Genomic DNA, 56,739 nt, shown 5'->3' with positions numbered 1-56,739 from the left:
GAGGGGGCTACCGTGTGGGTGCGGCAATGCGTCAGTCGAGCGACATGTGCGCCTGCTGGGCGATCGATTTCCACATCGGGATATCGCGCGCATTGATCGCTTGCTGCTCGGTGCCGGAAACGTATTTGGCCGTAATGCCCAGCGACAGCAGCTTGCTGACGACCTCGGGTTCCTTCAGCGTCTTCTCGAGCACGGCCGACAGCTTGTCGACGATCGGCTTCGGAGTCTTGGCTGGCACATACATCGCCCATGTCAATTCGCGGTCGAAGTCGACGCCTTGCTCCTGATAGCTGGCCACGTTCGGCAGGCTTGGCGAGCGCTTGGTGCAGACGGCCAGTGCCTTGACCTTGCCTTCCTTGACGAACGGCGTCGCGGTCACCATGTCGACGAAGGCCACGGAGATATGGTTGCCGAGCAGATCCGTGATGATCTGCGAGGTGCCCTTGTAGGGCACGTGCTGCAGCGGGATGCCGGCCTTCTGGCTGAGGATCTCGCCGCAGAAATGTCCGGTCGAGCCGGAGCCCCAGCTAGCGTATTGAATGGGCGCCTGCTGTTTCCGTGCCAACGCCATCAGCTCTTTCAGATTGTTTGCCGGGTACGAATTCGACGCGACCATGACAATCGATGAATTGCCGATGGTCCCGAGGCTCTGAAAGTCGCGGACCGGATCATAGGGCAGCTTCGCGTAGGTCGCGGCCGCCAGCGGATGCGTCGACATGCCGCCGATCATGATCGTGTAGCCGTCCGGCGTTGCCGTCGCCACCGCCTGAGTGCCGATCGTGCCGGCCGCGCCGGGCTTGTTCTCGACCACCACCGGTTGCTTCAGCTGCGCGGCAAAGCGCTCGGCCAGGAAGCGGCCCAGCGTATCGCCGCCACCGCCGGCGGAGAAGGGCAGCAGCATGCGGATCGGGCGCTCGGGATAGGTGGCGGGGTCGGCCGCCTGCGCGGTGATGGCCGCCACGGCCAGCAACGCGGCTGTGAAGAGCTTCTTCATGTCTTGTCTCCAAGGGTGTTCGCCCGTTCTGCGATGCGGGGTTCGGGTTGGCGTTTCCTTCTTTGTGGAAACGTTTCCATTGCAGTGTCGTCGAGGGTGGTGGGACCAGCAATCATGGTTAACGCTATGCTGCGCCGAGTCAGCACATCGGCTACTGTGTCTTTATGGAAACGTTTCCAACATTCGATGACATGGAGCCAAGATGAGCTTGCTGTTCGGAGGCCTATGCCAGATCGGCTACGTCGTGCGGGATATCGAGAAGGCGATGCGGCACTGGAGCGAGGTGCTCGGTGTCGGGCCGTGGTTCTACAAGAAGGAAGTCGGGACGACCGAATTTCGCTACTACGGTGAGCCCTCGGCTTTGCCGGATCTGGCTATCGCGCTTGCCAATTCCGGCGGAGTGCAAATCGAGCTGATCCAGCAGCGCAATAACGCGCCGTCGCTCTATCTCGATTCGCTGAAGCACTTCGGCGAAGGCATGCAGCATATCGCGTACTGGACCGACGACCGCTTCGACGAATTCGCCGAGCGGCTGCGTGCAAGCCGCTATGTCGAGGGGCACGGCGGGCGCATGGGCATGCGCGGCCGATTTGCCTATTACGTCCATGCGGACTTGCCGGGCAACATCGTCGAGATTTCGGAAATGTCCGGCGGCAAGGGCGAATACTTTGCGGCAATTGCCGAGGCCGCGAAAGGCTGGGATGGTACGGATCCAATTCGGCGCATTGGAGCGCCACAATGAGGGCGGCCGAGGGCACGATGGCGGGCCGCCAGGTTGCGGTGGTAACCGGCGCCGCGCGCGGCATCGGTCTCGCAATCGGCAATCGGCTTGCGGCGGACGGATACGCGGTCGCCCTGTGGGATCGCGACCGAGTTCTGTTAGATGAGGCCGCTCGCACATTGCGGGGCGATGGTGCACGAGTATTGCCGGTGTCAGTCGACATTACCGATCGCCAGCAGGTCGAGCGGGCATTTGCACAGACGGTCGAAGCTCTGGGCACTCCAACAGCGCTGGTGAACAATGCCGCCATCCTCGGACGCAGAGGGCCGACGGTAGAGGCGTCCGTCGACGAATGGAAGCTTGTCTTCGACGTGAATGTGTTCGGCGCATTGCAATGCGTGCAGGCGGTCGTGCCAGCGATGGTCACGAATGGCTGGGGCCGCGTGGTCAACGTGGCTTCGGTCGCCGGCAAGGAGGGCAATCCGTTCGCCGGTGCCTATGCGGCATCGAAGGCCGCATTGATATCGATGACGAAGAGCCTGGGCAAGGAACTCGCGGAGACTGGCGTACTGGTCAACTGCATCACGCCCAGCGCGGCCGATACCGATATCTTTGGCCAGCACGACGAAAGCCAGCGGGCACAATTGCAGGCCCGCCTGCTCGAACGGGTGCCGATGAAGCGGTTCGTGCGCGTCGAGGAAGTAGCGGAAATGGCCGCATGGCTGTGTTCCGCCCGCTGCAGCTTCAGCACAGGGGCGGTATTCGATATCAGCGGCGGCCGCGCGATGTACTGATGGGCGGGCAGGGCAGGGCCATCGGATCGACGATAATAGCGGCCCAGGGCCCGCTACGATTACCGCCAGCTCAGACCCCAAGCCGGACCATCGATGACCAGCCGAACGCGCACCCCCAGCTCCGATACGCCAGCCCGCGTCACGATCCGCGACGTGGCGCGCGCCGCCGGCGTTTCGGTGGGCACGGCATCGCGCGCACTGAACCGCAGCGGTCCGGTGAGCGAGGCCGCCCTGCAGGCCGTCGAGCGCGCCGCGAAGGCGCTGGCCTATGCGCCCGATCCCATTGCGCAAAGCATGCGCACGGGTACCTCCGGCGTCGTGGGGTTGCTGGTGTCCGATCTGGCCAATCCGCTGTACGCCCGCATCATCACCGCGGTCGAAACGCGGCTACAGCGCGAAGGTTATGCGATGGTGGTCGGCAACACGCATAACAACAAGGCGCAGGAAGAACTGATGGTCGACCTGTTCCGCCGCCGCCGCGTCGACGGACTGATCCTCGGCCCCTGCGAGACCGAACGCCCCGATTACCTCGCCCAGATCTCCCGCGACCTCGCCGTCGTCGCCATGGACCGCGACTTCGGCGCGCACGGTGTCGGCGTTCATGTCGAACACGCCCGCGGCTCGTACGAAGCGACCCGGTACCTGCTCGACCTTGGGCACACGCGCATCGCGCTGATGACATCCGACGGTGCTTTGCGCCCGGGCCGCGAGCGCATCAACGGCTATCGCAAAGCGATGGAGGAGCGCGGTCTCACCGTGGATAGCGCCCTCGTGCGCTCCAGACGCTCGGCGATGGATCTGTCATTCAGCGATGCTTTGGCGCTGCTGTCCGCCAAGGACCGCCCGACGGCATTCATCTGCCTTGGCACGCGGATTCTCTCTGGTGTTCTGCAAGCAATGAAGCAGACTGGGCACCGCATGCCGGAAGATGTCAGCCTGATCTGCGTGGGGGATAGTGATCTGGCGCAGCTTTATACGCCGGCAATAACTGCCATCGATTGGGATCTGGAGGCGGTGGGGACGGCGGCGGCGGAGATGTTGTTGCGGAGTATTGGGGGCGGTACAGGCCCGGACGATGCGAAGGCGGCAGCAGGGCGGGAGATTCGGCTGGGTACGCGGGTTGTGTTGCGGGAATCGTGTGCGCCGCCTGCGTTGAGAAAGAGATAGATTTTCGGCTATTTGATTGTCAATTCTCCGCTCTCTACTTTATTTATCTACAGTAGCGGTGCTCAAGGTGGTAAATTCAGAAAGCAATGTGTTGAGGGTCTCGATAAGACTTGTCGCATGTTGATGTGCCTCTTCATTTCCGGCGCTTCCGACCAGGCTTCGCACTATTTCTGTGTAGAAGCTTAATGCGTTTGTGCTCATATATATGGCGTAGGAACCTTTCTCCGCATGCAGTACGCCTCGGATGAGCTTAGGATCGCACTCTTCGTTAGTGCGCTCGAAGAACCAGTTGTTAAATGCGTCCTCTCCCAGCGTATGTACCGAGTCTGATGCGGGTGCAAATACATCGTGATAAAAATGCTCGGCTCCGATTAGCCGAAGACGTCGTCGTGCGTCAGGCCACGCCTCTGCATCGTCGAGGCCGACTACCCAACCCCTCATCGTCTGAACAAGATTCATACGGTCTGAAGACGTCGCGATCACATCTTTGTCATCCTTTTCAATGGCATATTGATTCCATTTTTTTGCGCGCACATATGCATTATCGAAATATGCTGATAAGAACGAGCGGGAGCGTGATGTTGTCTTGTCTTCAAGGATATAAATCACATTGGTACAGTGTTCCAGTGCGATTCTGGATAGAGCTTCGACGGTGGTGAAACGCCGCCGTGTCAGGCATGCAAGAATTGTTTCAATTATCTCCTCTATTGCGGAAATGATTGTGTGGAGTTGGGATTGTTTGAGTGACGACTCTAGTGAAGATAGAGCATGAACATCAACGAGGCTACAACGAAGCAATGAGGGGCAGGGGCGGAGCTGCCGTATCTCTCGCCGTACCCTTCAGCATCAGCGCGCGTTAAGAATCGTCATATGGGGTGGTCGCGACGAATCGCTGGCATGTCACTCCTGATCGGCGTCGACACTTCAGCCTGCCCCTTTGCCCGCCGGAGTCGGCAATGCCGAGGTCCGCAACGTATCGGCAAGTTACCGATGGAGACATATCGAAAATCATTGCTGCATATAGGGTGAAGCCGGCGCGCTAACCCTTACGGGCAATAGGGTGAGCGCCGGTTTGGCCCCTAATCTAGCAACCGTCAGTGCAGGAAGGTCAATAGTCCCAAAAGACCGGCACCCACCGAAACGCCTCGCCCTGAACCGCCACCCGCCCAACGGACGGAAACGGCAGATGCGTCGCCACCAGCAGCTCACCAGTCTCCGCCGCTTCCCGCAACATACGAACCCGAACCTGAACCGACTCCACCGGGTCATGTTCGAAGCCGTTGTGCCAGTCGGGATGATCAAATCCCACCGGGAAGATCGCGTCGCCGGCAAATGTCAGTCGCTCGCCGCCTGAAGTCACACGGACCATGCTGTGCCCAGGCGTGTGGCCACCGGTGCGGAAAACGACGACCCCCGGCGCGACCTCGCACTGCTGGTCGAACAGCCGCAGCTGGCTGCGGTATTCGTTGGCGAAGCGCGTGGCGGCCGAGCGGAGCACGGGCGGTACCGGCGATGGCATGGTCGTGTCCGAGAAATCCGGCGATTCCCAGAACTGGACCTCGGTGGCGCACACGTGAATCCGCACGTCCGGATGCAGCTGCTCCTTGACGCCGTCGACCAGCAGGCCGCCCACGTGGTCCATGTGCATGGGGGTGATGACGATGTCGGTCAGGGAACCCAGGTCGATGCCGGCGGCAGCCAGGCGCTGGGGCAAGAGGCCTGCGCGCGGGAAGTCCGGATACTCGGCGCCGAGTCCGGTGTCGATCAGGATGATCTGCTTGCCGCTGCGTACCACCGCCACGTTCAGCGGCCAGTCGAACGCATCCGGCGGCAGGAACATGTCTTCGAACCAGGCCGCCCGGTCCGCGGAGTCGGCATTGGTGGCCAACGTTGCGGTAGGCAGAGCCAACACGCCATCGCTGATCACCAGCACGTCGATGTCGCCGACTCGTACCGCGTAGCGCGACGGAACCCGGTCGCCGGGAGTGGCCTCCCCGCGGTTTGGGGTGTTGTGTGTGTTGAGCATGATCGATCCTCCAAATGAGTCGGCCCGATTGCCGGACCAGCGCAGTCGGGCAATGGGTTGCTTCGGAAAAGGGAGCCCCGCTGGCTTGCGAGGCAGAGGTCACGGCGTGAAGGCCGCGTGACCACATCGTAGGCAGCAGGGGTGCGAGGCGGAAGGCAGCGTGCGGAATCACGGTGTTGCCCGATACGCACCAAACACATCGACAAGCAGGAAGATCGGTCAGGCAGAATCGCGCCTTTTCAATGTCTTGCGGACGCGGAGAATGGCGACCACACAAGAAAAAAAGCCCTGCTGAACCATCGTCCAGCAGGGCTTCTTATTAGCGAGATTGCGAGCTAGTCGATCAGCGCTGCGCCGATTGATCGCCCTTCGCATACACCCGTTCACCAGCCACCCAAGTTTCCAGCACCTGGATTTTCCAGATGTCCGCCGGTGCCACCTTGAACAGGTCACGGTCCACCAGGATGAAGTCGGCCCACTTGCCTTTCTCCAGCGAGCCCAACGTCTTTTCCTGATGCTGCGCGTAGGCGGCATCGAGGGTGAACGCGCGGAATGCCTGCGGCAGGGTCATCGCTTCCTCGGGATGCCAGCCGTTGATCGGGCGGCCTTCATGGTCGGTGCGTGTGACCGCGGCATGCAGACCGTAGAACGGATTGGCCGATTCGACCGGGAAATCCGAGCCGCCTGCAATCACGGTGCCTTGCTTCAGGAAGGTCTGCCAGGCATAGGCGCCCTTGATACGTTCCTTGCCGATGCGGTCTTCCGCCATGTTCATGTCGCTGGTCGCGTGCGTGGGCTGCATCGACGCAATCAGGTTCAGCTTCATGAAGCGCGGGATATCGGGCAGCGAAACCACTTGCGCGTGCTCGATCCGATTGCGCAAGTCGCGGCCGCCCACGTCCTTGTAGGCGACTTCCATCGCGTCGAGCACCTGATGGTTGGTCTTGTCGCCGATCGCATGCACATTAACCTGATAGCCGGCCTTCAGCGCGGCCTTCACGTTGGCCTGCATCGCGGCATCGCTCATGAACAGCAGGCCGCTATGCGCGTGGTCGTCGGTGTAGGGCTCCATCAGCGCGGCGCCACGGCTGCCAAGCGCGCCGTCGCCGTAAAGCTTGACGGCGCGAAGATCGTAGCGGTCGTTGCCGTAACCGATCAGCGGACCCTTGGCCGACAGCGTCTTGAAGTCCTCGCCGGTGTCGCGAATCATCCCGTAGATGCGCGTGGTGAGCTTGCCTTGGTCGGCGAACTCGCGATAGATGCGGTCGTCGGCGACGGTCACGCCGGCATCGCCGACGGAGGTCAGGCCCAGCGAGTTCAGGTGTGCGACGGCGGCAGCGAGCGCGGCGCGGCGATCGTCGTCGGAGTAGGGCGGAATCACGTTATTGACCAGCGCCATCGCCTTGTCGATCAGCACACCGGTCGGATTGCCGTTCGCATCCCGTTCGATGCGGCCACCGGCCGGATCCTTGGTATCACGGGTGATGTCGGCCGCCTGCAATGCCTTGGTGTTCAGCCAGGCCGCATGGCCGTCGACGCGCACCAGGCGCACCGGACGGTCTGATACCGCGGCATCCAGCTCGGCGGCAGTCGGGAAGCGGCCCAGCTTCCAGTTCACCTGATTCCAGCCATAACCGAGCAGCCACTGTCGCTGCGGATTCTTCTGCGCGTAGTCGCGGATCTGCGCTTGCGCTTCCTGCAGGCTTTTCGTTCCCGACAGCGAAATCTCGGTCGTCTTGAAGCCCAGTCGGAACACGTGGCCGTGCGCGTCGATCAGGCCCGGCAGCAACGTCTTGCCCTGGCCGTCGATGCGTTTGGCATCGGGATATTTCGCGCGCAGCGCGGCGGCGTCGCCGGTCTCCACTACCTTGCCCTGGTCGAACACCAGGCCGCTGAAGCTGGCGATCTTGTCGTTCTGCAGCGTGTAGCCCTGTACGGAATCGACCAGCGTGGGAGCGGCGTGCGCATGCACGGCCGCCATGGCGGCCAGTGCGAGCAGACTCGTGCGGATGGACTTCTTCAAGATGACTCCTTGTTGTTGTGCTGTGTTTTCTTATGGTGTTGTCGATGACGCCCGGGGCGGCGTCATATTGGCGGCAACGTGCCGCGAGTCATTGAATGGCCGGCGGTCTGCCTGCTACCGGCCAATATGACGGGCGGCATCATAAGAGAAAACCGCAGTGCGGAAAAGCCTGACGGAATGCCCGACCGGGAAACGCAGTACCATCGCCTTATCCTCTGCAAAGGAGTGCCAAGGAGCAGGGCATGCAGTTTCTCTGGCCACAAATGCTCTGGCTGCTGCTGGGTCTTCCGCTGCTGGTAGCCGCCTACCTGTACCTGATTGCGCGGCGCAAAAAAGCCGCCTTGCTGTATGCCAGTCTTGCGTTGCCGCGCGCCGCGCTGGGCCGCAGGCAACGATTGCGGCGTCACATCCCGCCGTTCCTCGTGTTGCTCGCGCTGGGCGTGGCCCTGTTGGCATGCGCCCGACCCACCGCGACCGTCACGCTGCCGTCCGACACCGTCACGGTGGTGCTCGCCATGGACACGTCCCGCAGCATGGCGGCCGCAGACGTCGCACCCACTCGCATCGCCGCCGCCCAGCAGGCCGCTCGCGACTTCATCATCGGTTTGCCAGCCAGCGTACGTCTGGGCATCGTGTCCTTTGCTGCCACGGCGACCGTGGTGCTTTCCCCCACCGACAGCCGGCAGGACATGCTCGACGCGATCGAGCGCTTTCAACTGCAGCACGGCACGGCCACTGGCAGCGGACTGATCCAGGCGCTGGCGGTGCTGTTGCCCGACGATGGCATCGACCTGGAGGCGATTATTTTCGGTGGGGAGTCGCTTGCGCCCGGCTCAGGCGGCAGATCGCTATCGGAGGCCGCTGCAGCGGAAGCCGTCCGCAAGCGCGAACAGGAGCAGCCTTCGGCGAGCCCCGGTTCCTATCGGCACGGCGCGATCATCCTTCTCAGCGATGGCCGCCGCACCACTGGCCCGGACCCTATCGATGCCGCTCGCATGGCCGCGCAGCGCGGCGTGCGGGTCTATACCGTGGGCTTCGGTACGCCGCTTGAGGAAGGGGCGCCAGTGCCGGGCCTTTCTTCCCCCGTGCAACTGGACGAGAGCACCTTGCGGCAGGTCGCGATGCTGACTGATGGGGAGTACTTTCAGGCGAGTTCGGCGGCTGATTTGACGCAGGTTTATCGGCGGTTGAGTAGCCGGTTGGCGCTGGAGCGGAAGGAGGTTGAGGTTGGTGCGTTGCTGGCGGCTGGGGCGGTGGTGTTGTTGGTCTTGGCGTGTGGGTTGTCGGTGGTTTGGTTTCGGCGGTGAGCACCTCACACGCGCACGTTCATTGCATTGTGCATTGCGATTTCTTCCTCAATCGCTTGCCGTAAGCCCGACCGGTCCACTGGGTGTGATACGAATACGCTGTTGTTATTGTCCGATGAGACGCAGCGCTTGATATGCGTGACATGGCCACTTTGATCGTACTGAACATGGAGGATACGCGTCGTCGATGAAGGGTGCCAGACGACTCGCTTGAGAAAATAGGACCGCCGATCGCCACGCTCTACGGGTCGATAACGAGCCCGAAATCAAGGGTCAGCAGTTCGTGCAACTCTTCCTTTGTCATGTCCTAGAAGTGGTCAGGTGATCAGGTATGTCGAAATGGCTATCGCGGCTTTCGGCTACGCGAATCGAGGGCTCCGACCATCGTGGACACGTCGTGCAGGAACGAAGAGAGAACGCCAGACGATCGCTCGGCCCGCCAAGCTAAACCAATCCGGTGCGGAATAGGTGTGCTGCTCTCCTGCGAGGTCTCTGAAGACCACGCCTTCACGATTCGAAGATCGGAATAGTTCGGGCACCAGGGCCACGCCTAGACCAGCGGCAACAAGGCCAACGATCGTTTCCATCTGCACGGCACGTTGCGCGACATGCGGGTAAAGCGAGCTTCGGCGCATGCCCGGAGGATTGTGGCATAGAGGCCGGGGCCTTCTCCGCCCGGGAATAGAACCAGGGTTCGTTTGCGAACGAACCCAATGAAAGCGGAGATGACGGCGTCAGCGCCAACGGATGCTCGGCCGGGATAGCGGCTGTCAGACGACTCTCCACTAAAAGTCTCGTCGAGACATGTGCTTCCTCGCCGGGCGGGATCGGTAGAGCAACAATACCGACGTCCATGCGATCAGTCAGGATCGCCGCGATTTGCCGTGCTGTCGTCGCTTCCTCCAACTCGAGCACCGCCATCGCATGGGTTCGCCGGAACTCGGTGACGATTTGAGGCACCAGATCGCGCACGGCGCTGGCGACGAAACCGATACGAAGCGTTCCAACGGAGCCTTCGCCGGCACGCTTGGCCATGGCGACAGCACGTTCGGCTTGAGCAATCGTCCTTCTTGCTTCTTGGCGCAGAACTTCGCCCGCGGCGGTCAGGCCGGTGATCCGGTTGCTACGTTCGAACAGCCGCACACCAAGCTCTTCTTCCATCTGACGTATCGCAGCCGTAAGGGGCGGCTGGGCCATGTTCAGTCGCTCGGCCGCACGACGAAAATTCATGGTTTCTGCGACCGCGAGGAATTGCTGAAATTGGCGAAGGCTAAGCATGCGATATATTTGGCGTATCAAACAGCAATGTCAACCGTATTCGACATATCGCTTCTGCTGCGCCAAGAAGGAAATGTTTGTTGATTGTTCGAGGTATTGAAATGGCAGAAAAGCGGATTGCAATCGTTACCGGAGGCGGAGCGGAATAGGGTTCGGCATCTCCTAAGCGCTCATGGAAGCTGGATATGCCGTTGTTGTTGCCGGTCGGAATGGAGAACACCTAAGGGAAGCAGCGGGTAAACTCGGTCCCGCAGCTCAGTGGCGACGCGCAGATGTTGGCTGCCGCACGGATGTGGAGAACGCTTTCGCTGATTTTGACTGCATCGACGTTCTTGTGAACGCAGCGGGATTCGTTCGCCCCGTTAGCCTGTCGACGCCGATTGGGGAAGCCGAGGAGAATTGGGATGCTGTTGTGGATGCCAATTTAAAAGGCAGCTTCCTCGCGGCGATGATTGCGTCTCCGCGACTTGCCGCCCCCGGCGGCCGCGTCATCAGCATCAGCTCTCCCGGCTTCATCGCGAACACCGGGTTCACCGGAGCTTGGCCGGACGACCGTGTTTCCGAGATCGTAGCCCAGACCCCACTGGGACGCGCAGGGACTCCTGCCGACATCGCAGGCACTGTCCTATGGCTTGCGTCCGAGGCTGGCTCATTCCTGACGGGTGCCATCATTCCGGTAAACGGAGGTTGGCGGATAGGGGGATAGGTGGCGATGCGACACGGCTTCGCCTTCAGCGTCTACCCGCGAACGGCCAGGGTCAGGCAGAGCGCTGGGGCATAAGGGACGTTTTTTTGCTTTCAACGCCTTCACAAGGAGAGCTGAGTGCCATTTCCAAGTGGATGCGGTTGCGCCGCTTGCCGTTACGTTCTTGACTTCCCGGTCCTGCAGGGCCAGCTATGCTTGCCACTGCCTGGACTGCCAAACCATGACGGAAAGCGGCTTCTCCCTTCATGCCGTCGTGCCGACATCTCGCTTTGTAATCGATGGACCTTTAGAGGGGTGGTCGCGCATCAGCGGTGACGGCACCCGTACCACTCACTACGTCTGCGCGATATGCAAGACCCGCACGCACAGCATCAATGTTGGTCGCCCCGGCTTGGCTATCGTGCGGACCGGCACATTGGACAATAGCAATGATGTCATCCCCGTTGTGCATATGTGGACCCGGCGCAAACTCCGTTGGATCGGGCTGCCAGAGAATACAGAGTCTTACGAGGAGGCTTTCCCTACCGAGCGTCTCAAAGACATTTTCTCGTACAACTTGAGCTAATTGCCGGGAACATGAGGCCTGACTCACAATTCGTGCTGAGCATCCCATCTTGGGAGAGCCAAGGTTAGCGCCGACACTCCCCGCGCCAGCGCAGCGCGTGGACGGTTCTTGATGTCCGGAGGATCGACCAGTGTTCGCTTCTGCCCGATAGCGGTGGGATGCGCACGCCTTCTGTCGACCCGTAGCTGCCATTGGACGCCATATGGCTCGTGCGGCAGTTTCAAAGTTACAACGGTCATCCGAACCTTGTTAAGTGATTGCGGGTGTCAATACCGTTATTCCGGCCCTGCCGCTTATCGTCGCAAAACCTAACGTGTCAATGCCTTCTCGCTGGAGCCTATGGGCGTTCACTTCCTGTGATGTGGGCGACCACGGGCGAACCTATTAAGCTCCGACCAAAAGTCGAAAATCTGCGACGGATGAATGCATTTTGCCTTGTGGTGTGTTGAGCAACCCGAAGACCACCATCTCGCGCAGGAGTTTGGTATCTTTTTTGTTGCACAAGTCTCGATTGCGAGTTAAACAGTGCGAGATGAGCAGATTTTCCAGGAACACTATGTCCCGATGCGTGCTGCCCGTCGGCTTCACGAGTTTTCCGTTAGGAGTATATTTCGGAATTAGGGTGAGGACTGGCGTTCCCCGGCGTCCAGCAACTACATTGTTAAAATGCATGAGCTTGTGGGGGGCAAAGCATTCCTTGCGAAACGATTGCTTCACTGCAAGGCCAACATACCAGGGCAGCACGCCTTTTCCCGCTCGTACGGAAAAAATGTAACAACCAATGCCACCGGAAGTACTTTCGCCGAGCTTGCCATCAACGTCATCCCAAAAATCGGCGAGCGATCCCGTGTCTGCGGCAATGAGACCGTTCGCGCTCCGCGGAATCTCGATTGGAGTATGAGGAAAAAAATTCAAAGCGGGGCCCCGTATGTAGATTGCGGACATATTTTTTGCACGGTACCTCAACCGAGTGACAACAGTCACTTTTCCGACCGGCGCGCCACTATACCAAAAGGAGTTCATCCTGCCGCGTGCGAGGTAGTGCGCGGGTACACTCTGGTTGAGTTCCGAGCGGACGTGCGAATGTCCCAAGGCGCGCAGGCGTGAGTGTCGCCTTTTGGCCGGCCGAGGTGTCATCAAACTTTAGTTTGCTCGGCCATCTCGAGCGCATCGTCGACCTCGGTCCCCACTCCCCGTGCTTCCGATCTTAGTGTCGCCAAGGAGCAACTGCACAGCGCTCACGTTCTTCGTTCGTCGGTAAATCAGCGAAGCCTTCGTTCGCCGCAATGTGTGCGTTCCGTAAGCCGAATCATCTAGTCCGATCTAAGCGATCCATCGGTGAACTAGCCGGTCGTACTGTCGCGTCGAAAGATGCGCTGAAGTCTGGGGCCGACTTGGAACAAATAGTCTGATGCGCCCAGGCGGTGTATTCGAATCCAGGCATTGACGCTCTCGCGTGTCTGCTCAGTGAGCTCGAACTGCACCGGTCGATGGGTTTTTTGCTGTGTTACCGTCGCGCGAGTAGCTACACGGTCGCCGTGGCATATGTCTTGGACCAGCAGTCGCGTCAGATCGCAAGCGCGGAGCTTGCTGTCGATCGCGAGGTTGAATAGCGCGAATTCGCGCTTTCGCAGGCATCTGCAGCCGTCCGGATCTCTTGGAGCTTCAATGGCCGCTTCTGACAGGCGATCTTTCCCGGGTATACGAGGTGCCGCAGGAGAACTTGAGGTGTCCATGGCGATCTCCTTTTCATGTGAAGGGAGATCTAGTTTTGCTCTGTTGTGTCGCACCGGTCGGTCGCATCAGTGAGCGTGCCGTCTTTGCAAAGAGTGAATGGACAGCTCACATACTGCTTGCTTTACAAGAAACAATTTGTAACAGACAATATACGTAATCACACACCGCGCGGTGCGCTTGCGCAGCTCCCGCAGCGGCCGCGACCTGGGAGAACCGCTTGCGTTCAGGGCTGACTATTTCAGACGGCACTCGCCAAACCACGTTTCCATTGTTCTTCTCGAAAGCAGTGGTCGTCGGTCTCTCCGTGCCAGATCGCGGCTAAGCGCTAGCGACAACACCACCGTGTTTCAGACAACATATGGCGCATTCGACGGGAACAGTTGGGAACGGCTGTGTCAGTTGGTCTTCAAGCGCAAGTTCACGGCTGACGGCTACACCCACATTCCGGCTACTCCCGGCGACTACGGTTTGGAAGGTTTCACCAAGACCACAGGCTGTGGGTACCAGTGTTACTGCCCGGATAAGGTCTACCCCCCGAAAGAGCTCTATGAAAAGCAGCGAGACAAGATCACGACAGACCTGAAGAAGCTTCAGACTAACGAAGGCGACTTAAAGAAGGTTTTGGGCGCGACCAAGCTGCGGCGCTGGCACTTGGTGACACCGACCATCGCCCACAACGACCTCATCAAGCACGCCCAGACGAAGGAGGCCGAGGTTCGGGGGTGGAACCTGTCAATCCTGGCGCCCGACTTCCAGGTGCTGGTGCATGACGCCGATCACTACGCGACTGAGATTCAGGAAATGAAGCTTGCCGTCGGCCAGGCGCTCGATTTCGGCGGCTTGCCGACCGTCCTGCCTGAGCTGACTGATAACTCTGAAACGTACGAGAAGAATGTCATGCGCAAGACGCGAACGCGACTTGCGAGTTTCCCGGCGGACAAACTGGAGGGCAAGGTCGCGCGCCTCTACACGAAGACCCTGCGCGAGTTCCTCGACCACGGCCCCCACCTTAAGCGGATTAACGACACAGCGCCGACCGTCCATTCGAGGCTGGCGCGGATCATCAACGGCTACGAAGCGGACATCGGCGAGACGTGCGACACGTGGGTGGGGACACCCCAGGAGTTGACCGAGAAAATCCGGGATGGTCTGACGGAGCGAATCGTCAAGGAGCTCGCACCCGCTATCGACCAGACCGGCGCGGCTCAGATCGCGCGCCTTATCGTCGCGAGGTGGATTGCAGTTTGCGAGGTCGACTATGACTGAAGCTATCGCCGTCGGGCCTCAACGTCTGCGCTTCGTCCGGCGACCGTCTCCGGTGCTGGTCGAGCATCGGCCGCTCTACAAGATCACGCAACTGCTTCTTGTTCTCCAGATGTCGTCTCGCGGCGGGAGGTCGACGTTGCCGCGCCTGCATCTATTCAACTGGGCGCTGAAGAGTACCGACCGCATTCAGAAGCTGGTTGACTCCGCGAAGGCCAAAGTACTGAATATGACGGCGTGGGGTTTCGACCCCGCCCTCGCCATAGCCATTCGGTTTGCCGTGGCGGAGAGATTGGTCGATGCCACCTCGACCGGATACCAACTGACAGAAAAAGGTCGAGGCTTCATTACCGAAGTCCTCAAGGATGCCGACGCCTTCGCACCCGAGCGCAAGCTTCTGATGCAAATCGGTAAAGACATCACTGAAAGCATGGTCGAGAAAGTTGCGAAGGGATGGGAGTCGGCATGAAAATCAGGGCCGTAAAGCTAAGAATCAGCACAGCAAGGGGAGAGTTTGGGTTCAAGTTTGAATTCAGCCGTGGCTTGACTGTTATCCGCGGCAGCAACTCGAGCGGTAAAAGCACGTTCTACAACACCTTGATTTACGGCTTGGGCATGGAAGAGCTCATCGGCGGCAAGGGCGAGAAGATGCTGCCCTACGCGGTTAAAGAGTATTTCGTGCAAGGCGATAGCCGCGTCGCGGTGGAGAGCTCCGAGGTTCTTGTCGAGCTGGAAAGCGCCTCTGGGCGAAGCGTCACGCTACGTCGCATAATCCGCGATCCCGTGCGTCAGTCTAAGCTGATGGAAGTTTTCGAGGGCGCCCATCTCACGGAGGGCACCGAACTCGGTACACCACGGCCGACCTACCTTTTTGATCCTGGCAGCGCCCAGAAGCAGGGGGGATATTTCCAGTTTCTCGAAGAATTCATGGGTTATCAACTGCCTCAGGTTCCAACGACGAACGGCGGCATGGCCAAGTTGTATCTGCAGACTATCTTCGCCGCGCTCGCCGTGGAGCAGAAGCGCGGGTGGACTGACTACATCGCCAATATCCCCTTCTTTGGCATTCGCGACGCACGTATTAGGGTCACTGAGTTCTTGCTAGGCCTGGGAGTGTTCGAGCGACAGGCCAAACGAGCGGCGCTCGACGCTGACTCCATGTCGATTGACTCGGACTGGCGTAAGACCTACGACACTTTGCGACAAGCAGCAGCGGCAAACGGCATCGTGATTGAAGGCCTATCTGCCACGCCGGTTTCGATGTTTGACCCCGCGGCTGTCCTGCTCGTGAAGTCCGATGGCAAGACCAAGACCTCCCTGCTAGACCAAGTCAGAAACCTTCGCTCCGAGCACAATGCGCTGGGAGCGAAGGCGGAGGCATACGGAAAGGCCTCCGGAGCAGAGGCTCTCCAAGAGCTAGAGCTTGCCTCGTCTGAATTGCAACGGCTCAGCGTTCTGCATGAACGTGCGACCACGAATCTGATGCTACAGAAGGCTGCGCTAGATGAACTGCGCCTCCTTCTGGCCGAAGCCAATGAAGATCTGGAACGGAACAAGACGGCTCTGAAGTTGCGGAATCTCGGCGCCCAGATGGAGGTCGAGGTCGCAACCGACCATTGCCCAACCTGTCATCAAGCTGTCGAAGACACTCTCCTACTCGGCATCGTGACGGGTCCGCAGATGGACCTAGATACCAACATCAACTATCTCGACAGCCAGCGGAAGATGCTGCAGAACCAGCTCAAGGGAGCGATAGAGGAGATTCGTCAGTCCGAAATCGTCGTCGCCGACGTAGCCGCCCGCTTGGCGACAACTCATGACTACTGCAACTCGCTGCGCGGCGACGTGAGCACCGGCGTGGCGGAATCTCGCGCCATCGTCCGTCGACAGATCCAGATCGAACTTGAGCTGTCGAACTTGCAAGCATTCAACGAGCAGGCGGCGGCCCTCATGGTTACCTTCGGAGAGATTGCCGACCGTCTGGCCGCGAACCAAGCTGGCAGGCGACTGCTTCCTAGAGAGGCCTACAGCGATGCCGACATGTCGAGAATCTCGCTCTTCGAGAAGAACTTCAGAGGCAACGCCAGTTCGTTCGGATATGAGAGTGCGGAGATTGCTGACATCCGTATTAGCCTGGACACGCTGACACCCATCCTCTCGGAGCTGGAGTTGCGTGAGATTATTCGCCCGAAGGTGCAGGCCAGCCTTACTGCGGACTCGAGTGCGAGCGACTTCGTCCGCCTCATCTGGAGCTACCTGCTGGCCCTGTATCAAACGTCTGCGACGCGCGGGTTCGAGGGGCGGCACCCCGGGCTTCTCCTGATGGATGAGCCTGGCCAGCATTCGATGCGGTCAGCCAGTCAGCGCGCGCTGCTTCAGTTGCTGATCGCGCAGCGCGGCCTTCAGACCATCGTTGCAGCTTCGTTCGATGAGAACGAGTCGGTGTTCAAGGAAGCAACCACTGGACTGGAGTTCCAGCTGATTCAGTGGGAAGGCAAGGTCATCCAACCCCTAGTCGAATGAGCGAAATGATCCGTCAAAGCGGCTTAGTCGCGTGGGTTCTTGCTGTCAGGGCGCCTTCTCGCTGGCGACATCAAGCGCCCGGCGCGTGCTGAAGTAGATGCTGGTTCCGTCGGTGCGCACGACCTTGGAAGGGCACCTACGTTAGGCCGTACACGGGGGATTGTCGACAGTTTTCATGCCGTAGTCGAATATCTGCTTTTTTGGCCGAAGGCGGACCGCCAACGTCGGCTCTCCGTCGACCGCCCCCCCCCCGAATCCGCCAGCCAAGATAGCCAGCGTCCATCGAGTCCGCCGGTTAGTGTCTCTGTACCAATGTGCCCCGTTTACCCAAGAGCATGAAGAAGGGCGTATGCAGATAGAACGTGTCGACAGAATCGCGCCAGAGGCCTTGTCGGCGGAAGACTTCTCCTTTGACATCGAGTACGAGGCGGTCGCCCCATTCGATGGGCCCGGCATGCCGAACGTGGTGCCAGTGGAGCCGCGGACAAAGGTCTACGGACTTGATGAATCGTTATCCGAACCGGACTCCGATTCAGACCGCTTGCTGCTCGCGGCGAAGGATGGATCGCATGTTGCAGGCTACTTGCTGGCCACCCCGGGGTGGAATGGCTGCGCGAGCATTGACGACATTGCCATATCCCGCCGCTACCGTCGCAGCGGCGTCGGCAGACGCCTTATGGACGAAGCCGTGGCGTGGGCGGAGGCCTTGAACCTCAGGGCGATCCGGCTTGAAACGCAATCGTCCAACGTTTCAGCTTGCCGCTTCTATGCGCGGTACGGCTTTGTGCTGGGTGGGTATGACCGCTACCTGTACAGCCAGCTAGACGAGGATGTCAGAAAGGACGTCGCGCTGTACTGGTATCTGTTTCTGTAGCTCCCGAACTTGGCGTATCGCCGACGCCAATGCCCTGTCCTGACCGCATATGGAGCGCGACCGTAATGCCGGAATAGTCTGCTATCGCGGGTCGAAACTCAGTTCAAGTCGCGTGCCACCCGCTCCATCACCATCGCGTGCCACTTGGGACCGTTGCCGGACAGCTCCGGCGCGAACTCGACTTGAACACCGGGATAAGCGCGGACCCGTTCGTAAAGGCGGTCGAGTGAAGACCGATCCGGCACCTTCAATGCAAGGTGGTGAAGGCCAACGGTGTTCTTGCGATCGAAGGGGGCGTACGCCGTTGTATCCGCGACTTGCCACAGGGTGATCTTCGACGTCCCATCTGTTACGTACGCCGCAGGATAAGCCGGGTTGCTGCCGAATACGCGCCACCCCAGGCATTCCGTAAAGAAGCGCGTCGAGGCTTCGAGATTTGCAACGGTAAGGCCGATGTGGTCGATGCCTAAAGTCGCGGCAGTCATTGCGTCTACCTCCATTCTTTATGTTGGCTGGCCGAGATTGTGGCATGGCCGAATGGCCTCGAATAGGCAAAACCACTTGCGTTGTCAACGGCATCGCGCATATGATCCACATACGTTTCATATATGGTATCGAAATGGGCATAGTGAATATCGACGACGATCTGCACGATCAAATTCGCAAGGCGAGCGCCGTATCGTGCCGGTCGATCAATGCGCAAGCGGCGTTCTGGATCAAGATCGGCATGCTGTGCGAAATGAATCCGACGCAGAACTTCAATGAAATTGTGGCGGGGGAATTGCGGGCGGCTGGTGTGGCGCCGCAAGGCATCAAAGTCGCGTCGACATGACGAAGCGGCCGGAAGAAATCGCCATCATGGTGGAGTCGGGCAGATTGCTGGCGCAGGTGTTTGGCTATCTGGATCGGCTGAATCTGATCGGCATGTCGACCATGCAAGTCAACGACCTGGTCGACAGCTTCATCGTCAACGAGCTGCAAGCGCGCCCGGCAAGCAAAGGGCAGTACGGCTATGCCTACGCGCTGAACTCGTCCCGCAACAGCGTGGTCTGCCACGGCGTTCCCGCGACGTCGGACATCTTGCAGAACGGCGATATTGTCAACTTCGATATCACGTTGGAGAAGAACGGCTATATCGCCGATTCCAGCAAGACGTACCTCGTTGGCGACGTGTCACCGCTAGCCAAGCGCCTCGTGCAGATCACCTACGAGGCCATGTGGAAGGGAATCCAGACGGTTCGTCCCGGCGCGAGGCTCGGCGATGTCGGGCACGCGATCGAGCGGCACGCCCGCAGGCATGGCTATTCGGTCGTAAGGGAGTATTGCGGCCATGGCATCGGCCGGGAAATGCACGAACCTCCCGAAGTCCTTCACTGGGGACGGCCACGAACGGGGTCGGTGCTGCGCGAAGGTATGGTGTTCACCATCGAGCCGATGATCAACCAGGGAGGCCACGCCGTTCTGACGGAAGACGATGGCTGGACGGTGGTGACGCGCGATGGACAACTGTCCGCGCAATTCGAGCACACCGTGGCGGCGACGCGAAACGGCGTGAGAGTCTTGACGTTGCGCCCTGATGAGAAGGCGCCGAATTTCGGGTCATGAGGTCCGTGGTAGAGTCGTTCGTGGTTCTTGATCGACTCCACCGCTCAACACAACGATATGGAAAGCGCCGCCGATAAGGACAATATGCCCACGCAAATTCCGGCAATCGTTCCCGAAAAAACCGCGCTGTTGGTCATGCACTATCAGACCGACATCCTTGAGTTGTTTCCTTCGGTCGCGCCCACATTGCTCGCCAATACGCGCGCGCTATGCGACGCTGCGAGGGCCAAAGGCATCAGCGTCTATTTCGCGAAATTCCATTTCAGCCCGGGCTATCCGGAAGTCAGCGCTCTGAACAAGAACGGGCAGGGCGTCAAGCAACTTGGCCTTTTCGTCGAAGATCAGATCTCGGCGGAGCTCGGCCGGCAAGCCAATGAACCGATCATCATCGCGCACCGTGCCAGCGTGTTCTTCGGTACCGACCTGCAGGTAAGGCTATCTGCCCAAGGCATCGATACGCTGATCATCGTCGGCATTGCGTCGACCGGCGTGATGCTGTCTTCGGTCGCATACGCCAGCGATGCGGATTTCCGTTTGTTCACCGTCAAGGATTGTTGCTACGACCCGGATCAGGTCGTGCACGATCATCTCTTTGCAACTGCATTCGAGTCGCGTACGACGGTGCTTTCGTTGGCCGATGCGTTGGCATTGCTTGGCTGACACTGCCGCAGCTTGGCCGGAGGGACCGTTAGCCAAAGATAGAAATGTGGGAGCACGGAGCGGAAGCGGCGAAGCATACGGTGGCACGATTTCCCCTTCCCGTGGAGCATAAGAAGGGCGCCATAAAGTCATTCCGCCGATGCAATTCCCAGCAACGAAGATGCCCGATATCGCTCAGTCGACCACAAACAGCTTCGCCCCAGTCTCCGTATACGAACGATGCGCTTCTGCGTTGTCCGCAACCTGATAGCTCATGCCTGGCTTGAGAACATATTTCCTGCCATCCTCGAGCTCGGTATGTAGCTCGCCTTCCAGGCAGAACAGGATATGTCCCTTGGAGCACCAGTGATCAGCGAGGTAGCCGGGAGTGTACTCGACCAGACGAACCCGAATTTGGCCGAAGGTACGTGTATGCCAGTAAGCCGTCCCGGTTTCGCCATGATGCTCGGTACGTTCAACAGTGGACCAATCCGTCGTGCCGAAAGGTATGTCGCTCATCTGCATTGCTTTGCTCCAGGTGTTGCACTCAAACTTTAGTGGCCTCGCATCTCGGCGAATGCGGGCCATTGATATAGACGAGGCATGGTAACCGTCTGCTTTCTTGCCGCTAGTCGAGGCGCAGTAGGGCACGTCCGGTTGGTGCACCGCTTATCGGCATATGCTTTTCTATGGCCAGATACGTCAGGTCAGGATGCTGCCTTCGGCGGGACGTGGCGTGCGAGGAACCGATCCAATTGGCCAGCGAACGCCTTGCTGTCCTGTGAAGAATATGGCGCAGGCCCGCCGGTTTCGATGCCCGAGGCGCGAAGCTGGTCCATCACCTCACGCATCGTCAAACGCTCCTGGATATTCTCGCGGGTGAACCAGCTTCCCCTCGGGTCGAGGACATGAGCGCCCTTGTTCAGGGCGGCGGAGGCAAGGGGTATGTCCGCCGTAATGACGAGGTCACCGGTGTTCACCAGCTCGACGATACGGTCGTCGGCAGCATCAAAGCCCGCAGGCACCTGGACTGACTTGATGAAGCGGGAAGGTGGCGTGCGCATGTACTGGTTGGCCACCAACGTGACGCAAACTTCGACGCGTTGCGCCGCTCGGTACAGCATTTCTTTGACGACGACAGGGCAGGCGTCTGCGTCAACCAGGACTTGCATCGCGGTAATCCGATTGAGGGGGGACGGTCATGATACCGCCTGCCTGGACGGGCACCCCCCAAGAGCTGGCACAATTGCGCCTTTCCCATGAAGCATCAAAAGGATTCCCATGAAGTCTTCCCGCCGCTACAACCACCGCCAACGCAAGAAGCTCCATATCGGTGAGTACCAGGAACTGGCGTTCGAAGTGATGGCCGATCTGACCGAGCCGGCTCGCCAGGGCGACACCGAGGCGCTGCTTGACCGGTTCCTGCAAGAGGCAATCGAGGCCAACGGGTTGCTGATGGCCGGCGCCATCGACGAAGGCCAGCTGTCCGCCTATATACTGCTGAACGCCGCGCGTGGTTCGGTCAGCGCGGAGCAGCGCGAGGCGGTCGAGAAGTGGTTGCAGGCGTCTGGCGACTTCGAGAACGTCCGCGTCGGGCCGCTGCGCGACGCGTGGTATGGGGCTGGTCCAGGAGTAATTGGGGCAGGCTGAGTGGGCGTTCGGCGCGGACGCGTTCCCGCCGCTACCGGTATTGGCGTCGCGGGAGCCCGGGGGGCCTCCCGCAAAGCTTTATTCCCAACCGTACATCGCACGATCGTAGAGACACGCCAGCTTGCGAAACGCCGTAGAGTAGGCGCCCGTGGCGAATCGGTCGGAATGCTCCGCCAGGAATTTCTGAATTGTTGGATAGTCTTCGCGCGTCCATTGTACGAAAGGGAGGTACTGCGCGACGATTTCCGGTGTGAGTCGTCCGATCATCTCCGGAACAGACAGATCTCGATAGTTCCGGCGAAACCCCTTGATCAGTGCTTTGGTTTGAAAGTCGATCGGCGTCAGATTGACATACTTGTCGGCATCGAAGCCCGATGCCCGATACTCTTCGAGGCTATTGACGCCGGCTCCTCGTAGCAAGAAGAATACCGGCAGGAATTTCAGGCTTCTGGAAAGTCGAGGTAGAGTTTCGCGTAGTACGCGATCTGCTTCGTATCCTTTGTCCCGGTGAATCAAGTCACTGTAGATGTCGACGGTAGTGATTGCCGTATAACCGACATCGCCAACTTGAACACGTTCTTGTTCCTGTCTTTCGGCGGCCACTCCGACGCCGACCACGAATTCGATGTCTTCCTTGCCTTCGACGCTATCGACGTCCACTACGACGAGTTTCCCATGAGGGTCGCTCGTCTTGACCAGTTCGTACAGTTGCTCCTTGCAATATCTCAGCACACGAGCAGGAATCTTGCGTTTGGTTGACTCGATTGCTTCATACACTCCCACGAACGAGGTGGCCTGTATCAGCGTGATGGGAATCTGTACCTTGTCTAGAGCGATCATCGTTTGGGAAATCGTGTCCCTGTCATCCTTGGAGCGCTGTACGAAGATTAGGTTGTTGTTAAGTTGCTGGAGCTTGTCTTGGCCGATGCAAGAGCAGATCGCGCGGAGCAAGGCGATGATGTTGTCGTCGTTCAGAGAGTAACCCATGAAGATCACGGGATGTTCAACAAAAATGGTAATCAGTTTCGCCGCAAGATACGCGTTTCTCTCGTTGAAATCATGATAGTCATGCTGCGTGAGCACCAGACTTCGTGGCGTATTCACGCAGCCATGGATCTTGTAAATCTCCCCGATCGACTGCGGGTTGGAAAAGAGTAGTTCGTCCTGGCCGACATACACCCGATAGTCCGGAAAGAGGGACTGCAGAAACGTATCCCAATTCGTGGTGATGATGCCATCGACGTTCAGGCGACTGAGCGCTGCCACTTCATCTCCATACTGACCTTTGGCGTGATCAGCAAGCTTGACGCTCTTGAGATAGTCGCAGATTTCTACGCGTAGCGGCCCAGTACGATCAGCGATTTTCGTTTGGTGCTTTTCCCGGCTCTCTTGATAGTTCGGATGGCTCCACCACACCTCATGGAAGTCATCGGCCATCAAGCCGGCCACCTTCGCGAGATTGCCGTTGGCGGATGAGAGGTAATACTCGTAGGGCTTAATATGTTGACAAAACCTGCGCAGAAGTCCATTCCAGTCTTCCAACCCAAGATAGCGGCGCGATAGGCCGGAGCCGGCAAAGAGGAAAGGTCCTGAACTGTGTGATCTGAGTAGTTGCGAAAGGGATTCTGCGATCGTCATAATAGCTTGTAGGTCTTGAGACTTGAGCGACTACTCGGTTAGTCGGGTTGAACCCGTAGGGTTGTGTGCACCGCCCGTTAGGGGCCCATAGGAAGCAGTAGACGAAGTTGCTTCGGTGTGTCCACCAAATCGGTATCACGTATGTATCGCGATCGGTGCCGCGCCTTGCCGTCGAGCGATCGCACGACAATATCGCCTTCGGCCACAAGTGTAGTTAATGCGTCTTTGTACATGGATGCTGTGGCAGGCGTGCCATTGCACGTTTCGGCAAACAGGCGAGAGAAGGGTCTTGGGCCCGGGTGGTCATGGATATGTCGGGCGAGTTGGATGACCAACTCCTTATCCGACTTGGCGCGCGCAACATCGTCAAACTTGAACCCACCGTCAAACTCTTGAAGAAATCCCATAGTTTGCGGCGCGAGCATGTTCAACCCGGCTCCGCCGTAGTGCATGAAGTGATTGCTATGCATCCAGTGGACCTGTTTCATAACATCTTGGGCCCGATGGTGCTGCGAAAGATGGACCAGCCAATACTCGCCGTGGCCCGCACCCGTTCCGCGAATGAAGAATGGGGTAAAGAATGCAGCGCCGCATCCAACTACCAAGGCCTCGTACAGCGCCGCCTGAATAAATCGTCGCCAGTCTGCGTCGTTGCGTTTTATCTCTTCAATGGATCGGCCGCCCAAGTGTTTCAGTATGTCCACACGCAGAGTTGACGAGATTTTCCTCGCGAGTTCGTCGTTGGTGTAGGTTGCGAAGGACGAAACATGGAACGTTAGAACGATTTCCGCATCGCGAGCACGCGTAAAAATACGCTGGATAACGGAAACCGGAACCTCTGTGTAACCGTACTGGTCAAGAAAAAAGAGTGCGGTACCCGACCGAGGCGTGTGCTGTGCGATGCGTTCCAGCACGTTGTCCACGGCCGCGCCGAACTCCGCATGAAGGATGTGGATCGCGGTGCCAATTGCTGCCGAGTAACCACCTGTCTTTAGCGTGTCGCGCAAATGGTCGAGCGCCCTCTTGTCCCGATCGATAAAGACGTATTGCACATCAAGCAGCACGTGCTTTGGGCGGTCGCGATTGACTATCATCGAGGCTGCTTCAACGGCCCGAATAATCCGGATGGGGGAGCCGTCGATCAACTCGCCGGTCCCTTCGAGGCGGTACAGCCCACCACCGCAGAAGCCATCCACCAAAGTAATGCGGATCCGGTCACGGCCGCGGGCGTTGAGCAGTCGCTGCTGAAAATAGCGAATCAGGTAGTCGACCAATACTTGGTGCTTAGTAAGGCTGTGCGGCGCAATCTCGGCCGGGCCATCGCTCCAATCGTAGTGACGTTTTGCCAAGTCAGGACCTCGAGCGCGGATTCCCAATCTACACCGCGGTGCGTGGGAATTGATCCCAGTGCTTGCCGGCCAATATCCGGCCTGTCTTTCCTTTGCCGATGGCCGCTACCGATACCTCTGTTCCATCGTTGCGGATGACCTGGATTGGCGTACTTCTTCTCAACAGGCTCGCAACTTGTTCGACCGGTGCCCAGTGCCCCCATTGCTTGAAATGGAAGGGGACTCTGGCGCTCGCGCATTGGCGCTGCAATGCGACGAGCCAGGCCGGATTCATCGGTCGGGAGCGAGGACCAGATTCGCCTCCGGCGATCACCCAATCGACGCGGTTGCCCTTGTCGTTCGGGATGAGGAATTCAGAAAGATCAATGGCCGACAGCAGCGGCTCGCATGACAGAAATCTGACCGATGGCGATGAAAATTCCAGCAGGTGCTTGATGCGTTTCTTCGCCGTTGCTTGATCTTCGGCGGTCGTGCCAAGCCAGACGTTTTTGGGAAACTCATAGCCCTTTGGCAATTGCTTGCGCACCAGATGGATGCGCTTTGTGAGGAGCAGCCAATCTAGGTCAGGCGTCTGCTCAATGAGGTCAAGCAGACGCCGTCTTTCGGATGCCAAATCCGAGCGGTTCTCGAATACGTCGGCCATGGACGCGCAGAATACACGCCTGCGAGTCCCGTCTTTTGCTGCGTCCTTATTCCACTTCAGTGGCTCTTTCCAGTGTGCGTCGCTGAAAAAACGGCGGGCGTTGTGGGGACCCCAGAGGTCTTCGCCGAGGCGCTTTGCCCAGGTCTCGGCATAACAGTTGTCACAGGCGGCGGATACCTTGACGCAACCCCACCAGGGGTTGAATGTATGGTGTGTCCATTCTATGCGTGAGTCTTTTCCCATTGCCGCCAGCATGATCCGGTTGCGGCTATTGTACTCTCAGGAAAACGGACGCTGAAGTTTCGGGCCTATGTGAAGAGGGCCGTTTGTTGTGTCGCAGCAGCATTCCCCACTTCCGGAGGGGATGAATCATGCATGCGACGATCGCGAGATGGTTATTTGTCGTAAATCGAATAGTGTCGTAATGTGTCCCGATTGCGATGCAAGGGGGCAACGTGCTAGAAAAGGATAAAGTTGTGTCAGATCCTGTGGGATGGACTACGCGCCATGGTGGTGGGGCGCTGGGTAACTCACGAGAGGCATCGGAATATTAAGCAATGTGTCGATGCATCATGGGCGTCGCGGTGAAAATTCGGTGTTACGTTGACGGTCGTATGACCATCCAAGGTGCGTGAAAAGAAAAATGAACGATCCGCAGTTTCCCGTGGCAGACGCCTATCTGGCGCGTCCCGCCAGCAGGCTGCTTGATGATTTCGGAGCAGGGAAGGCCTCGCCGGGCTCAGGGAGCGCGGCTGCACTGATGGGCTTGCTGGCAGTCAAGCTTATTCGAACCGTCTGCATGAAGAGCCTCGAGAAGGAACAGTGCAGGGCGGCCCGACCCACCCTTGAGCATGTGCTGGAGCAGGTGACCCGCATCGAGCCCACGCTTGTCGACCTCTTTGAGAAGGACGCAAGGGAGTTCGAGGAAGTAGTCAAGCTGAGAGTGGAGCGGGACGTGGCCACCAGTCCTGAAGATAGGATGCGTCTGACGCGACGAGCAAATGCGTTGCTGGAGACGGCCACAGACAATGCGTTCGCGATCATCGATGCTTGTTTGCCGTTGATCGGACATGGCGTGCAGGTCTTTCAAGTCGGCTGGGGTGCGGTGCGAGGCGACTCCGGCGCGGCGATTAGCTCTGCTATAGCCGCGGTGATGTCGGCGATCTTCATTACCAATCTGAACCTCAAGTCTCTAGGCGGTCGACGATATGCGCGAGATAACATCGTTCGTTGTGCGGACTTCTATGCGAAGTTGCAGGAGCGCCAGGCATCGGCGTTTCAGTGCGTGACATCGCTCAATGCCGAAGCGCTCGAGGCCGTCCAGCTCGAACTGTTCGAAGCCGGTGCCGGCATGGCGGCCGCGCCTGAAGATCTTGGCCCCCCGGTTGAAGGGAGCGGTACCGAACCGGCGGCCGACAAGTTGTAGGCGGGCGGCTGTCGGCATCGAATTGGCTAAGCCAAACCAACGTACTCTGATTGCCGGATTTCTTGTTCGCCCGCTGCTCATACGGCATCGAAATCTGCCCCCAGGCAAGCCCTCCCTCTACCTCTTCCAAACCAACGAAAAACCCGCCCACTTCCACCTAGCCTTCAAAGCCGAAACCCGCCAGCAGGTATACGCCTTCTATCGCGCAGCGCTCCAGGCCGGCGCCAAAGACAACGGCCCACCCGGCCTACGCCCGCACTACCACCCCAACTACTACGCCGCCTTCGTCATCGGCCCAGACGGCCACAACATCGAAGTCGTCTGCCACGAGCCTGAAGCCGACGCCGAAGCCGAACCTACCGCTGAACCAAATCCCTGACCCCTTGCCGACAAAGGCTGACGAAATGCTGGGCCGCCGATGACTGGCCGCGCCCCGGATGGAAGGCCAGGATCGCGCGAAATCGGACCGTCCCGGCGAACGGAACACTCCTGAGCCCAAGCGCCAGATAGGTTCGTGCGACCAGAGGATTGGTAATTGCAAGCCCGGCACCAGCCAACACCAGCGCGCATTGCGTATGGCTATACGGCGTCGTCGCGACGAAGCGGGGCGCGATATGGTGTTCGGCGAAGGCGGCTTCCAGTTGCCGTTGGGCCGGGTCGGCGGCGTCGAGGCCAATCAGTGGGGCGTCGGCCAGGTCGGTGACGCTGACTCTGGCCCGGGCCGCGAAGGGGTGGGTCGCGGGCACGATGCAGACGGCTGGGACGGCGTAGAACTCCGAAGCAGTCAGGCCGCTGGTGTCGACCTCATCGCCCATGAAGGCGAGATCGAGTTCGCGTTGCAGCAGGCGTTCGCGCAGGGCGCGCGAGCTGTCGACCTCGAGTCGGCAATGGCTGCGCGGATAGTTGTGCGAGAAGCTGGCGACGGACATTGGCATCACGCTGGCGGCCATCGCGTGCAGGGCGCCGACGCGCAGCACCGTGTCTTCGTGCTGGCGAAGCAGGTCGATCTTGCGTTGGACGGCGTCGAGGCCGATATAGACGCGCTCGACTTCGTCCATCAGCGCGGCCGCCTCGGCGGTCGGGACCATGCGGCCTTTGCTGCGGTCGAACAGGCGTAGCTGCGCGATCTTCTCGAGTTGCAGCACGGTCTGGGTGACCGCCGGCTGGCTGATATGCAGTGCCTCGGCGGCGCGGCGCGCGGAGCCCAGGCGCATGACCATGCGGAATACCTCGATCTGCCGGGCGCTGATGGACGGTTCGCCGGTGTCTCTGGCCGCCTCTTTCATGTGGACCTTATAAGTTTGCCTTATTGAAAAGCTGCGATGGCTGTCATCGCTCGAGCAGCGCGCGCCGTAGACTTCGGCCTATGCAATCGTTGTCTATCGCCATGTCTCTCGACCGTTCATCGAAGCCGTCTTCCGCCATCCATCCGGCCCTGAATCCGGCGCTGCGCGCGCTGCAATGCATCAGTTGCGAGGCACTCTATCCTGTTTCCGATCTTCCGGAAGGCTGCCCCGCCTGTCACAGCCGGGGCCGGCCCAGCAGTGTCGAGGCGGTCTACGACGCGCGAGCGTTCGATTTTGCACCAAAAAGCACAGGTTATCGCTGGGGGCATTGCCTGCCGTATCTGAATGGCGTGACGCTGGGCGAGGGCGACACGCCTTGTCTTCCGGTGCCTGCGTTGGCTGAGCTGGCTGGCGTCGCCTCGGTATGGATCAAGAACGAAGGGGCAAATCCGACCGGCTCGCACAAGGACCGCATGTCGGCCCAGGCCGTGAGCCGCGCGCTGGCGATCGGCGCGAGCGAGGTGGTGCTCGCCTCCAGCGGCAACGCGGCGGTATCGGCCGCGGCCTATTGCGCGGCAGCGGGACTGGCCTGCGAAGTGGCGACTTACCGGGACTTGCCGTCGATCTTCGATGCAGCACTGCGCTACTACGGCGCGACACGCATCGTTTGCGAGACCGGCCATGCGCGGTGGCAGCATGTGAGCCGTCGCGTCCGCGACGATGGCGCGTTCGCGCTGACGAACTACAGCATTCCGGCGGTGGGCAGCCCCGTCTTCGGTGTCGAGGGCTATCGCGCGGCGGCATTCGAATGGGTGTACCAGGGCTGCGAGCCGGACCACGTCATTGTGCCGACCGCGCGCGGGGACCTGCTGTGGGGCATCTATAGCGCGCTGCGCGATCTGGTGGCGGCGGGGCGGCTAGCCCGCGTGCCCAAGCTTTGGGCCGTCGAGCCGTTTCCGCGTCTGTCGCGGGTGCTGGCCGGCGAGACACAGCAGGGCGATTTCTATGGCGCCACGCAGCAGTTTTCAACGGCAGGCTCGACGGTGACCGCGCAGCAGGTTCAGGCGGTGACGCGCTCGGGCGGCGGCGCGGTGGTCATTGGAGACGATGCGGCCCGCGCCGGCACCGCCGCGCTCGCCGCGGCGGGACTCTGGGTCGAGCTATGCGCGGGGGCAGGGCTTGCCGCTGCGCAAATGCTGCGCGCGGACGGGCGCATCGACGCATCGCAATCGGTTCTTCTGATGTTGACGGCACGGGGCGATCGCGACCCCGCGCAAAGCTGATCCCTACACAGGCTGGAGTCTTCCCATGACGTTGCGCTACCTGATCGCCTCCCTCGCAATCTGCCTGACCGCCCATGCCCCCGCGGCGATGTCGGCCTATCCGGAAAAACCCATTCGCCTGGTCGTGCCCTGGGCCGCGGGCGGCAGTACCGATGCGCTGGCGCGCGCCGTGGCGCAGCGAATGAGCGAGTCGATGGGTCAGCCGGCTGTGGTGGAGAACCGGGCCGGGGCCTCCGGCCGCATCGGCGCGGAGGCGGTGGCCAAGGCGGCCCCGGACGGCTACACGCTGGGCGTCATCGAACTGGCGCATACGGTGGCGCCGGCCGTGTTCCGCCAGATGCCATACGATCTGCTGCGCGATTTCACGCCGGTTTCGCTGCTCGGTGAATCGCCGCTGGTGCTGTTCGCCAATAGCACCCGCTATCGGCCCGGGGAGGCACAGCGTTTCCTGGCCGATGCGCGCAAGCAGGGCAAGCCGCTGCAGCTGGCCACGAGCGGCAACGGCACGATCAGCCATCTGGCGGCCAAGATGTTGGAAGCGCAGGCTGGCGTGCCGATCGATGCGGTTCCCTATCGCGGCTCTGCGCCTGCATTGACCGACGTGTCGTCCCAACTCGTCGCCGGTCATTTCGCCACGCTGGCGAGCGGCAGCAGTCTGCTTGGCGCGGGCAAGATCGCGGCGTTGATGGTCACCGGACCGGCGCGCATTGCGGCGCTGCCCAATGTGCCCACGGCCGCGGAGGCAAAGTTGCCGGCGCTGCAGATCAGTCAGTGGTGGGCCATCGTCGCACCGGCACGCACGCCGTCGACTGTGGTGAGCAAGCTGGGCGACGAGGTACGCGCGGCGCTCGCCAATCCGCAGACCAAGGCTCGACTGGATAGCCAGGGCATCGACCTGAAGGCTTCGTCGCCCGCGCAACTCGGCGACAGGCTGCGCGGCGAGGTCGATCGTTGGGCGGCGCTGGTGAAGCAGGCGGGGATCCAGCCGGAATAAGGAGCGGCGCGGATACCGTTATCGCGGCAGGATCCCAGCGATCATCAGGCGCGTTGGCCCGTGCCGCCGATCGCGGCCAGCAGGTCGTCCGCGTGGACCATCAATTCGCGTACGCGCCGCAATGCCCGGTATTGATTCAACACGGCGCTCCACTGCGGCGATTCCAGCAGTTGCTGCCAGACCGGCTCGAGCTCCCGCGAATCCGCCTGCTGCATCTCGATCAGCTTGCTGGCGAATTCGAGGGTAGCCGGTGCCGACATCAGTTGCATCCGGCTCGCTGCGCCGAGCACGCGGGGATTGGATTCGGCAGGCGCGTCGCTGCAATACAGGACCTTGCTGGCGAGGCCCGCTTCGTCGGTTGGCAGCGCGCTCAGCGACGCGCCACGCAGGCGCACGGTGCCTTGTTCCGTCTGGAATCCATAGATGACCTGTTTCTCGGCGTGGGCGAGCAGGCGCAAGCCGCGCAACAACCGGGGGAGATCCGTTGTGGCGGCGTCCACCGAAGCCTTGGCTTCCACGAGCAGGCAGACATCCCACGCCGGTGTTTCGTCGTCCGGTTCATCGTCTGTGCTGGCCTGCCTGAGCAACACCGCATCCCATTCGGTCTTCGCCCGCTCATGGCTCGCCGGCAGCGATGCCGGCACGCGCATCGAAGTGACGACACGGTAAGCCGCCGACGTTCCCTCCGCGTCGTTGAGCCGCTGCGCCAACGCGCGCAGCGCCTGGGCCGCCAGCGCTTCGACGGCGGCCCCGCGCTGCCGCGAGGAAACGCCCTGCGCCGTCGCGGTGGCGGTTCCCGAGCGAGGGCCTTGCCTGTCCCATAGCGACCGATATTGGCGGACCTGTGCATCCGTGCTCAGCGCTTCGAGCCGTCGCAGGCGTTCGAGTGCGGGACTGTCCAACAATTGGGCCAATGCAGGCTGCAGCGGGGCCGCCTTCGGCGCTGCGTTCGGCGCCTCGTTCGAGATCGCCGGCATGGCGAGCAGGCGTCGAACGGTATCGTGCAGCGCAGCCCACGAGGAAGCCGACGCGGCCGCGTGAAGCCGTGTCATTGCCTCGCGCTGCGGGCCCGAAGCGTGTCGCTGCGGCTTGTTCGGGTGAGCCACCGAATTGACGGCCGCCAGCACCAGCCGGCGGTCCTGATCGGCGCGGGCCGCCAGCGATGCGTACTCGCGCACGTGGGGCACCCGGTGCCGAAGGACCATCGCCTGGAAAGCCGGGTCGCCGGCATCCGGCCGGATCGCTTCGCGCACCATGCGCGCGAGCGATTCGATGAACAGATGCTTCAGCGCAGCGCCGGGGACTTCGCCATTGGCGAGCGCGAGGCGCGCTTGCTCGATGGTCACCGCCAGCGCCGTCGCGGGATTGGCCTCGTGAATCCGTTCCGATACCGCGCCGATCGCCGGCAAGCGATACCGGCGTGCGACGGTGCGCAGCGTGTCGTCGAGCAGGGCGGGCGATGGCGGCAGCGGCATGGACATGCGTGCAATGGTAGCAATGACTCCCATACCCAATGACTGCCGCACCTCAACGTGCCCTGATGTCCCCCGCGGACCGCCACGCAGTCTGGTTACCCCGCGTGCGCCATGGCACCAAGGCGCCCAAGCACTTCGTCCAGCTCGGCATTCAGCGTCGCCACCAGTTCCGCCGCCGGCATCGAACGCGCCAACGGTGCCGCCTGGCCGGCCCATTGCGCGGCGAATTCCGCGCTGCCGGCCGCCTTGGCCGCGGCATGCAGCGCCTTGCCGGCGTCATAGGTGATGGGGTAATCGGGAATCGGCGGCGCATCGGGCGCGACGCCGAGTTCGGTGAGGCGATTGACGAAGCCGCGGGCGGGGCGTCCCGAGATGGCGCGCGTCAGCGTGGTGGGGCGCGTTTGAACGCCCGCCAGCAGCGCGTCGCGATACGCGGCGTCGGCCATTGTCTCGGGGCACGCCACAAAGGCGGTGCCCAGCTGCGCGGCGGTCGCGCCCAGGGCCAGCGCGGCGGCGATGCCGGCGCCGTCCATGATGCCGCCCGCGGCGATCACCGGCAGCCGGGTGTTGCGCACCAGCAGCCGGACCAACGCCATCGTGCCCAAACCTTCGTCGAAACCCTGCGTATCGAACATGCCGCGATGGCCGCCGGCCTCGACGCCTTGCGCCACCACGGCGTCGATGCCGGCCGCCTCGACCTGGCGTGCTTCGGCGATCGTCGTCGCCGATGCCAGCAGCACGATGCCGGCCTCGCGCAGCGCGTCGATCCATTCCTGCTTCGGCAGGCCGAAGTGGAAGCTGACGACCGCGGGCTTCTCCTCTAGCAGCATCTGGTACATCGCATCGTCTGCGACGAAGCTGCGATAGATCTCGCGCAGCGAGGCCGGTGGGGTCGCGCCGAATTCGGCGAAGCGCGGCGCGAGATAGTCGAGCCAACCGCGCTCGCGCTGCGCATCGGCCTGGGCCGGCGCGTGGCAGAACAGATTGATGTTGAACGGGCGATCGGTCAGCGCGCGTGTGTCGCGAATGGTCTGGCGGGCGGCATCGGCGTTCATCGCGCCGACGCCGAGCGAGCCGAGGCCGCCGGCGTTCGACACGGCCGCTGCCAGCGCCGGCGTGCTGACGCCTGCCATCGGGGCCTGGATGATCGGGGTCGACATGCCGAGCCGGGCCAGCAGCCCGTTTGCAGCGGAAGAGGGGGTCATGGGTTGCTCCTTCGGGATCGGGCCGCTCAGCCTTGGCGCAGCTCGTGCAGCAATGCCTCGTAGGCGGCGGTGGAAAAGCCGGCGCGCTTGACCAGGAAGGTATGCGCGGAGCGCACCGGCACGGTATGGAAGTCGGCGCTGTCGCGATGCAGCGCGAGCAGCGACTTGGGCAGGATGGCAAACGCCGAGCCCGCGCTGACGCAGGCGAGGATCGCGTGATAGGACGGCATTTCGCGCACGGTCAGATTGCGGCGCAGCGTCTCGTCGGCCTCGGCCAGCCACTCCTCCGCGCAGCGGCGATAGGTGCAGCCGCGCGAGAAGCCGGCCAGCGTGCGCAGCTTGACGTCCTGCGGCCGGCGCACGCGCGGATGGCTGGCGGGCAGCACCAGCACCAGTTCCTCGGTGAACAGGAACGCGCCTTCGAGCCCCGGCGCCATGTCGTCCATCGACAGCTGGCGCGGCGAGCCGATGCCCGGATGCGCGACGATCGCGCAGTCGAGCTGATGCGATGCCACCGCATCGGCCAGCGCCTGCGCGGTGCCGGTGCGGATCTCGACGTCGACCAGCGGATACGCGGCGTGATAGCGCGCCAGCGGCTTCGGCAGGCGCGCCGCCGCGGCGCTTTCCATGGTGCCCAGCCGCAGCTTGCCGGTGGGAACGTCATGCCGCATCGCTTGCCGTGCTTCTTCGGCCAGCGCCAGCAATCGCTCCGCATAGCCAAGCAACTTTTGCCCTTCGGCGGTCAGCGTCATCCGCTTGCTGTCGCGCTGGAACAGCGTCACGCCGAGGCTGTCTTCGAGCTGCTTGATGCGCGTGGTGACGTTCGATTGCACGCGGTCGAGCGCGCGCGCTGCGCGCGTGACGCTCTGCTCCTGCGCCACGGCGCGGAAGATTTCCAGTTCGGCCAGTTCCATCGGATGCGGCGCGGTGTCTCGCGTCGTTCTCAATTCAGGAATGAAGATGGAGCAAATATCCTTTATCGAGAACGATAAGTCAAGGCGGACCCACAAAGGACCCACAAAGCAAAAAGGGAGAACGCAGTACGCGTTCTCCCTCCTGAAGCTTTCGACAGGGTGGTCCGGCGTGGCCGGCCCCCTAGGCCCGATCAGAAATCCTCGGCATCCACATCGTAGTTCGCCGGCTCCCACCGAATCGCCAGCAGCGCCAGCAGACCAGCCAGCGGGGCCAGCGCGATGACCCAGAACACCTTGGTGCTCAGCGCGGCGGCCAGCACCGGAAAGAGGAACAGCGACAGCGTGGAGCTGGCGCGCATCAGCGTCTGGTTGAAGCCCACGCCGACGCCGCGCAGCGAGGTCGGATAGCTCAGCGAGGCATAGGTCATCGTGTGCGCGCCGGGGCCGAAGCCCTGACCCAATAGGAACACGGCCAGCAGCGCGATCGCCGCCACGACTTCGCTGATGCCGTCCGGCTTGCCGACCAGCGCCAGGCCCACCAGCGCGGCCAGCTGGAAGGCGTAGCCGACCACCGTCAGCTTCCACGCACCGACCCGCGGCACCAGCCGCACGCCGATCAGCCCGCCGACGAAGGCGAACAGCAGGTTCAGCGCCAGCGAGATCAGGATGGTGTTCAGCATGGTCTGCGCCAGGAAGCTGGCGATGATCACCGGCAAGCCGAACGCGACCGCGTTATAGGCGAACGACGAGGCGATCGACATGATCGTCGCCAGCACCGTGCGGCTGCGATAGACCCCTTGCAGCAGCACCGCGTAGTTGCCCCACGAGGCCGCGCGCTTGGCGGGCTTGGCCACCGCATCGGGCGCGACCACCGCGTCGATGCCATAGGACCGCTTCAGAATCCGCGCCGCTCCTGCGAGGTCGCCCTGGTTGGCGGCCCACACCGGCGATTCGCTCATGTACTTGCTGCGCACCGCGATGATCACCAGCGCCGGCACCGCGCCGAAGCCGAGGATGATGCGCCAGAGCAGGCCGCTGTGCGACTCCGGCAGAACCGCGTAGCACAGCAGCACCAGCAGATACGACACGCAGATCGCCGCATACCAGGTCGGGCACCACATCGCTACGCGCGAGGCCTTGTTGCCGCGGCCCTGCAGCTTGGAGAATTCGGCGAGGAAGGCCATCGCCACCGGCAGGTCGATGCCGACGCCCAGGCCCATCACGAAGCGGGCGCCGGCCAGTACGTATTCGTTCGGAGCCAGCGCACAAGCAATTGCCGCCACGACGAAGAACAGCATGTCGGCCATGAAGACGCGATAGCGGCCGATGCGGTCGGTGAAATAGCCGCCGAGGAAGGCGCCGACGATCGCGCCGAAAGTAATCGCCGACGCGACCATGCCCGTGCCGGCCGGCGTCAGATTGAATTCGCGGGTGACGTCCTTCAGGCCGAAGGCCAGCGCACCGAGGTCGTAGGCGTCGAGGAACACGCCGCCCAGCGCAATTGCCACCACCATGCGCGCATTGCTGGCCTGGGCGCCGCCCTGATTGACCAGTTGCGAAACGTCGGCGGCGGAGCGGATGACGGCTTTGTTGGGTGGGGCGGCGGCGGGCGCCTGTTGCGCTTCCGCGGAGGAGAGGGTCAGGTCGACGGACATGGGATCGTGATGGGAGCATGCGCCGCGCGCCGGGACGGCGGCGGCGCGGCGAATGCTACGCCAGCACAATCACTGATCCAAATGACTTATTGTTATATCTTTAAGGGCGCGGAAATTCCTGCTACTTCCCCTCGAAAGCCGCCCGCAGCGCGGCCACATCCAGCTTTTTCATCGGCAGCATGGCCTGGACCAGTCGATCGATGCCGGCCTGATCGCCGGACCGCATCAGCGTCTCCATGTCCGCCGGCACGATCTGCCACGAGACGCCGAATCGGTCCTTGCACCAGCCGCAGGCCTCGCCTTCCGGTATCGCGGACAGCTTCGACCAGTAGCGGTCGATGGTCGCCTGATCCTCGCACTGCACGATGAACGAGATGGCCTCGTTGAAGGCGAAGCCGTGTGGGAATCCGCTGTCCATCGCGGCCATCCAGGTATTGCCGAGCCGGAAGTCGGAGAACATCACCGTTCCCTCCGGATTCGGTTCCATGCCCGGCCCATAACGGACCAGTTGACCCGCTTGCGAGCCGGGAAAGACTTCACGCCAGAACGTGCCCGCTGCCTCGGCCTTGCCGCAGGCCTGGCCGGTGAACATCAGCGCCGGCACGATGGGCGGCCGGGATTCGCCCGACGTATTGGTCAGCATCAATTGCCAGGACAGGCCGTAGCGATCCTGCACCCAGCCGAATCGCGCGCTGAAGGGATAGGCGTCCAGCGGCATCAGCGCCTGGCCGCCGTCGACGAGCTTGTCCCACATGGCGTCGAGCCGTTCGCGAGCTTGCGGATCGCGGGCCGGATCGAACAGGACGAAGAAGGAAATCGACGGATTGAAGCGGAACATCGGTCCCGCCGAGATCGCCATGAATGGCTGGCCCCATAGCGTGAACCGCACGATATCGCAGTCCCCGGAGGGCGTATTGCGGATCTGTCCGACGAAATCGACCGCCGAATCGGGAAACACCGAGACATAGAAGCGCGCCGCTTCCACGGCCTCTTTGTCGTACCACAGGTGTGGGGTCAGGGTGACGGGCTGGGTGACAGGGATTGTCATGTGCCGGGCTCCTTTTCAGGCATGTCGAAAGGAAAACGGCGCCAAGTCGGCCGCCGTTTCGCGATAAAACTCCAGAGTAGTCGCCCCAACGCCATCGACAAAGTGGACAAAAAAATCCCCAAGGCTGGATTGCCTTGGGGATCAGGGCATCAGCAGCCTCGGCCGCTTCGCTGGGGGAAGGAAAAAGGGACCGAGGCCGCGCTACTTTTGCACTGCGGGAGCGGGGGCGCCCAGCGTCGTCTGATGGCTGGCCGAGGCCGAACGCCGGTGGTCGATCATCGAGACCGCCAGCGCCGCGATCACGGCCGGAATGGCGATGGCAACGAAGTTCTGCTGCAGCGGCAGCGCCATGCCGACCAGCATGCCGATCACGATCGGGGCGAGGATGGCACCGCTGCGGCCCACGCCCGAGGCCCAGCCGATGCCGGTGCCGCGCGCGGCCATCGGATAGAACTGACCGGCATAGGCGTAGGTCACGATCTGCGTGCCGATGGTCGAGGCACCGGCCAGGCCCACCAGCACGAACAGCACCGGCGTCGGCACCGGATAGCCGAGCAGCGTGATCGAAACCGCGGCCAGCACATACATGCCGACCAGCACGTGCTTGATGTTGAAGCGGTCCGCCAGCCAGCCGCCGCCTACCGCGCCGATCATCGCGCCGAAGTTCAGCACCAGCACGAAGGTCAGGGCCGAGCCCAGGCTGTATCCGGCGCTGGCCATCAGCTTGGCCAGCCACGAGCTCAGCGCGTAGACCATGAACAGGCACATGAAGAAGGCCACCCAGAACATCACGGTGCTGAAGCCGCGGCCATCCTGGAACAGCTTGCCGATCGGCGCCTCGCCGGCCTTCAGTTCGGGCAGTGCAAAGCGGTCGTCCGCTAGCGGGCGATACGTCGGTTCGAGGCGGCTCAGCACGTTCTTGACCTCGTCGAGGCGTCCCGAGCGGATCAGGAACGGCATCGACTCCGGCAGCGACTTCATCACCATCGGGATCAGCAGCACCGGCAATCCGGCGGCCAGGAACACCGACTGCCAGCCGTAGCTCTCGATCAGGCCCTTGCCGACCACCGCGGCCAGCATGCCGCCGACCGAATAGCCGCTGAACATCAGCGTGACCATGGTGCCGCGGATCTTGCGCGGCGAGTACTCGGTCATCTGCGCGACGACATTGGGCATCACGCCGCCGATGCCAAGACCGGCGAGGAAACGCGTGACGCTGAACGTCACGGGGTCGCTGGTAAAGCCCGCCGCTGCGGTGAACACCGAGAACAGCACGATGCAGATCGCAATGGCCCAGCGCCGGCCGATGCGGTCGGCGATGGTGCCGAGGAAGATCGCGCCGAACATCATGCCGAACAGCGCGGAACTGACCATGAAGCCGGCCTGCGTCGCATCGACGCCCATCGACTGCATGATCGACGGCAAGGCGATGCCGGCCACTGCCAGGTCATAGCCATCGAAGATGATGATCAGCGCGCACCAGAACAGCACGAGCCCATGAAAGCGGTTGAAGCGGGCCTCGTCGGCCAGCTGGTGGACGTCGATTTGACGCATGGTTGTCTCCTTGCCGAGCTTGGATGGCTCGGCTTGTCATCGTGGATGTTGGCTTACTGCACCGTCTCGCCGACGAAATCGACGATCGCCGCGATCAGCGCATCGGGCTGATCGCGATGCGGCGAATGCCCGCAGTCCGGCAGCTCCAGCAGGCGCGTCTGCGGCACGCGGCGCGCGATGCCGCGGATCTGTTCGAGCGTGCCGTACTCGTCGTCGAGCCCCTGCACCGCCAGCAGCGGGCAGCTGATGCTGGCAATCTCGGCTTCGATGGACCAGTGGCGGAACGGCGGATGCAGCCAGATGCCATTCCATCCCCAGAAGGCCGAGTCCGGATCGTCGTGATAGCGCGCCAGGCGCTGGCGCAGGTCGGTGTTCAGATAGGCTTCGCGCGCCTTCTCGATGCTGGAGACCGACAGGTCTTCGACGACGATGTGCGGCGCCAGCACGATGGTGCCGCCCACGCGCGAGCGAAACCGGGCCGCATACAGCAGCGCGATCGAGCCGCCATCGCTGTGCCCCAGCAACCAGGGCGGCTCGGCCTCGGTGTCGATGCGGAGCGCCGCGAGCAGTGCGGGCAGAACCTCATGCGCCTGGCGGTGCATGAAGTCCGGTTGCCACACCTCGTCGGCGGCCCGCGGCGTCGAGCGTCCATAACCGGGCCGCGAATACACCAGTCCGCGGCAACCCAGCGCCTCGCACACCCGCTGCGGGAAATCCCGCCACATCGCCACCGAACCCAGGCCCTCGTGCAGGAACACCAGCAGCGGGGCGTCGCGATTCGTCTTGCCGTCCGTGCCCAGCCATTGATATTCGATCCGCACCGGGCGGCCGGCCCAGTCGATCTGCACGAACTCGACCGGCGCGTTCATTGCAGCCCCGCCAGTGCCAGTTGCCCGTCGGGCGACAGCAGCACGTTCGAGGCGACGCCGGCGTCAGGCTCGCTTCCCTGCTGATGTTCCTGCTGGTGTTCCTTCTGCTGTTGCTGCTGCTCCTGCTCGCGTTCGCGCAGCCGGAAGCGCTGGATCTTGCCGGTCGCGGTCTTCGGCAGGCTGTCGACGAACTCGATCAGGCGCGGGTACTTGTACGGTGCCAGCCGTTCCTTCACGAAGGCCTTGAGCTCGGCCTCGTCGCAATGCATACCGGGCTTGAGCACGACGAAGGCTTTGCTGCGCGTCAGCCCCTGGGCGTCGTTGACGCCGATCACTGCGGCTTCGAGCACCGCCGGATGCTGCATCAGCGTGCCTTCGACCTCGAACGGCGAGACATAGATGCCGCTCACCTTCAGCATGTCGTCGCTGCGGCCCGCATAGCAGTAGGTGCCATCGGCATTGCGCACGTACTTGTCGCCGCTCCTGGTCCAGCTGCCCTGGAAGGTCTCGCGCGACTTGTCGCGATTGCCCCAATACATCAGCGCCGAGCTCGGGCCCTGAATATAGAGATCGCCGACCTCGCCGTCGGGCACTGGCCGGCCTTCCTCGTCGCGCAATTCGATGGTGTAGCCCGGCACCGGCCAGCCGGTGGTGCCGTAGCGCACCTGGCCCGGCCGGTTCGACAGGAAGATGTGCAGCATTTCGGTCGAGCCGATGCCATCGATGATCTCGCAGCCGAAATGCGCGGTGAAGCGCTGGCCCAGCTCGGCGGGCAGCGCCTCGCCGGCCGACGAGCACAGCCGCAGCGCCACCTGTTCGCGCGCGGGCAGCGCGGGCGAGGCCAGCATGCCGGCATAGCCGGTCGGCGCGCCGAAGAACACCGTCGCGCGATGGTCGAGCCAGCGCCGGAAGATCGCCTCGGGTGTCGGCCGCTCCGCCATCAGCACCACGGTGGCGCCGACGCTCAACGGGAAGGTCAGGCCGTTGCCCAGCCCGTAGGCGAAATACAGCTTGGCCGCCGAGAAGCAGATGTCGTCTTCGGTCAGGCCAAGAATCGGCTTGGCATAGAGTTCGGCGGTCCAGTACGGGTTGGCCTGGCTGTGCAGCACCCCCTTGGGCCGGCCGGTCGAGCCGGACGAGTAGAGCCAGAAGCCGGGATCGTCAGGACCGGTCGCGGCGGCAGCCGCCTGCGGCGCATGGTCGGCGATCAACGTATCGAGCGGGATCGTGTCGGCGGGCAGGGCGCCTTCGGGGCGCGAGACGATCACGTGGTCGACCTCATGGCCGCCTTCCGCCATCGCCTTCGCCATCGCCTGCTCCAGCACCGGCAGCAGCGTTGCCGACACCAGCGCCGCGCGGGCGCGGCTGTGCTGCAGCATGTAGGCGTAGTCGTCCGCGGTCAGCAGCGTGTTGACCGCGACCGGCACGATGCCGGCGTAGATCGCGCCGAGAAAGCAGACTGGCCAATCGCTGCAGTCGTGCATCAGCAGCAGCACGCGTTCCTCGCGGCGTACGCCGATGGCCTGCAGCGCGGTAGCAAACCGGCGCACGCCCTCGGCCAGTTCGCCGTAGCGCAGGGCACCTTGGTCGTCGATATAGGCGATCTTGTCGCCGCGATGTGCGTTGGCTTCCAGCAGGTACTGGGCGAAGTTGAAGGGCGCGGTGGGTGCTGCCACCGGCGGCGGGTTGGCGCCCGGCGCCGTTGTTGTGATCGTGGTCGCGGTAGTCGTCGTTGCGGCTGCCATGCGTTGTCTCCCCATCTGTTCTACGAATGCTCGAATGCTCGAATGCTCGAATGCTCGAATGCTTCGATGTCTGCGGTGCGAGCGTGGCCCGCTGTCGCCTTCTTACAGTCGGTCCAGTACCGCCGTGCTGGCCTGCACGGCGCTGCGCCGATGGTAGAAATTCAGTGCGCGCAGGCCGCCCAATTCCTCGCCGCCACCGGCGCGGCCGGGGCCGCCGTGCAGCGATTGCGGCATCACGTTGCCGTGGCCGGTATGCAGTTGCGCGACATCGGGCGAGATCACGTGGACGCGGCCATGGCTGTCGGCAAGCTGAAGCGACGCTGCAGCGAGCGCCGCGGGATCGCTGCCGTAGAGCGAGGCCACCAGCGAACCTTCGCCGCGGCGTGCCAGTTCGAAGGCATGGCCGGCGTCGATGCCGTCCTCGCCTTGCCGCTCACGATAGGCCATCAGCGTGGCGACCGGGCCGAACACTTCGATCCGATGCACCAGCGCGTTGCCATCGGGATCGCGTGTGCCCAGCAGCGTCGGCCCGATGCAGCAGGCCACGGCCGGGTCGGCATCGATCAGCGCCTGGTTGGCACCATCGTGCAAGGTCTGCGTCTGTGCCTGCAATTGCGCCAGGCCCTCGCGCACGGTGGCGAGCTGCGCGCGGCTGACCAGCGAACCCATGCGTACCTCGGGATGGCGCGGATTGCCGACGGTGATCTCGCGCAGCTTCGCCGCAATGGCTTCCGCGGCGGCGTCGTACAGCGACTCGGGCACCAGCACACGCCGGATCGCCGTGCATTTCTGTCCCGACTTGACCGTCATTTCGCGCACGACCTCGGTGGCCAGCAGCGGGAGCGCATCGTTGCCGCCGGCCTCGCGCGGCAACAGCAGCGCCGAATTGACGCTGTCGGCCTCGATATTGACGCGCACCGAGCGCTGCGCGATCGCCGGATGCGAGCGGATTTGCGCGGCCGTCTGCGCCGAGCCGGTGAATGAAACCACGTCGAACGGCTCCAGCGCATCGAGCAGCCCGTCGGAACTGCCGCAGACGATCGACAGCGCGCCCGGCGGCAGGATGCCGGCCTCGACCACATCGTGGACCATGCGGTGCGTCAGCCAGGCGGTGGACGTGGCCGGCTTGACGATCACCGGCACGCCCGACAGCAGCGCGGGCGCGGCCTTCTCCCACAGGCCCCACGAAGGGAAGTTGAAGGCGTTGATGCACAGCGCGACGCCGCGCGTGGGGACCAGCACGTGTTGCGATTGGAACAACGGGTCCTTGCCGAGCCGCGCCGCTTCGCCATCGAGCAGATAGCGCCGATCGCCAAGTGTTTCACCCAGCTTGGCATAGCTGCCCAGCGTAAAGATCGCGCCGTCGATATCGACCGCGGAATCGCGCTTGACCGTGCCGCTGTTGGCGGTCGCGATCTCGTAATAGGCGTCGCGGTGTTGCTGCAGCACCTGCACGATGGCACCCAGCAGTTGCGCGCGTTCGCGATAGGTCAGTGCCCGCAGCGCGGCGCCGCCTCTTTCCCGCGCGAAGGCAAAGCCTTCGGCGAGGTCGAGGCCGGTGGCATCGACGCGCGCCAGTTCGTCGCCCAGGACGGGGTCGATCAGCGCTGTGCCCTTGCCGTTGCCGTGCTGCCAGCGGCCGGCCAGATAGTTCGGTAGCGACTCGCTCATGCTGCCTCCTGCCGGGTGAACTCGATGCGCCCTTCGGGCAGCAGGTAAAGGACCAGCGCGCGGCCGTTCGACACCGTGGGGCGATGGGCACTGCCGGGCGGACACACCAGCCATCCGGCGGGACGTCCGTCGAAGCGGGCGTCGCCCTCGATCGGCATGATCAGATCGATCTCGCCGTTGGGGTGGGTGTGATGCGGGCCGGCGATATCGTTCATGTCGACCACGTCGACCGAGAAGCCATGCAGGTCGTCGGCGGGTTTGAAGATGCGGCCGTAGCGGATGCCGGCGCCTTCGCGATCGCACAGCCAGCCTTCGGCGACGCCGGTTTCGCAGGCGGCTTTCAGTGCGCGGTAGGACTCGGTATCGGGGCCGTATTCGGCGTTGAGCCAGGCATCGAGCCCGGTGTCGAGCGGACGGCCGGCGAGGCGAGCCGTCAGTTGCGCCAATTGCTGGCGGAAGGCCAGGGCGGCCGGTGGAAGGGTGGGGGACATCGGCAAGCGCTCCGTGATATCGGGGGAAACCGAACCGGTTTGCACGTCTGCTGTTAATGCATTATGGTGCATGGGCGAACCATAGAGGTCGACGCTGTCCCTGTCAAGAACTATATTGCAGTAGCGGCGGCCAATGCACCGGTGAATGAAAGGCGAGCGGCCTGGCAAGTAGACGAGCGTATAGGGCCTGTAGGGCCTATAGGGCTGATCAGGCGGGATCGCTCTGCGGCCTTCCTTACGTAATGCCGCCCCTTCGTCACCCTCTGTATGAAGTAAAGCGCAGCACGACGGCCATCCGTCAACATGCACAATAATTCTTGACGGTACGCAGGATGCTGCACTATGATGCGTGACATCGGATCCCGCATCCATGCACTATCGTGCTTTGCGGCACGAGGCGCATAGCCTGAACAGACAGCGATGTCAGCACAGAGAACAGGAGACAATGCCGTGACCCAGGTCCCCCGCGTCGACTACCAGACCGACCCCTCCCAATACAAGCACCTGCAGCTGCGGTTCGACGGACCGGTCGCCACGCTGGTGCTCGATATCGACGAGAACGCCGGCCTGCGTCCCGGCTACAAGCTCAAGCTGAACAGCTACGACCTCGGCGTCGACATCGAGCTGAACGATGCGCTGAACCGCATCCGCTTCGAACATCCGGAAGTGCGCAGCGTCGTGATCACCAGCGGCAAGGAGAAGGTGTTCTGTTCTGGCGCCAACATCTTCATGCTCGGCGTCAGCAGCCACGCGTGGAAGGTCAACTTCTGCAAGTTCACCAACGAGACCCGCAACGGCATCGAGGATTCCTCGAAGCACAGCGGCCTGAAATTCCTTGCCGCGGTCAACGGCGCCTGCGCCGGCGGCGGCTATGAGCTCGCGCTCGCCTGCGACGAAATCCTGCTGGTCGACGACCGCTCGTCGGCCGTCAGCCTGCCCGAAGTGCCGCTGCTGGGCGTGCTGCCCGGCACCGGCGGCCTGACCCGCGTCACCGACAAGCGCCATGTGCGGCACGATCTGGCCGATATCTTCTGCACCACCACCGAAGGCGTGCGCGGACAGCGTGCCAAGGACTGGCGCCTGGTCGACGAGATCGCCAAGCCCGCCGTGTTCGCGCAGAAGGTGCAGGAGCGCGCGCTGGCGCTGGCCGAGCAGAGCGACCGCCCGGCGGATGCGCAGGGCATCGCGCTGACGCCGCTGGAGCGCACCGTCGAAGCCGATGCGCTGCACTACGGCTATGTCGACGTGCAGATCGATCGCGCTGCCCGCACCGCCACCTTCACGATCCACGCGCCGCGCGGCCCGCAGCCGCAAACGCCGGCAGCGATCGCCGAAGCCGGCGCCGCCTGGTATCCGCTGCAGCTGGGGCGCGAGCTCGAGGACGCGATTCTGTCGATGCGCACCAACGAGCTGGAAATCGGCACCTGGCTGATCAGGACCGCCGGCGACGCGGAAGGCGTGCTGCAGATGGACGCCACGCTGCTGGCGCATCGCGACCACTGGCTGGTGCGCGAAACCATCGGCCTGCTGCGCCGTACGTTCAGCCGTCTCGACGTGTCGTCGCGCAGCCTGTTCGCGCTGGTCGACGAGGGTACCTGCTTTGCCGGCTCGCTGCTGGAGCTGGCGCTGGCCTGCGATCGCATCTATCACCTGGCGCTGCCCGACGACGAGGCGCGCGCGCCGAAGATCGTCGTCGGCGAGACCAACTTCGGCGTCTATCCGATGGCCACCGGCCAGAGCCGCCTGGGCCGCCGCTTCTACGACGAAGCGCCGGCGCTGGAAGCGGTGCGCGCCAAGGCCGGCCAGCCGCTCGATGCGGATGCCGCCTTCGCGCTGGGCCTGGCGACCTCGAACCCGGACGACATCGACTGGGCCGACGAGTTGCGCATTGCGATCGAGGAACGCGTGGCGATGTCGCCCGACGCGCTGACCGGCATGGAGGCGAATCTGCGCTTCAACGGCCAGGAGACCATGTTCACGCGCATCTTCGGCCGGCTGACCGCCTGGCAGAACTGGATCTTCCAGCGGCCCAACGCCGTCGGCGACAAGGGCGCGCTGAAGGTCTACGGCAAGGGCGACAAGGCGGCATTCGACTGGAATCGCGTCTGACCCGATGGTCGGCGACGCGGCCAACGAACGACGCAACCACACAGCGACACAGCGACACAACGACACAACGACACAACGCATATCACCGGGAGACCAACGATGTCCGGTATCAACTACAGCGACAAGATCCCCAACAACGTCAACCTCAGCGAAGACCGCACGCTGCAGCGCGCGCTGGAACAGTGGCAGCCGAACTACCTGAGCTGGTGGAACGACATGGGCCCGGAGGGCTCGCAGGGCTTCGACGTTTATCTGCGCACCGCGATCAGTGTCGATCCGCAGGGCTGGGCGCAGTTCGGCTACGTCAAGATGCCGGACTATCGCTGGGGCATCTTCCTGAACCCCGCCGAACAGAACCGCAAGATCCATTTCGGCGACCACAAGGGCGAGGACGCGTGGCAGGACGTCCCCGGCGAATACCGCGCCAATCTGCGCCGGATCATCGTGACGCAGGGCGATACCGAGCCCGCCTCGGTCGAGCAGCAGCGCCATCTGGGGCTGACCGCGCCGAGCATGTACGACCTGCGCAACCTGTTCCAGGTCAACGTCGAGGAAGGCCGCCACCTGTGGGCGATGGTCTATCTGCTGCACAAGTACTTCGGCCGCGATGGCCGCGAGGAAGGCGAGGCGCTGCTCGAGCGCCGCAGCGGCGAGCAGGACAACCCGCGCATCCTGCAGGCGTTCAACGAGCGCACGCCGGACTGGCTGTCGTTCTTCATGTTCACCTACTTCACCGACCGCGACGGCAAGTTCCAGCTGTGCGCGCTGGCCGAGAGCGCGTTCGATCCGCTGGCCCGCACCACCAAGTTCATGCTGACCGAGGAAGCGCACCACATGTTCGTCGGCGAGTCGGGCGTGTCGCGCGTGATCCAGCGCACCTGCCAGGTGATGAACGAACTGAAGACCGACGATCCGGCCAAGCTGCGCGCCGCCGGCGTGATCGATCTGCCGACCATCCAGCGCTATCTGAACTTCCACTACAGCGTGACGATCGATCTGTTCGGCGCCGACGAGTCCAGCAATGCCGCGACCTTCTACAGCACCGGCCTGAAGGGCCGTTTCGAGGAAGGCAAGCGCAACGACGATCATCTGCTGAAGGACAGCACCTATCGCGTGCTGCAGGCCGCCGGCGGGCAGCTGGTCGAGAAGGAAGTGCCGATGCTGAACGCGCTGAACGAAGTGCTGCGCGACGACTACATCAAGGACAGCGTGGCCGGCGTCGAGCGCTGGAACCGGGTCATCGACAAGGCCGGCATTCCGTTCCGGCTGAAGGTTCCGCACAAGGCCTTCCACCGCAATATCGGCGCGCTGGCCGGCGTCAAGGTGTCGCCGGACGGCCGCGTGATTTCGGACGCCGAATGGCAGGCCAATGTCGACCAGTGGCTGCCGAGCGAGGACGATCGCGCCTTCGTGGCCAGCCTGATGGGCCGCGTGGTGGAGCCGGGCAAGTTCGCCAACTGGATTGCGCCGCCGGCGATGGGCGTCAACCGCCAGCCGGTGGATTTCGAGTACGTGCGCTTCAATTGAGCGACGGCGAGAGCAACGGCAATATCGGCGGCAATATCGGCGCAACAGCGCCAGCAACAACGACAGCGACCGCGCGTGACCGAACGTAGCGCCGAGCCGCGGCAGCATCTGGAGACGGCCATGGATATGGCAGACATGCAAATCATCAAGCAGCATCTGATCGACCCCGAGATCTGCATTCGCTGCAATACCTGCGAGATGACCTGCCCAGTCGGCGCGATCACGCACGATTCGCGCAATTACGTGGTCGATGCCGACAAGTGCAATCTGTGCATGGCTTGCGTGTCGCCGTGTCCGACCGGCTCGATCGACAACTGGCGCATGGTGCCGCGCACGCGGCCCTATACGCTGGACGAGCAGTTCGGCTGGGACACGCTGCCGGAGGAGCTGAGCCGCGAGCAGCTGGCCGCAAGCGGCGTCGGTGCGGAAGCGATTGCCGAAGCTCAGGCCCTGGAGGCGGTAGAGGAGCCGGTCGATCCGGCCCTGGCCCAGATCGCGCCGTTCAACAGCGCGCAGTACGGCGCCACGCTGCCGCCGTGGTCCGCCGCCCATTGCTACACCAATCTGTACGGGCCGAAGTCGGCGATCAAATCGATCACCGCCACCGTGGTCGGCAATGTGCGCGTGACCGAAGTCGGCCGCGACTACGACACCCATCATCTGGTGCTGGACTTTGGCGCGATGCCGTTCCCGGTGCTGGAGGGGCAGTCGATCGGCATCGTGCCGCCGGGCGTCGACGAGCAGGGCCGCCCGCATCATGCGCGCCAATACTCGGTGGCGAGCCCGCGCAATGGCGAGCGGCCGGGCTACAACAATCTGTCGCTGACGATCAAGCGCGTGCTCGAGGACCACCAGGGCAATCCGGTGCGCGGCGTGGCCTCCAACTATCTGTGCGACCTGCAGGTCGGCGACACGGTCGAGGTGATCGGCCCGTTCGGCAACAGCTTCCTGATGCCGAACCACCCGCGCTCGAACATCGTGATGATCTGCACCGGCACCGGCAGCGCGCCGATGCGGGCGATGACCGAATGGCGGCGCCGCCTGCGCAAGTCGGGCAAGTTCGAGGGCGGCAAGCTGATGCTGTTTTTCGGCGCGCGCACGCAGGAGGAACTGCCTTACTTCGGTCCGCTGCAGAACCTGCCCAAGGACTTCATCGACATCAACCTGGCGTTCTCGCGTACGCCGGGCCAGCCCAAGCGCTATGTGCAGGACCTGATGCGCGAGCGTGCAGCCGACCTGGCCGCGTTGCTGGCCGATCCGGACAGCTACTTCTATGTCTGCGGGCTGAAGAGCATGGAAGAGGGCGTGGTGCTGGCGCTGCGCGATATCGCCGAGCAGGCGGGCCTGGATTGGGAAGCGGTGGCCGCATCGCTGAAGCGCGAAGGGCGGCTGCATCTCGAAACGTACTGAGCGCGCGGACTCGCCCTGACCGGGCTTCAGAGGTTCACAAGGCCGGCCGCCGCGCAAACGCGGGGCCGGCCTTGGTCATTCAGTCTGCGGACCAGCGTGGCGCGTGCTCGCCCAACGCCGCCACATGGTCATCGCCATCGGGCAGGCCCAGCGAGAAGCGCACCGGAAAACGGACCGCGACGCGATCCTGGTCCGGGTCCGACACCTGACGCACCGTGCCGCGCGCCTGCACATGAGGGTCCTGCAGCAGTTCTTTGGCGTTCAACACCGGCGAGATCGGCAGATCGACGCCGGCCAGCAGGTCCAGCCATTGCGCCAGCGTGCGGCTGACGAAGATCTGCGCCAGCAGCGCATTGACCTCGACCTTGTGACGCTGACGGCCGGCCCGCTCGGCAAAGCGCGGGTCCTTCAGCGAAGGGAATTTCTCGCCCAACGCGTCGCGCAGGTTCAACCAGAACTTGTTCTCCAGAATCCCGAGCGCCAGATGACGGCCGTCGCGCGTCTCGAACAGGTCGTTCTCCGGCATCACGGTGGGCGAGCGCAGCGGGGCGTCGGCATGCTGGTGCGCGGCCCAGGCGCCGTGGGCCGTCCACGACAGCACCGCATCGTGGATCGATACGTCGAGATGCTGGCCGCGCCCGTGCTGGCGCGCGCTGAGGATGGCGACGGTCAGCGCCAGCGCGGCATAGCTGGACGCCGCATAGTCCGACACGCGCACGCGCGGCCGCGCGACCTTGTCGCGCACCTGTACCGGCGCCGCCCAGTAGCCGGCCAGCGCCAGATAGTTCAGGTCGTGGCCGGCTTGCTCGGCATAGGGCCCGGTCTGGCCGAAGCCCGAGATCGAGCACAGCACGATGGCCGGATTGACCTTGGCCAGTTCGGCGTAGTCGAGGCCGAGACGCTGCATCACGCCGGGACGAAAGCCCTCGACGACCGCGTCCGCATCGCGCACCAGCTCGAGGAAGGCCGCGCGTCCGTCGGCATGCCGCAGATCGAGCGCGACCGAACGCTTGCCGCGATTGAACTGCGCGAACACCGAGGCGCTCAACGCGCGCGAGGTATCGCCGACGCCGGGCCGCTCGACCTTGATCACGTCGGCGCCCAGCTGCTGCAGCTGCAGCGTGGCGTGCGGGCCGGGCAGCAGCTGGCTCAGATCGATGATCCTGACGTCGTTCAGGCAGGACCAGTCCGGCTTGCTCGACGGCTTGGTCGATGGCTTGCTCGACGGCTTGCTCGACGGCTCGCTCGACGGGTTGGCCGATGCATTGGTCGATGGCTCGCTCGATGTCATGGCTGGCGCCCGCTCAGCCAATGTCGGCCGTCATGCCGATATCGCGCATCAGCGACGCGTAGCGTTTGGTCTCGGCCGAGACCATCTCGCGGAACTGCGCCGGCGAGGCGCTGCGGCGCAATTCGCCTGCGCTGGCCTCCAGCATCGCATCGAGCTTGCCGCTGGCCTGCACTTCGTTGATTGCGGTGAACAGCCGCTGCGTCAGCGCGGCGGGCAGGCCCGCCGGTGCGAACAGGCCGCTCCAGTTGTCGAGCACGAAGCCGGGCGGCAGCGCCTCGGCCAGCGTGGGCACATCGGGGAAGTAGCGCGACCGCTCGGCCGTGGTGACGGCCAGCGCGCGGACCTGGCCATTGCGCAGATACGAGGTCGCGGTGCTGAGCACCGGCATGCCGAACTGGGTCTGCCCGGTCAGCATCGCCGTCAGGATCTCGGGCGCGCCCTTGTACGGCACGTGAACCGCTTCGGTGCCGGTCTGGTGCAGCAGCGATTCGACCGCCAGATGGGCGATGCTGCCTTTGCCGCCGGAGCCGTAGTTCAGCTTGCCCGGGGCGCGCTTCATCGCCGCGATCAGGTCGGCCGCGGTGCGGTACGGCGAATTGGCGGGCACCACCAGCGCGGTCGGGCCGCCCGACAACGGCGCGATGCAGGTGAAGTCGCGCGCCGGGTCGTACGGCACCTGCTTGTACATATGGATGTTGATCACATGCGTGTTGGCCAGCACGCCCAACGTGTAGCCGTCCGCCGTAGCGCGCTTGAGCGCGCGGCCGCCGATGATGCCGCCCGCCCCGGGCATGTTCTCGACCACCAGCGGCTGGCCGAGCTTCGGTGCCAGCTCGGCCGACAGCGCGCGCGCCATGTTGTCGGGCGAGGTGCCGGCCAGGAAGGGAACGATCAGCCGGATCGGCCGGTTCGGATAGTCGTTGGCGGCGTACGCGCGCGGCAGGATGCCGCCCAGTGCCGCGGCGCCCGCGGCGGCCAGCCATGTTCTGCGATGCATTTGCTGTCTCCTGGTCTGCTGGCGCAGTCTGGGCTGCGTCGATCGTTGGTGTGCTGCTGCCCTTTGTGGGATGGCGAGAGCTTTCTCCCTCTCCCCCACCCCTCTCCCGCTCGCGGGAGAGGGGAGCCGATGGCGGGCGTCAGCGCAAAGGTGGAAACCCCTCTGGTTTGCTCCCCTCTCCCGCCTGCGGGAGAGGGGTTGGGGGAGAGGGCAACCGCCGCTCAATGAGCCCCTGCGCTGTCTATCGACCCTTTTCGGCCGCCATGCCTTTCCCCGCCTGCTCCATCAGCGGCTCCAGGATCGCCCGCGCAATGGTATTGCGCTGGATCTCGCTGGTGCCCGTGAAGATGCGGAACATGCGCAGCTTGCGGAAGGTCTGCTCGACCGGATGGCCGCGCGTGACGCCCACATTGCCGTGGATCTGCACCGCCTTGTCGGCGATCTCGAAGCAGCGCTCGGACACGAACAGCTTGCAGGCCGCGGCCTTCATGCGCAGATCGGCGCCGCTGTCGGCCAGCGCGGCGGTCTGCGCGATCATCGCCTCGCACGCCCACAGCGCCGCCGCCATGTCGGCGAGCATGTGCTGGATCGCCTGGAACCGCGCGATCGGGCCGCCGAACTGGCGGCGCTTGCCGGCATATTCCACCGAAGCGCGATACGCGCTGGTGGCCAGACCGAGCATGCTGGGGCAATGCAGCAGCCGGTTGACGTTGATGCGCGACATGCTGAGCTTGAAGCCGTTGCCCTCGCCGCCGAGGATATTGCCGCGCGGCACGCGCACATCGACCATGCGGATATCGGCATCGATATGCTGGCCAGACATCGGCGTGTATTCGGTGTCGACCGTGACCCCCGGCAGATCGAGATCGACCAGCACCGCGCTGATCGACGGTGGCGTGGTGCTGGCGTCGGTCACGCACAGCACGATGGCGAAGTCGGCGAACGGTGCGCCGCTGATGTAGTGCTTGTGGCCGTTGATGACGAGCTCGTCGCCGTCGACCATCGCGGTGGTCGAGATGCTCATCGCATCCGAACCGGAATGCGGCTCGGTCATCGCGAAGCAGGTCGAGCGCTCGCCGCGGATCACCGGCCCGAAATAGCGCTCGATCTGCTCGGGCGTGGCGTATTTCAGCATATTGCCCACGCGCGGCGGACCGCCCAGGTCGCCCAGCACATGCGGCGCCAGCGAGCAGCCGCTGGCGGCGATGTCGGCCTTCAGCGCGCACTGCTCGGCGATATTGAGCCCCTTGCCGCCCAGTTCGACCGGCAGGCAGGCGGCGTAAAGCCCCAGCTCGCTGGAGCGGCGCCAGACCCGGCGCAGCACCTCCTTCGGCCACGGGTCTTCCGAGCCCAGCCCGAGCTCGCGCTCCATCGGCCGCAGTTCCTCGTCGATGAAGCGCCGAATGGCGGCCCGCGTTTCGACCAGCACGGGATTGGTCAGGTATTCGAACATGGCGTCGTTCCTTGGTGTCGTGGGCGGTGAGCAGTGTGTCAACCAAGGTGGCAGCTTAGGTGTCAGCTCAGTTGTCAGCGCAGTTTTCAGCGCAGTGTTCAGTTCACGCGGCGTTCCTGACCCTGCCAATAGCGCTCGCGCACCACCTTGCGGGCCAGCTTGCCGCTGGCGTTCTTCGGCAGCTCGCTGACGAAATCGATCGAACGGGGCGTCTTGTAGTCGGCGATGTGTGCACGGCAATGCGCGATCAGGTCCGCCGCGCTCAGTTCGCGCCCCGGCCACAGCGTCACCACCGCCTTGACGCTCTCGCCCCAGGTCGCATCGGGCACGCTGATCACGCAGGCTTCCATCACGTCGGGATGCTGGTACAGCGTGGCTTCCACCTCGGTCGGATAGACGTTGAAGCCGCCGGAGATGATCATGTCCTTCTTGCGGTCGACCAGATAGATGAAGCCTTCCTCGTCGACGCGGGCCAGATCGCCGGTATGCAGCCAGCCGTCGATCAGCACCTCGCGCGTCAGCTCGGGCTCGCCCCAGTAGCCCTGGAACACGTCCTCGCCGCGGATCACCAGTTCGCCGATTTCGTCGCCGCTGACTTCCTCGCCGCGCTCGTTGACCACGCGCACCTCGGTCTCGCCCATCGCGCGGCCGCACGAAGCCAGCCGTTCCGGGCGATTGGCCAGCGCATCGGCATGATCGGCGGTGGACAGCCGCGTGACGCCCGAGGTCGATTCGCTGGCGCCATAACCTTGCGACAGGATCGGACCGATGCGCTCCCACGCCTCCCGGATGCGGGCGGGGGCCATCGGCGCGGCGCCATAGGCCAGCGTCTTCAGGCTCGACAGATCGGCGGTGGCCAGCGACGGCTCGGCCAGCACCATGTTGATCATCGCCGGAACCATGAACACATGGGTAATGCGAAGACGGGCGATCTCGGCGAGGAAATGCGCCGGCTCGAACTTGTCGAACAGCACCAGCGTGGCGCCGCAGTACAGGTAGGGCTGCATCAGCATGCCCGATGCATGCGTGACCGGGCCGATCAGCGCCAGCCGGTCGCCGGAGCGGGCAGGGCGGTCCATGCCCAGCACGATCTTGCGCAGCGAGGCAATGCGGTTGCCGTAGCTCTGCATCGCCGCCTTGATCTTGCCGGTCGAACCCGAGGAGAAATGCAGCACGGCAAGGTCGCTGGCCTGCGGCGCGTAATCGGGCGCCTGCGTGCCGCCACGGGCCAGAAGATCTTCGTATTGCAGATAGCCCGGCGCGGCCTCGCCGATCGCGATAAAGGTATCGACCGAGCCAAAGCCGGCCGTCTGCGGACCATAACCGGTGTAGCCGTGCCCCGCGATCATCACGCGCGGCGTGCAGTTGTCGACCACCTGCGTCGCCTCGGCGGCGGTGAAGCGCGGGTTCAGCGCGGCCTTGACCAGCCCGGCCTTGAACAACGCGCACTCGATCTCGACCAGTTCCGTGCAATTGCGCGACTGCACCGCGACGCGGTCGCCCTTGGCCAGACCCAGTCCCAGCAGCGCATTGGCCAGCCGGGTCGAACGCTCGTCCAGCTGGCGATAGCTCAGCGCGCGGTCGCGATACAGCACCGCGGGACGGTCGCCCCAATAGCGCGCGGCACGCCGCAGGAAATAGGCGAAGGTCATCGATGTCTCCTTGATCTGCTTTGGCCGCAGTTTGGAAGACGCGAGACATCACTACAATGCTGCGTTGGAAATAAACCCATAACCGACAGGAATGCGAGGAGTGCGGCATGGAGACACGCGATCTGGAGTACGTGCTGGAGGTGGCGGCCCACGGCGGCATCGGCCGCGCCGCCGAGGCGCTGGGCATGAGCCAGCCGGCGCTGACCAAGGCCGTGCAGCGGGTGGAAGGGCAGATCGGCCTGCCGTTGTTCGAGCGCACCGCGCTCGGCATGCGGCCGACCCAGGCCGGCGCGGCCTTTATCGACCGCGCCCGGCGCATCCGGCTGGAATACGAAGACGCGCTGGCCGAGATGCGCGGCATCCGCACCGGCGAGCAGGGCGTGCTGCGGCTCGGCTACTCGCCCTCCATTCCGAACCCCGTGGTGCTCGACGCCTGCCGCCAGCTGATGCAGGAGCGGCCGGTGGCACGGTTGCGGCTGAGCCGCCGGATGGCGCGCGACCTGATGGACCCGCTGCGGGCCGGCGAACTGGACCTGGCCATTGCGCCGGTGCCGCGTCAGCGAACCGACGAGTTCGTCGTGCACGACCTGTTCGACGACACGCTTGCGGTGGTCGCCGACGAGTCGCATCCGCTGCATCGCAAGCGCGGCCTGCGGCTTGCCGATCTGGTGGATCAGGAATGGCTGCTGCCGAGCGCGCATATCCTGCTGCGCCAGCAGCTCGAGGCCGCCTTTCAGCAGCGCGGCCTGCCGCCGCCGAATCTTCGCGTCGAAGCCGATTTCGGCAGCGCCTCGTTGTTCTATCTGGTGCGGGGCACGCGCATGCTGAGCATTGCGGGGGCGCATATGGCCAGGCCGCTGGCCGGTTTTCGTGCGCTGCGGCTCAGCAGCGAAGAACTCGATCTGCGCCGGCGGGTGGGCGTGATCGCGCGCGCCGGCGCCTATTTGTCGCCGCTGGCGCAGCGGATGGTGGCGATTTTGCAGGCGAGGGCGATATAGGCCGGTGCGCGGGCATACGCCCTCTTCAGGAAAAAAGGAAAGGGTAATGGCGCGCCTGCCCGCCGCTATACTGAGGCACCGTTGCACCGACCATTTGTGGACGACAGCACCATGAATATCTGGCTATTCCTCGTTCCCTTTGCCATTGCGGCCGCATTGCCGGGGCCCGCGCAAGGCGCCATGTTTGCAAGGGTGGTCAGCCTGGGCGCCGCGTCTGCCTGGTCATTTATCGTCGGCATGGTAGCGGGCAATGCCGTCTGGCTGCTGGCGGCGGTCTTCGGGCTTTCGGCGCTCGCGGTCCGCTTTGCCACCGTGTTCGTGGTGGTCAAATGGCTCGGCGTGCTGTTCCTGCTCTATATGGCATGGCGGCTTTGGAAGTCAGATGGACACCGCGGGGCGCAGCAGCCGGCGCGTTCCGGCAGCGGTTTCCTGGCGGGCGCCTTCCTGACGCTAGGCAATCCCAAGGCCATGGTGTTTTTCGGCGCGGTATTGCCGCAGGCATTCGATATGACGGCGTTGACGGCAGGCCAGATCGTGCTGATCGTGACCCTCGGCGTGGCGGTCGATTTCCTCGTGCAATTGTTCTACCTGATGCTGGCACGGCAGACCCGGACCTTTATTTCGTCCCCGAAACGCGTCCGGATCGTCGATCGCACCGCGGCTGCCATGATGGCCGGCTGCGCCGGCGCGATTGCCGCCAAAACCTAACCGGATTCCAGTCCCGCGTTTTTGCTGTCCGGACAAAAATACAACGGACACAGAGATTTAAAAAGATTTCATATCGGCAAGCCCGTTGTTGTTGTATTTGTAATGGCCAAAACGGGTTTCCCATAATACAAAGGGGTCGGCGCGAGCCAGCGCCAATGCCGATACGATGAAATTCTCTGTATTTCTGCTCGGAGCCGGAACCATTGCCGTGATGCTGATGGGGGCGGCACAAGTAAAGGGCACGCTGACGAACGCGCCGATCGCCGCGCTGGCTCCGGGCTTTCACGCCGACGGCGACCATTTTGGCGGCAGGCCCTGCGCCGCGCCGTGCGCCGAGTTGTTCCAGGGTTATGCGTGGGCGCTGATGCACGATGTGCGTCACGCCAGGTCTTGTGAAGCCATACAGCCGGATTTTCGCGCCGGCTGCATGCAGTACGTGGACGATCTGATGATGCGGCGCAGCGCCCGGGCCGTTGCGCAGCGCCAATCTGGCCAATCGGATGCCCCCACGACGGGCGGGTCCGCGAAACCGATCGGACCCACGCCGACGCTGGTGCTGCCAGTCTCTACATCCGGTACCGCAACGTCGCCATGACGCTTCGCGGTGCGCCCGGCAGGTTCAGATTGGCATTCGAACCGTGGGCCGACACGATATAGCCCTTGTCGAACAGGTTGTACAGGTTTAGCTGGAGCTCGACCGGGCCGCGCCGGTACCAGGCCATCATGTCGGCCGTGACATAGCCGGGCAGCGTAACCGTGTTCTGTGGATCGGCCATGCGCGCACCGACCAGGTTCAGGCCGCCGCCGATGCCGAAACCGTGGCCGAGGTCCTTGGTCACCCAGACATTGCCGCTGTGGCGCGGCGTCAGCGTGGCCCGCTTGCCTTCTAGCGCGCTGCTCGAGCGGGTCACGCGCGCATCGAGATAGGCATAGCCGGCCAGCACCTTCCAGCCTTGCCCCATATCGCCGGCGACGGTCAGCTCCGCGCCGTCGGTGCGCTGTTCGCCGATCGGCATCAGGGCGGTATTGGTGGCATTGGCGACCTTGATATTGGTGCGTTCCAGCCGGAATACCGACACCGTGGTGCTGAGGCGGCCATCGAGGAAATCGTATTTGGCGCCGATCTCGGTATTGCTGGTTTTTTCCGGGGCCAGTTCGGCGTTATTGGCCGCCAGCGAGAACGTTTCGCCCGACGGCTGGAACGAACGGCTCCACGAGAGGTAATACGACTGCGTCTTCGACGGCTGCCATACCAGCCCGGCGCGCGGGCTCCATGCATCGTCGGTGCGCGACAGGCCGCGCTGGTTCGGGCGGCGGTCGACGGTCTCCTGTTCGAAGCGGTCGTAGCGCACGCCGACCAATGCCTTCCACTGTTCGCTCAGCGTGATCATGTCCTGGGTGTAGAGCCCCAGCGTCTTGAACGTGCCGCGGTTGGTGGTGCCCGGCGTGCCGCCAATCAGGCGCGGCAGCGTCGGC

General features: G+C 63.1%; 52 protein-coding genes and 3 pseudogenes (1 of these 55 running past the window's edge). 25 read left to right on the top strand and 30 right to left on the bottom strand.

Annotated features, from left to right (window positions below; all coding sequences use genetic code 11):
- Positions 1–31: 31 nt before the first annotated feature.
- Positions 32–994 carry a Bug family tripartite tricarboxylate transporter substrate binding protein gene (locus HTY53_RS03105; RefSeq protein ID WP_174104986.1) on the bottom strand — a complete coding sequence of 321 codons (963 nt, stop codon included), beginning with the start codon at positions 992–994 and terminating at the stop codon, positions 32–34.
- A 202-nt stretch (positions 995–1,196) separates the two neighbouring features.
- Here HTY53_RS03105 and HTY53_RS03100 point away from each other — a divergent pair, with 202 nt between their 5' ends.
- From HTY53_RS03100 to HTY53_RS03090, 3 genes are all read left to right on the top strand, one after another.
- Positions 1,197–1,736, top strand: a complete 540-nt coding sequence (locus HTY53_RS03100; protein ID WP_174104985.1) for a VOC family protein — start codon at positions 1,197–1,199, stop codon at positions 1,734–1,736.
- Positions 1,733–2,509, top strand: coding sequence for an SDR family NAD(P)-dependent oxidoreductase (locus HTY53_RS03095; RefSeq protein ID WP_174104984.1), 777 nt, complete (start codon positions 1,733–1,735; stop codon positions 2,507–2,509). Before HTY53_RS03100 ends, HTY53_RS03095 begins: the two co-directional genes overlap by 4 nt.
- 93 nt (positions 2,510–2,602) lie before the next feature.
- Positions 2,603–3,676, top strand: a complete 1,074-nt coding sequence (locus HTY53_RS03090) for a LacI family DNA-binding transcriptional regulator (protein ID WP_174104983.1) — start codon at positions 2,603–2,605, stop codon at positions 3,674–3,676.
- 39 nt (positions 3,677–3,715) lie between these two features.
- On the opposite strand, the gene HTY53_RS03085 is transcribed toward HTY53_RS03090, so the two are convergent.
- The 3 genes from HTY53_RS03085 to HTY53_RS03075 all read right to left on the bottom strand — a co-directional run bounded on the left by HTY53_RS03085 (position 3,716) and on the right by HTY53_RS03075 (position 7,725).
- Positions 3,716–4,474, bottom strand: a complete 759-nt coding sequence (locus HTY53_RS03085) for a DUF5677 domain-containing protein (protein ID WP_254599766.1) — start codon at positions 4,472–4,474, stop codon at positions 3,716–3,718.
- A gap of 310 nt (positions 4,475–4,784) precedes the next feature.
- Complete coding sequence (locus tag HTY53_RS03080; RefSeq protein WP_174104981.1) at positions 4,785–5,702, bottom strand: MBL fold metallo-hydrolase; 918 nt, start codon at positions 5,700–5,702, stop codon at positions 4,785–4,787.
- 343 nt (positions 5,703–6,045) lie between these two features.
- Entirely contained in the window at positions 6,046–7,725 is a 1,680-nt protein-coding gene (locus HTY53_RS03075) for an amidohydrolase (protein ID WP_174104980.1), read from the bottom strand.
- A 254-nt stretch (positions 7,726–7,979) separates the two neighbouring features.
- Here HTY53_RS03075 and HTY53_RS25120 point away from each other — a divergent pair.
- A pseudogene (locus HTY53_RS25120) lies at positions 7,980–8,180 on the top strand (VWA domain-containing protein); the annotation flags it as partial.
- A gap of 60 nt (positions 8,181–8,240) precedes the next feature.
- Positions 8,241–9,032, top strand: a complete 792-nt coding sequence (locus HTY53_RS03070) for a VWA domain-containing protein (RefSeq protein ID WP_438820921.1) — start codon at positions 8,241–8,243, stop codon at positions 9,030–9,032.
- A gap of 359 nt (positions 9,033–9,391) precedes the next feature.
- Here HTY53_RS03070 and HTY53_RS24715 read toward each other — a convergent pair whose 3' ends face one another.
- Together HTY53_RS24715 and HTY53_RS03065 are read right to left on the bottom strand one after the other, a co-directional pair.
- A complete protein-coding gene (locus HTY53_RS24715; RefSeq protein ID WP_254599765.1) occupies positions 9,392–9,619 on the bottom strand; it encodes a hypothetical protein in 228 nt (75 codons plus the stop codon).
- Positions 9,540–10,310: a LysR family transcriptional regulator gene (locus HTY53_RS03065; RefSeq protein ID WP_302480463.1), complete on the bottom strand. Its 771-nt coding sequence runs from the start codon at positions 10,308–10,310 to the stop codon at positions 9,540–9,542. Before HTY53_RS03065 ends, HTY53_RS24715 begins: the two co-directional genes overlap by 80 nt.
- A 172-nt stretch (positions 10,311–10,482) precedes the next feature.
- On the opposite strand from HTY53_RS03065, the gene HTY53_RS03060 reads away from it, so the two are divergent.
- Both HTY53_RS03060 and HTY53_RS25010 read left to right on the top strand, forming a co-directional pair.
- Positions 10,483–11,016, top strand: a complete 534-nt coding sequence (locus HTY53_RS03060) for an SDR family NAD(P)-dependent oxidoreductase (protein WP_254599764.1) — start codon at positions 10,483–10,485, stop codon at positions 11,014–11,016.
- A 130-nt stretch (positions 11,017–11,146) separates the two neighbouring features.
- Positions 11,147–11,581 (top strand): GFA family protein, encoded by a 435-nt coding sequence (locus HTY53_RS25010; RefSeq protein WP_368040888.1) that lies wholly within the window; start codon positions 11,147–11,149, stop codon positions 11,579–11,581.
- 384 nt (positions 11,582–11,965) lie between these two features.
- Here HTY53_RS25010 and HTY53_RS03050 read toward each other — a convergent pair whose 3' ends face one another.
- A complete protein-coding gene (locus HTY53_RS03050; RefSeq protein WP_174104976.1) occupies positions 11,966–12,526 on the bottom strand; it encodes a hypothetical protein in 561 nt (186 codons plus the stop codon).
- A gap of 191 nt (positions 12,527–12,717) precedes the next feature.
- Positions 12,718–13,334, bottom strand: a pseudogene (locus HTY53_RS24710) (tyrosine-type recombinase/integrase).
- 383 nt (positions 13,335–13,717) lie between these two features.
- On the opposite strand from HTY53_RS24710, the gene HTY53_RS03045 reads away from it, so the two are divergent.
- From HTY53_RS03045 to HTY53_RS03030, 4 genes are all read left to right on the top strand, one after another.
- Positions 13,718–14,584 carry a hypothetical protein gene (locus tag HTY53_RS03045; RefSeq protein WP_254599763.1) on the top strand — a complete coding sequence of 289 codons (867 nt, stop codon included), beginning with the start codon at positions 13,718–13,720 and terminating at the stop codon, positions 14,582–14,584.
- Positions 14,577–15,050: a hypothetical protein gene (locus HTY53_RS03040; protein WP_174104974.1), complete on the top strand. Its 474-nt coding sequence runs from the start codon at positions 14,577–14,579 to the stop codon at positions 15,048–15,050. The genes HTY53_RS03045 and HTY53_RS03040 overlap by 8 nt, the downstream gene beginning before the upstream one ends.
- Complete coding sequence (locus tag HTY53_RS03035; protein WP_174104973.1) at positions 15,047–17,104, top strand: ATP-binding protein; 2,058 nt, start codon at positions 15,047–15,049, stop codon at positions 17,102–17,104. The genes HTY53_RS03040 and HTY53_RS03035 overlap by 4 nt, the downstream gene beginning before the upstream one ends.
- A 349-nt stretch (positions 17,105–17,453) precedes the next feature.
- The gene (locus HTY53_RS03030; protein ID WP_174104971.1) at positions 17,454–17,978 is read left to right on the top strand and encodes a GNAT family N-acetyltransferase; all 525 of its coding nucleotides are present in this window, start codon (positions 17,454–17,456) and stop codon (positions 17,976–17,978) included.
- 98 nt (positions 17,979–18,076) lie between these two features.
- On the opposite strand, the gene HTY53_RS03025 is transcribed toward HTY53_RS03030, so the two are convergent.
- On the bottom strand, positions 18,077–18,463 hold the full coding sequence (locus HTY53_RS03025) for a VOC family protein (protein WP_368040887.1): 387 nt from the start codon (positions 18,461–18,463) through the stop codon (positions 18,077–18,079).
- A 134-nt stretch (positions 18,464–18,597) separates the two neighbouring features.
- Here HTY53_RS03025 and HTY53_RS03020 point away from each other — a divergent pair, with 134 nt between their 5' ends.
- The 3 genes from HTY53_RS03020 to HTY53_RS03010 are packed head-to-tail and all read left to right on the top strand — an operon-like array spanning position 18,598 to position 20,243.
- The gene (locus HTY53_RS03020) at positions 18,598–18,810 is read left to right on the top strand and encodes a ParD-like family protein (protein ID WP_174105073.1); all 213 of its coding nucleotides are present in this window, start codon (positions 18,598–18,600) and stop codon (positions 18,808–18,810) included.
- Positions 18,807–19,583 carry a type I methionyl aminopeptidase gene (map, locus tag HTY53_RS03015; protein ID WP_174104969.1) on the top strand — a complete coding sequence of 259 codons (777 nt, stop codon included), beginning with the start codon at positions 18,807–18,809 and terminating at the stop codon, positions 19,581–19,583. The genes HTY53_RS03020 and map overlap by 4 nt, the downstream gene beginning before the upstream one ends.
- A gap of 57 nt (positions 19,584–19,640) precedes the next feature.
- Complete coding sequence (locus HTY53_RS03010; protein ID WP_174105072.1) at positions 19,641–20,243, top strand: isochorismatase family cysteine hydrolase; 603 nt, start codon at positions 19,641–19,643, stop codon at positions 20,241–20,243.
- A gap of 174 nt (positions 20,244–20,417) precedes the next feature.
- Here the strand turns inward: HTY53_RS03010 and HTY53_RS03005 are convergent, their stop codons facing one another.
- Both HTY53_RS03005 and HTY53_RS03000 read right to left on the bottom strand, forming a co-directional pair.
- Positions 20,418–20,747, bottom strand: a complete 330-nt coding sequence (locus HTY53_RS03005; RefSeq protein WP_174104967.1) for a DHCW motif cupin fold protein — start codon at positions 20,745–20,747, stop codon at positions 20,418–20,420.
- A gap of 182 nt (positions 20,748–20,929) precedes the next feature.
- Entirely contained in the window at positions 20,930–21,394 is a 465-nt protein-coding gene (locus HTY53_RS03000) for a YaiI/YqxD family protein (RefSeq protein WP_174104965.1), read from the bottom strand.
- Positions 21,395–21,503: 109 nt separating this feature from the next.
- Between HTY53_RS03000 and HTY53_RS02995 the strand changes: the two genes are divergently transcribed.
- Positions 21,504–21,872, top strand: coding sequence for a YggL family protein (locus HTY53_RS02995; RefSeq protein ID WP_174104964.1), 369 nt, complete (start codon positions 21,504–21,506; stop codon positions 21,870–21,872).
- 78 nt (positions 21,873–21,950) lie between these two features.
- Here the strand turns inward: HTY53_RS02995 and HTY53_RS02990 are convergent, their stop codons facing one another.
- The 3 genes from HTY53_RS02990 to HTY53_RS02980 all read right to left on the bottom strand — a co-directional run bounded on the left by HTY53_RS02990 (position 21,951) and on the right by HTY53_RS02980 (position 25,745).
- A complete protein-coding gene (locus tag HTY53_RS02990) occupies positions 21,951–23,510 on the bottom strand; it encodes an SIR2 family protein (protein WP_174104962.1) in 1,560 nt (519 codons plus the stop codon).
- Positions 23,511–23,587: 77 nt separating this feature from the next.
- Positions 23,588–24,859 (bottom strand): three-Cys-motif partner protein TcmP, encoded by a 1,272-nt coding sequence (locus tag HTY53_RS02985; protein WP_174104960.1) that lies wholly within the window; start codon positions 24,857–24,859, stop codon positions 23,588–23,590.
- 28 nt (positions 24,860–24,887) lie between these two features.
- A complete protein-coding gene (locus HTY53_RS02980) occupies positions 24,888–25,745 on the bottom strand; it encodes a DUF5131 family protein (RefSeq protein WP_174105071.1) in 858 nt (285 codons plus the stop codon).
- Positions 25,746–26,145: 400 nt separating this feature from the next.
- On the opposite strand from HTY53_RS02980, the gene HTY53_RS02975 reads away from it, so the two are divergent.
- Together HTY53_RS02975 and HTY53_RS02970 are read left to right on the top strand one after the other, a co-directional pair.
- Complete coding sequence (locus HTY53_RS02975) at positions 26,146–26,928, top strand: cyclodeaminase/cyclohydrolase family protein (protein ID WP_174104958.1); 783 nt, start codon at positions 26,146–26,148, stop codon at positions 26,926–26,928.
- A gap of 77 nt (positions 26,929–27,005) precedes the next feature.
- A pseudogene (locus HTY53_RS02970) lies at positions 27,006–27,307 on the top strand (VOC family protein); the annotation flags it as partial.
- On the opposite strand, the gene HTY53_RS02965 reads toward HTY53_RS02970, so the two are convergent.
- Positions 27,285–28,214, bottom strand: coding sequence for a LysR family transcriptional regulator (locus tag HTY53_RS02965; protein ID WP_174104956.1), 930 nt, complete (start codon positions 28,212–28,214; stop codon positions 27,285–27,287). The pseudogene HTY53_RS02970 and the gene HTY53_RS02965 sit on opposite strands and share 23 nt — an antisense overlap.
- 101 nt (positions 28,215–28,315) lie before the next feature.
- On the opposite strand from HTY53_RS02965, the gene HTY53_RS02960 reads away from it, so the two are divergent.
- Together HTY53_RS02960 and HTY53_RS02955 are read left to right on the top strand one after the other, a co-directional pair.
- Positions 28,316–29,497 carry a pyridoxal-phosphate dependent enzyme gene (locus HTY53_RS02960; protein WP_174105069.1) on the top strand — a complete coding sequence of 394 codons (1,182 nt, stop codon included), beginning with the start codon at positions 28,316–28,318 and terminating at the stop codon, positions 29,495–29,497.
- A gap of 25 nt (positions 29,498–29,522) precedes the next feature.
- The gene (locus HTY53_RS02955; RefSeq protein ID WP_174104954.1) at positions 29,523–30,491 is read left to right on the top strand and encodes a tripartite tricarboxylate transporter substrate binding protein; all 969 of its coding nucleotides are present in this window, start codon (positions 29,523–29,525) and stop codon (positions 30,489–30,491) included.
- A 44-nt stretch (positions 30,492–30,535) separates the two neighbouring features.
- Here HTY53_RS02955 and HTY53_RS02950 read toward each other — a convergent pair whose 3' ends face one another.
- The 10 genes from HTY53_RS02950 to HTY53_RS02905 form a co-directional block, all read right to left on the bottom strand.
- A complete protein-coding gene (locus HTY53_RS02950) occupies positions 30,536–31,966 on the bottom strand; it encodes a 3-deoxy-D-arabino-heptulosonate 7-phosphate synthase (protein WP_174105068.1) in 1,431 nt (476 codons plus the stop codon).
- Between the two features lie 95 nt (positions 31,967–32,061).
- Positions 32,062–33,171, bottom strand: coding sequence for an NAD(P)H-dependent flavin oxidoreductase (locus tag HTY53_RS02945; protein WP_174104953.1), 1,110 nt, complete (start codon positions 33,169–33,171; stop codon positions 32,062–32,064).
- Between the two features lie 26 nt (positions 33,172–33,197).
- Positions 33,198–34,085, bottom strand: coding sequence for a LysR substrate-binding domain-containing protein (locus HTY53_RS02940; RefSeq protein ID WP_174105067.1), 888 nt, complete (start codon positions 34,083–34,085; stop codon positions 33,198–33,200).
- A gap of 191 nt (positions 34,086–34,276) precedes the next feature.
- On the bottom strand, positions 34,277–35,740 hold the full coding sequence (locus tag HTY53_RS02935; protein ID WP_174104951.1) for an MFS transporter: 1,464 nt from the start codon (positions 35,738–35,740) through the stop codon (positions 34,277–34,279).
- A gap of 121 nt (positions 35,741–35,861) precedes the next feature.
- The gene (locus tag HTY53_RS02930) at positions 35,862–36,788 is read right to left on the bottom strand and encodes a VOC family protein (protein ID WP_174104950.1); all 927 of its coding nucleotides are present in this window, start codon (positions 36,786–36,788) and stop codon (positions 35,862–35,864) included.
- 201 nt (positions 36,789–36,989) lie between these two features.
- The gene (locus HTY53_RS02925; protein ID WP_174104948.1) at positions 36,990–38,342 is read right to left on the bottom strand and encodes an MFS transporter; all 1,353 of its coding nucleotides are present in this window, start codon (positions 38,340–38,342) and stop codon (positions 36,990–36,992) included.
- Positions 38,343–38,395: 53 nt separating this feature from the next.
- Positions 38,396–39,211: an alpha/beta fold hydrolase gene (locus HTY53_RS02920; protein ID WP_174104946.1), complete on the bottom strand. Its 816-nt coding sequence runs from the start codon at positions 39,209–39,211 to the stop codon at positions 38,396–38,398.
- The gene (locus HTY53_RS02915; RefSeq protein WP_254599761.1) at positions 39,208–40,956 is read right to left on the bottom strand and encodes a benzoate-CoA ligase family protein; all 1,749 of its coding nucleotides are present in this window, start codon (positions 40,954–40,956) and stop codon (positions 39,208–39,210) included. Before HTY53_RS02915 ends, HTY53_RS02920 begins: the two co-directional genes overlap by 4 nt.
- A gap of 102 nt (positions 40,957–41,058) precedes the next feature.
- Positions 41,059–42,627, bottom strand: a complete 1,569-nt coding sequence (locus HTY53_RS02910; RefSeq protein WP_174104945.1) for a 3,4-dehydroadipyl-CoA semialdehyde dehydrogenase — start codon at positions 42,625–42,627, stop codon at positions 41,059–41,061.
- Positions 42,624–43,118, bottom strand: coding sequence for a DUF4863 family protein (locus tag HTY53_RS02905; RefSeq protein WP_174104943.1), 495 nt, complete (start codon positions 43,116–43,118; stop codon positions 42,624–42,626). Before HTY53_RS02905 ends, HTY53_RS02910 begins: the two co-directional genes overlap by 4 nt.
- 450 nt (positions 43,119–43,568) lie before the next feature.
- Between HTY53_RS02905 and boxC the strand changes: the two genes are divergently transcribed.
- The 3 genes from boxC to boxA all read left to right on the top strand — a co-directional run bounded on the left by boxC (position 43,569) and on the right by boxA (position 48,164).
- Positions 43,569–45,227, top strand: coding sequence for a 2,3-epoxybenzoyl-CoA dihydrolase (gene boxC, locus HTY53_RS02900; protein WP_174104941.1), 1,659 nt, complete (start codon positions 43,569–43,571; stop codon positions 45,225–45,227).
- Between the two features lie 99 nt (positions 45,228–45,326).
- Complete coding sequence (boxB, locus tag HTY53_RS02895; protein WP_174104939.1) at positions 45,327–46,754, top strand: benzoyl-CoA 2,3-epoxidase subunit BoxB; 1,428 nt, start codon at positions 45,327–45,329, stop codon at positions 46,752–46,754.
- A gap of 120 nt (positions 46,755–46,874) precedes the next feature.
- Complete coding sequence (gene boxA / locus HTY53_RS02890; RefSeq protein ID WP_174104937.1) at positions 46,875–48,164, top strand: benzoyl-CoA 2,3-epoxidase subunit BoxA; 1,290 nt, start codon at positions 46,875–46,877, stop codon at positions 48,162–48,164.
- A 79-nt stretch (positions 48,165–48,243) separates the two neighbouring features.
- Here the strand turns inward: boxA and HTY53_RS02885 are convergent, their stop codons facing one another.
- From HTY53_RS02885 to HTY53_RS02870, 4 genes are all read right to left on the bottom strand, one after another.
- Complete coding sequence (locus HTY53_RS02885; protein WP_254599760.1) at positions 48,244–49,455, bottom strand: CaiB/BaiF CoA transferase family protein; 1,212 nt, start codon at positions 49,453–49,455, stop codon at positions 48,244–48,246.
- A gap of 13 nt (positions 49,456–49,468) precedes the next feature.
- A complete protein-coding gene (locus HTY53_RS02880; protein WP_174104935.1) occupies positions 49,469–50,452 on the bottom strand; it encodes a tripartite tricarboxylate transporter substrate binding protein in 984 nt (327 codons plus the stop codon).
- 241 nt (positions 50,453–50,693) lie between these two features.
- On the bottom strand, positions 50,694–51,905 hold the full coding sequence (locus tag HTY53_RS02875) for an acyl-CoA dehydrogenase family protein (protein ID WP_174104934.1): 1,212 nt from the start codon (positions 51,903–51,905) through the stop codon (positions 50,694–50,696).
- Positions 51,906–52,003: 98 nt separating this feature from the next.
- A complete protein-coding gene (locus tag HTY53_RS02870; RefSeq protein WP_174104932.1) occupies positions 52,004–53,557 on the bottom strand; it encodes an AMP-binding protein in 1,554 nt (517 codons plus the stop codon).
- A 107-nt stretch (positions 53,558–53,664) separates the two neighbouring features.
- Between HTY53_RS02870 and HTY53_RS02865 the strand changes: the two genes are divergently transcribed.
- From HTY53_RS02865 to HTY53_RS02855, 3 genes are all read left to right on the top strand, one after another.
- Positions 53,665–54,555 (top strand): LysR family transcriptional regulator, encoded by an 891-nt coding sequence (locus tag HTY53_RS02865; RefSeq protein ID WP_174104930.1) that lies wholly within the window; start codon positions 53,665–53,667, stop codon positions 54,553–54,555.
- Positions 54,556–54,651: 96 nt separating this feature from the next.
- Positions 54,652–55,263 (top strand): LysE family translocator, encoded by a 612-nt coding sequence (locus HTY53_RS02860; protein WP_174104928.1) that lies wholly within the window; start codon positions 54,652–54,654, stop codon positions 55,261–55,263.
- Between the two features lie 166 nt (positions 55,264–55,429).
- Positions 55,430–55,858 carry a hypothetical protein gene (locus tag HTY53_RS02855; protein ID WP_174104926.1) on the top strand — a complete coding sequence of 143 codons (429 nt, stop codon included), beginning with the start codon at positions 55,430–55,432 and terminating at the stop codon, positions 55,856–55,858.
- Here the strand turns inward: HTY53_RS02855 and HTY53_RS02850 are convergent.
- Positions 55,830–56,739, bottom strand: partial view of a TonB-dependent receptor gene (locus tag HTY53_RS02850; protein ID WP_174104924.1) — the 3' end only. The gene runs 1,184 nt beyond the window's last position; 910 of the gene's 2,094 nt are visible here — the last part of the coding sequence; its start codon lies off the right edge, out of view; its stop codon occupies positions 55,830–55,832. The two genes, HTY53_RS02855 and HTY53_RS02850, sit on opposite strands and share 29 nt — an antisense overlap.

Source organism: Cupriavidus gilardii (assembly GCF_013314895.1).
Classification (GTDB): Bacteria; Pseudomonadota; Gammaproteobacteria; order Burkholderiales; family Burkholderiaceae; genus Cupriavidus; species Cupriavidus gilardii_C.
The sequence above is the reverse complement of the archived record's forward strand: the minus strand, read 5'-3'. Positions and strand labels throughout refer to the sequence as shown.

Coding starts and splice junctions, on each gene's coding strand:
- HTY53_RS03105 (WP_174104986.1), bottom strand. CDS start 994: ATGAAGAAGCTCTTCACAGCCGCGTTGCTGGCCGTGGCGGCCATCACC.
- HTY53_RS03100 (WP_174104985.1), top strand. CDS start 1,197: ATGAGCTTGCTGTTCGGAGGCCTATGCCAGATCGGCTACGTCGTGCGG.
- HTY53_RS03095 (WP_174104984.1), top strand. CDS start 1,733: ATGAGGGCGGCCGAGGGCACGATGGCGGGCCGCCAGGTTGCGGTGGTA.
- HTY53_RS03090 (WP_174104983.1), top strand. CDS start 2,603: ATGACCAGCCGAACGCGCACCCCCAGCTCCGATACGCCAGCCCGCGTC.
- HTY53_RS03080 (WP_174104981.1), bottom strand. CDS start 5,702: ATGCTCAACACACACAACACCCCAAACCGCGGGGAGGCCACTCCCGGC.
- HTY53_RS03070 (WP_438820921.1), top strand. CDS start 8,241: ATGGACACGTCCCGCAGCATGGCGGCCGCAGACGTCGCACCCACTCGC.
- HTY53_RS24715 (WP_254599765.1), bottom strand. CDS start 9,619: ATGGAAACGATCGTTGGCCTTGTTGCCGCTGGTCTAGGCGTGGCCCTG.
- HTY53_RS03065 (WP_302480463.1), bottom strand. CDS start 10,310: ATGCTTAGCCTTCGCCAATTTCAGCAATTCCTCGCGGTCGCAGAAACC.
- HTY53_RS03060 (WP_254599764.1), top strand. CDS start 10,483: ATGGAAGCTGGATATGCCGTTGTTGTTGCCGGTCGGAATGGAGAACAC.
- HTY53_RS03050 (WP_174104976.1), bottom strand. CDS start 12,526: ATGTCCGCAATCTACATACGGGGCCCCGCTTTGAATTTTTTTCCTCAT.
- HTY53_RS03040 (WP_174104974.1), top strand. CDS start 14,577: ATGACTGAAGCTATCGCCGTCGGGCCTCAACGTCTGCGCTTCGTCCGG.
- HTY53_RS03035 (WP_174104973.1), top strand. CDS start 15,047: ATGAAAATCAGGGCCGTAAAGCTAAGAATCAGCACAGCAAGGGGAGAG.
- HTY53_RS03030 (WP_174104971.1), top strand. CDS start 17,454: ATGCAGATAGAACGTGTCGACAGAATCGCGCCAGAGGCCTTGTCGGCG.
- HTY53_RS03025 (WP_368040887.1), bottom strand. CDS start 18,463: ATGACTGCCGCGACTTTAGGCATCGACCACATCGGCCTTACCGTTGCA.
- HTY53_RS03020 (WP_174105073.1), top strand. CDS start 18,598: ATGGGCATAGTGAATATCGACGACGATCTGCACGATCAAATTCGCAAG.
- map (WP_174104969.1), top strand. CDS start 18,807: ATGACGAAGCGGCCGGAAGAAATCGCCATCATGGTGGAGTCGGGCAGA.
- HTY53_RS03010 (WP_174105072.1), top strand. CDS start 19,641: ATGGAAAGCGCCGCCGATAAGGACAATATGCCCACGCAAATTCCGGCA.
- HTY53_RS03005 (WP_174104967.1), bottom strand. CDS start 20,747: ATGCAGATGAGCGACATACCTTTCGGCACGACGGATTGGTCCACTGTT.
- HTY53_RS03000 (WP_174104965.1), bottom strand. CDS start 21,394: ATGCAAGTCCTGGTTGACGCAGACGCCTGCCCTGTCGTCGTCAAAGAA.
- HTY53_RS02995 (WP_174104964.1), top strand. CDS start 21,504: ATGAAGTCTTCCCGCCGCTACAACCACCGCCAACGCAAGAAGCTCCAT.
- HTY53_RS02990 (WP_174104962.1), bottom strand. CDS start 23,510: ATGACGATCGCAGAATCCCTTTCGCAACTACTCAGATCACACAGTTCA.
- HTY53_RS02980 (WP_174105071.1), bottom strand. CDS start 25,745: ATGGGAAAAGACTCACGCATAGAATGGACACACCATACATTCAACCCC.
- HTY53_RS02975 (WP_174104958.1), top strand. CDS start 26,146: ATGAACGATCCGCAGTTTCCCGTGGCAGACGCCTATCTGGCGCGTCCC.
- HTY53_RS02965 (WP_174104956.1), bottom strand. CDS start 28,214: ATGAAAGAGGCGGCCAGAGACACCGGCGAACCGTCCATCAGCGCCCGG.
- HTY53_RS02960 (WP_174105069.1), top strand. CDS start 28,316: ATGTCTCTCGACCGTTCATCGAAGCCGTCTTCCGCCATCCATCCGGCC.
- HTY53_RS02955 (WP_174104954.1), top strand. CDS start 29,523: ATGACGTTGCGCTACCTGATCGCCTCCCTCGCAATCTGCCTGACCGCC.
- HTY53_RS02950 (WP_174105068.1), bottom strand. CDS start 31,966: ATGCCGCTGCCGCCATCGCCCGCCCTGCTCGACGACACGCTGCGCACC.
- HTY53_RS02945 (WP_174104953.1), bottom strand. CDS start 33,171: ATGACCCCCTCTTCCGCTGCAAACGGGCTGCTGGCCCGGCTCGGCATG.
- HTY53_RS02940 (WP_174105067.1), bottom strand. CDS start 34,085: ATGGAACTGGCCGAACTGGAAATCTTCCGCGCCGTGGCGCAGGAGCAG.
- HTY53_RS02935 (WP_174104951.1), bottom strand. CDS start 35,740: ATGTCCGTCGACCTGACCCTCTCCTCCGCGGAAGCGCAACAGGCGCCC.
- HTY53_RS02930 (WP_174104950.1), bottom strand. CDS start 36,788: ATGACAATCCCTGTCACCCAGCCCGTCACCCTGACCCCACACCTGTGG.
- HTY53_RS02925 (WP_174104948.1), bottom strand. CDS start 38,342: ATGCGTCAAATCGACGTCCACCAGCTGGCCGACGAGGCCCGCTTCAAC.
- HTY53_RS02920 (WP_174104946.1), bottom strand. CDS start 39,211: ATGAACGCGCCGGTCGAGTTCGTGCAGATCGACTGGGCCGGCCGCCCG.
- HTY53_RS02915 (WP_254599761.1), bottom strand. CDS start 40,956: ATGGCAGCCGCAACGACGACTACCGCGACCACGATCACAACAACGGCG.
- HTY53_RS02910 (WP_174104945.1), bottom strand. CDS start 42,627: ATGAGCGAGTCGCTACCGAACTATCTGGCCGGCCGCTGGCAGCACGGC.
- HTY53_RS02905 (WP_174104943.1), bottom strand. CDS start 43,118: ATGTCCCCCACCCTTCCACCGGCCGCCCTGGCCTTCCGCCAGCAATTG.
- boxB (WP_174104939.1), top strand. CDS start 45,327: ATGTCCGGTATCAACTACAGCGACAAGATCCCCAACAACGTCAACCTC.
- boxA (WP_174104937.1), top strand. CDS start 46,875: ATGGATATGGCAGACATGCAAATCATCAAGCAGCATCTGATCGACCCC.
- HTY53_RS02885 (WP_254599760.1), bottom strand. CDS start 49,455: ATGACATCGAGCGAGCCATCGACCAATGCATCGGCCAACCCGTCGAGC.
- HTY53_RS02880 (WP_174104935.1), bottom strand. CDS start 50,452: ATGCATCGCAGAACATGGCTGGCCGCCGCGGGCGCCGCGGCACTGGGC.
- HTY53_RS02875 (WP_174104934.1), bottom strand. CDS start 51,905: ATGTTCGAATACCTGACCAATCCCGTGCTGGTCGAAACGCGGGCCGCC.
- HTY53_RS02870 (WP_174104932.1), bottom strand. CDS start 53,557: ATGACCTTCGCCTATTTCCTGCGGCGTGCCGCGCGCTATTGGGGCGAC.
- HTY53_RS02865 (WP_174104930.1), top strand. CDS start 53,665: ATGGAGACACGCGATCTGGAGTACGTGCTGGAGGTGGCGGCCCACGGC.
- HTY53_RS02855 (WP_174104926.1), top strand. CDS start 55,430: ATGAAATTCTCTGTATTTCTGCTCGGAGCCGGAACCATTGCCGTGATG.